Below are 54776 nucleotides of genomic sequence, written 5' to 3' on the forward strand. Positions count from 1 at the left end.
CCCGGGCGGCGCTGGCCTCCGACCTGCCGGTGCTCGTCGACGCCGGCGGCCTCGACCTCGTGACCGGGCCGCGCGCGGCGCCCACCCTCCTCACGCCGCACGCGGGGGAGTGCGCGCGGCTGATCACCCGGCTGCGCGGGCGCTCGACCGAGCTCACCCGCGAGGAGGTCGAGGGCTCGCCGCTCGAGCACGCGCGGATGCTCGCCGGCCTGACCGGCGCGACCGTGCTGCTCAAGGGGGCGACGACGCTCGTCGTCGCCCCGGACGGCCCGGTACACGTGCAGGACGACGCCCCGGCGTGGCTGGCGACGGCCGGGTCGGGCGACGTCCTCGCCGGACTCGCCGGGGTGCTGCTCGCCGGCGGGCTCGACCCCCGCCGAGGCCGCGTCGCTCGCCGCGCTCGTCCACGGTCGGGCGGCGCACGACGCCAACCCCGGGGGCCCCCGTGCGCGCGCTCGACGTCGCGCACGCCCTCGGCGCGACCGTCGCGCGGCTGCTCACGGCCTGAGCCGTCAGCCCTCGGCCGACTCCGCCCACCAGTTGACCCCGCCGTCGACGGCGTGGTCGTCGATGCGGTCGAGCTCGGCGTCGGTGAAGTCGCGCCGCTCCAGCGCGTCCAGGCTGTTGTCGAGCTGCTCCACGGTGCGGGCGCCGACGAGCAGCGAGGTGACCCGCTCGTCGCGCAGCGCCCAGGCCAGCGACATCTGGGCGAGGGTCTGGCCCCGCTCCCGGGCGATGGCGTCGAGCGCGCGGATGCGCGTGAGGTTGTCGTCGGTCAGCTGGTCGGCGATACCGGTGCCCTCGCGCGCGGCGCGCGAGTCCTCGGGGATGCCGCGGAGGTACTTGTCGGTCAGCAGGCCTTGGGCGAGTGGGGTGAAGGCGATGGTCCCGACACCCAGCTCGTCGAGGGTGTCGAGCAGCTCGTCTTCGATCCAGCGGTTGATCATCGAGTACGACGGCTGGTGGATGAGCAGCGGAGTCCCCATCTCGCGCAGGATCGCGTGCGCCTCGCGGGTGCGCTCGGGGCCGTAGGAGGAGATGCCGACGTAGAGCGCCTTGCCGGCGCGGACCGCGGCATCGAGCGCACCCATCGTCTCCTCGAGCGGGGTGTCGGGGTCGAAGCGGTGGCTGTAGAAGATGTCGACGTAGTCGACGCCCATCCGCTCCAGCGACTGGTCGAGCGAGGCGAGGAGGTACTTGCGCGAGCCGCCACCCCGACCGTAGGGGCCGGGCCACATGTCCCACCCCGCCTTGGTCGAGAGGATCAGCTCGTCGCGGTAGGGGCGGAAGTCCTGCGCGAAGATCGTGCCGAAGTTGCGCTCCGCGGCGCCGTAGGGCGGGCCGTAGTTGTTGGCCAGGTCGATGTGGGTGACGCCCCGGTCGAAGGCGCGCCGCAGCACGGCGCGCTGGGTCGCGAGCGGCTCCGCGTCCCCGAAGTTGTGCCACATCCCGAGCGAGATCGGGGGCAGCAGCAGCCCCGAGCGCCCGCACCGGCGGTAGTCCGTGGCGTCGTAGCGGGTGCGGTCGGCCTGGTAGTCGTCGGTGCGGTAGGTCATGCCTGCCAGTCTGCCTCCCTTCGCCGTCCTAGACTCCTTGGGTGCCCATGGACACCTCGACCCCGCACACCGCCCTCCCGTCCGTCGCGACCCCCTCGGTCCTGCCGAGCGATGCGTCCACGGTCGGCCTCTCGGCGTGGGCGGACATCGACCTCGGTGCGATCCGCGACAACGTGGCCCGCCTCGACGAGCTCGCGGGCGATGCCGCCGTCATGGCGGTCGTCAAGGGTGACGCCTACGGCCACGGCCTCGTCCCGGTCGCCGAGGCCGCGCTCGCCGGCGGCGCCACGCACCTTGCGATCGCCCAGCTCGGCGAGGCGCTCGCCGCCCGGGCCGCGGGGGGTCACGGCGCCGATCCTCACCTGGCTCTTCCCGCCCGGCGCCGACCTCGCCGCCGCCGTACGCGCCGACCTCACCCTCTCGGCCGGCGCCCCGTGGGCGCTCGCCGAGATCGCGGCCGCAGCCCGCGCGACGGACCGCACCGCCCGCGTGCACCTCAAGGTCGACACCGGCCTGGGTCGTGGCGGTGCCTGGCGCGACGACCTCGCCGGCATGCTCGTCGAGTCCGCCCGGCTCGAGGCCGAGGGCGTGCTCGACGTCGAGGGCATCTTCAGCCACTTCGCCTACGCCGACGCGCCGGACCACCCGACGGTGCGGGCGCAGCAGGAGACCTTCGTCGCGATCCTCGCCGACGCCGAGCGGGCGGGGCTGCGACCACGCATCCGCCACCTGGCCAACTCCGCGGCGACGCTGACCAACCCGTCGTCGCACTTCGACATGGTGCGCCCGGGCGTCGCGCTCTACGGGCTGAGCCCGGTGCCGCACATCGGCGGCCCGACCCACTTCGGCCTGCGCGAGGCCATGCGCGTCGTGGCCCGGCTCATCAACGTCAAGGACTGCCCCGCCGACCAGGGCGTCTCCTATGCCCACCTCTACACGACGACGGGGGACACCCGCCTCGGCCTCGTCCCCCTGGGGTACGCCGACGGCATACCGCGGCACGCCTCCGGCGTCGGGCCGATGCAGGTCGGTGGGCAGCGGTACACGGTCGCCGGTCGGGTGTGCATGGATCAGGTCGTCCTCGATCTCGGACCCGAGAGCACGGCGCAGGCCGGCGACGAGGTCGTGCTCATCGGCCGCGAGGCCGACGGCGAGCCGACCGCGCAGGACTGGGCGGCGGCCATCGACACCATCAACTACGAGATCGTCACCCGGCTCGGACCCCGTGTCCCGCGCCGCTACCTGGAGGGCGCGTGATGGACCCGCAGCACACTGACGGCGGCACGACCGGCGACAAGGGCCTCGGCGCAGCAGCCGCCACCGGCCTCGGGGCTGGCCGCCGCCGCGGCCGGGGGGCGTCGTCATCGCCGGCGCCGGGTGGGCCGGCCGATCGGCGGTGCGGCGCTCGCGCGCCCACGCCGTGACCGCCCACGACCGGGTGCACGTCTTCCCCTTCGTCGCGGACAAGGTGCTCGCGGTGCCGGCGAGCGACGGACTGGTGCTGCACGTCGAGATCGACGAGCCGGAGGGGTGGACGCCCGCCGCGGGACCCACCGTCGTGCTCATCCACGGGTTCGTGCTCAACCTCAGCTCGTGGGTCCACCAGCGGCGCGCGCTCGTCGCCGAGGGCTATCGCGTCGTCAGCTACGACCAGCGCAACCACGGTGTCTCCGAGGTCGGCGACCTCGAGCACTGCACCATCGACCAGCTCGGCAGGGACCTGCGCGCAGTCATCGACGCGACGACGAACGAGGGCGAGCTCGTCCTCGTCGGGCACTCGATGGGCGGCATGACGATCATGAGCTTCGCCGGTCGTTACCCCGACTTCACCCGAGCCCGGGTGAGCGGAGCGGCGCTCATCGCGACGAGTGCCGGCGGGGGCAGTCTGGTCCAGCTCGGGCTGGGGCGGACCTTCGACCGGATCATCGCCCGCCTCGGGCCCGGCTTCCTCGGCGGGCTCGGTGCGCGCGAGGGCGTCTGGGGGGTCCTGCGGGCCGCCGGCCGCGCGGTCGAGGACCGCACCGTGCAGCGCTATGCCTTCGGCGGGGCGATGCCGCGCGAGATGCTGCGCAATGTCGCCACCATGGTCTTCGGGACGCGCCTGGACACGATCGGGGCCTTCCTGCCGGAGCTCGACGAGCTCGACGTGCGCGAGGCCCTGGCGGGGCTCGTCGAGACCCCCGTGCTCATCGTCGCCGGCTCCAAGGACGTGCTCACCCCGCCCGCGCACAGCGAGCGGCTCGCCGAGGCCCTGCCCGCCGCCGAGCACGTCGTCATCCCCGGTGTCGGTCACCTGCTCCAGCTCGAGCGTCCCGCGGCGGTCACCGACGCGATCCTCGGGCTGCTCGAGCGGCCGCGCGGCATCGACCCCCAGGAGGACGCGGAGCGGGCCGGCGAGGCGGTCACGGGGCAGACCGCATGAGCCTGCTCCTGCCGGACACCGACGCTACGACGGCCCTCGGGCGGCGCCTGGCGACGCTGCTGCGCGCCGGTGACCTCGTCTTGCTCACCGGAGGCCTCGGCGCGGGCAAGACCACGCTCACCCGTGGTCTCGGCGCGGGCCTCGGGGTCCGGGGAGCGGTGACCTCACCGACCTTCGTCATCGCCCGGGTCCACCCCTCGCTCGTCGGGGGGCCCGAGCTCGTGCACGTCGACGCCTACCGGCTCGGCGGGGCCGCCGAGCTCGACGACCTCGACCTCGACTCCGAGCTCGACGAGGCGGTGACCGTCGTCGAGTGGGGGGCAGGGCTCGTCGAGGGCCTGGCCGACGACCGACTCGAGATCACCCTGACCGCCGACCCCGCCACCGAGGCCCGCACCCTCGAGGTCGTCGGCGTCGGGGACCGCTGGGCCGGTGTCGACGTCGAGGCCCACCTGCGTGACGAAGGGAGCGACCGATGAGGCTGCTCGCACTGGACACCGCCACCTCCGCGATCACCGTCGCCGTCCACGACGGCGAGCAGGTGCTCGCCACCCGCACCACCGTCGACGCGCGACGCCACACCGAGCTGTTCGCGCCGATGATCGTCGACGCCCTCGCCGCGGCCGGCACCGACGTCACCGAGGTCACGCACGTCGCCGTCGGCACCGGGCCGGGGCCCTTCACCGGGCTGCGCGTCGGTCTCGTCACCGCGCAGACCTTCGCCCACGCCCGTGGCATCACCGTCCACGGCGTCTGCTCCCTCGACGCGCTCGCGGCAGCCGCCGCCGCCCACGGGCACGAGGGCGAGCTGCTCGTCGCCACCGATGCCCGTCGCAAGGAGGTGTACTGGGCCCGCTACGACTGCACCGCAGGGGAGGTCGTCCTCCAGGAGGGGCCCGCCGTCACCAAGCCGGCCGACCTGCCCGAGCCCGTGCGCGCCCTGCCGACCATCGGCCGTGGGCCCGTGGTCTACCCCGAGCTGCTCCCCGCGGCCCTGACCCTGCCGGGGGTCGACCTGCTCGACGTCGACGCCGGTGCGCTCGCGGCCCTCGCCGCCACTCGCATCGCCGCCGGCGCGGACATGCCCGTCGAGCCGCTCTACCTGCGCCGACCCGATGCCGTGGCGCCCGCTGCTGCCGGCGGAGCCGGCGCGGCCGGGGGGGACCCGGTGACGACGGCGACGGTGACCCCCCTTCGCCTGCGGGAGGCGCGGTGGCAGGACCTCGCGGTGCTCGCCGACCACGAGCGGGAGCTCTTCGGGGCCGAGGCCTGGAGCCTCGCCTCGTGGTGGGGCGAGCTCGCCGGACGGCCGCGGCGCGAGTACGTCGTTGCGGAGGACGCCGACGGCATCGCCGGCTACGGCGGGCTCGACCACGCGGGTGACACCAGCGACGTCATGACCATCGCGACGCTGCCCCGGGCGCGCGGCACCGGCCTGGGCCGCCGGCTGCTCGCCGAGCTCGTCGACCGGGCCCGGGCCGCCGGGGCCGAGCGGCTCGTGCTCGAGGTCCGGGCCGACAACGTCGCGGCGCGCGGGCTCTACGACTCCGCCGGGTTCGGGCTGCTGCAGTCCCGACGCGGCTACTACCCGGGTGGGGTCGACGCGCTCGTCCTCGCCCTCGACCTGACGCAGGAGACGCAGGCATGACGGATGCACCACTCGTCCTCGGCATCGAGACCTCGTGCGACGAGACCGGCGTCGGCATCGTCCACGGCACCGAGCTGCTCGTCGACGCCGTCGCCTCGAGCGTCGAGGAGCATGCCCGCTTCGGAGGCGTCGTGCCCGAGGTCGCCTCCCGGGCGCACCTCGAGGCGATGGTCCCGACCATCGAGCGGGCCTGCCGTGAGGCCGGCGTGGCCCTGACCGACCTCGACGGCATCGCCGTGACCGCTGGCCCGGGGCTCGCCGGTCCGCTCATGGTCGGCGTCGCCTCGGCCAAGGCCTTGGCCGTCGCTCTCGGCCTGCCGATCTACGGGGTCAACCACCTCGCGAGCCACGTCGCCGTCGACATCGTCGAGCACGGCCCGCTGCCCGAGCCGACGATGGCGATGCTCGTCAGCGGTGGGCACTCGTCGCTGCTGCTCGTCCCCGACGTCACGCACGACATCCGCAGCCTCGGGTCGACGATCGACGACGCGGCGGGGGAAGCCTTCGACAAGGTGGCCCGGGTGCTCGGGCTGCCCTTCCCCGGGGGCCCGCACATCGACCGGGCGGCGAGCGACGGGCAGATCGCCATCGACTTCCCCCGGGGGCTGTCCAATCGCAAGGACATGGAGCGCCACCGCTTCGACTTCTCCTTCTCCGGGCTCAAGACCGCCGTCACCCGGTGGATCGAGGCCGAGCGCGCCGCTGGTCGGGAGGTGCCGGTGGCCGACGTCGCCGCGTCCTTCCAGGAGGCGGTCGTCGACGTGCTCACCCGCAAGGCGGTGCTCGCGTGCACCGAGCACGACGTCGCTGCCCTGCAGGTCGGTGGTGGGGTGGCGGCCAACTCGCGGTTGCGGGCCATGGCACAGCAGCGCTGCGACGACGCAGGCATCCAGCTGCGCGTCCCGCGGCCCGGCCTGTGCACCGACAACGGCGCCATGGTGGCGAGCCTCGGCGCGCAGATGATGCTCAAGGGGCGCCCGGCGAGCGATGTCTCGCTGCCGGCCGACAGCTCGCTGCCGGTGACCGACGTGCGCACCGGCCTGCCGGTGCACGTCGACCACGACCACGCCCACTGACCCCCTTCGCCTGTGTATTTCCCTAGGGAGATGCGTAGGTGGGGCCGTATTTCCCTAGGGAAATGCGTAGGTGGGGCCGTATTTCCCTAGGAAAATGCGCAGGTGGGCTCAGCCGCAGCGCAGCAGGCCCATGTCCTCCTTGAGAGTCAGCACCCGGGTCACCGAGGCCGTGACCTGCTTGCCGAAGGCCGTGTCGCCCTTCGCCTTGGTCTCGATCGCGGAGACCATCGTCGGGACCTGGCTCGGGTCGGCGGTCAGCACGATGTCGCCACCGGCAGCGACGAACTTCGTCGCCCGCTCCGGCACCGGGGTCGCGGCGACCGCCTTGGCCGCACCGACGTCGTCGGTGATGACGACGCCGTCGAAGTCCATGTCCTCGCGGAGCATGCCGGTGACGATCTTCTGCGAAAACAGGGCGGGCGTCTCGCCGTCGATCTTCGAGTACCTGGCGGAGCCGACCATGACGATCTTGGTCCCGCCCTCGATGGTTTCGGCGAAGGGGGCGAGGTAGGGGTCCTTCGTCGTCGCCGTGGAGTCGGTGATGCCGGTGGCCTGCAGGTCGGTGTTGCCGGTGATCCGACCGATGCCCGGGAAGTGCTTGACCGTCGGCTCCACGCCGGCGTCCTGCATGCCGCGGGCGAAGGCGAGCGAGCCCTTGCCGGCGGCCACCGGGGTCGAGCCGTACTGCCGGTCCCACTTGCCGATCGGCTCGTTGGCCCGTCCGATGTCCGCCGGGACGGTGTCGGCGACGGGGGCGAGGTTGACGTTGACACCCGCCTGCTTGAGCTCGCTGCCCCACGCCTGGGCCGAGGCCCGCAGGTCGGCGTCCTGGGCCTGCTCGAGGCCGGAGGGCATCGGGGTGAAGCCCGTGCCGGTGAGCTGCTGGACCTCGCCACCCTCTTGGTCGGCCGCGACGAGCATGCCGACCTTGGTGCCGTCGACGGTCGGGGCGACCTCCTGCAGGTGCTGACTGGCGGCAGCCGCGGTGGAGCGGTCCTGCCAGCCGCCGAGGTAGAGCATCGAGCCCAGGCCCTGCGCCCCGATGACCTGGTCGAGGCTGGTCGCCGGGCCCGGCTGCATGGCGGCCATGATCAGCTGGCCGGCCTGCTGGGTGGGCGTCATGGCGTCGCGTACCCGCGAGACGCAGGCGCTGGCCTTCGGGCCGTCCGCGGTCGCGGAGGCCGAGCTCGAGGACCGTGAGGAGGTGCTCGAGGAGGTCGGCGACGACGACGCGGAGGTCGAGGTCGACGTGCTCGACCCGGAGCTCGCCGGAGACGACGTCGAGCCGGTCGGGTCCTCTCCGGTCCCGCCGCCGCACCCGACGAGGGCGAGGACGGCGAGGCCTGCGGCGGCGCGGGTCAGGTGACGGGCTCGGGTCGACATGGCATGCACGCTACCTGCGAGGGCGAAGGGGGGCCCCGGGCTCGGGCGCGCAGACCCCTGTACGCGGCGCGCCGTTGCCGCTACCGTGTCCCACGACACACGTCTGTGGAGGCGCGATGCGTGTACGTACGTCGATGTCCCGGTGGTTCTTTGCCGCCGTCCTGACCATGTTCGGTGCCGTGGCCGGTGCGCCGTCGTCGTCCGCCGCAGAGATCGAGTCGGGGGGACCGCTCACCTCGATCGACATCTCGCCGGTGCTCAACTGCGACGTGCGCTACGAGGGCGACGTGATGGGTGAGTGGTACGACGACATCGCCTGCGGCACCTTCGTCGCCTTCGACGACCGGCTCTTCGGCCCCGAGAGGGTCCCGGCGGGTGGCGATGCCACCCTGGTCGACAACTACGAGCCCTTCACCGCGGTCTCGCAGAGCGGGCCGACCGGGGCCGGAACGAGTGCCAGTCCCTACACCGTCACCACGACGGTCGGTCTGGGTGACACCGGGGCGACGCTAACGCAGGTCGACACCTACGTCGCCGGGGCGACCGCCTACCGGACGGACATCCGCATCACCGGCGGTGCGACCACCGGTGATGCCGTGGTCTTCCGCGGTGGCGACTGCTACCTCCAGGACAGCGACTTCGGGCTCGGGCAGGTCCTCGACGGCAACTCCCCGGTCTGCAAGGCGCAGCCTGACTCCGTCAACCCCGAGCGGGTCGAGGGCATGCGGCCACTGAGCAGCGGTGCCGCCTACATCGAGGCCGGGTACAACCAGGTGTGGGAGGCGATCGGCAGAGGCGAGATGCTGCCCAACACCTGTCGCTGCGACGAGCGGATCGACAACGGCATCGCGATCTCGTGGACTCGGGAGATCAGCCAGGGCGCCACCGTGACGCTGTCGAGCCTGACCTTCTTCTCACCCGTCGGCACGACTCCGCTCACCGTGAGCAAGACGGTTGACCAGTCCGAGGTGTCGGCCGGCTCCGAGGTCACCTACACGATCCGGGTCTCCAATCCCGGGGCGACGAGCCAGGTCGTGAGCTCGGTGACTGACTCGCTGCCCGCCGGGTTCACCTACGTGCCGGGCTCGACGACCGGCGCGACGACGAACGACCCGACGGGCACCACCGACCTGACGTGGACGGATGACATCGAGGTACCTGCGGCGACGGGCGACACCCCGGGCTCGGTGTCGTTGAGCTTCCGGGCCACCGTCTCCGACGTCGCAGGGACGTACACCAACACGGCCAGTGCGACGGGCGAGGGCGTGACCGTCGTCGCCGCCGAGGACACCGCCCCGGTCACCGTCACGGCAGCGAGCCCGACGACCGCCACCTCGACGACCTCGACCTCCACCTCGACGACATCGTCGAGCAGCACGTCGACGAGCACCACCTCCACCTCGACCAGCTCCACCCCGACGTCGACGACGACGAGCGACCCGACGGCGACCACGAGCCAGCCGACCTCGACGACGACCGGGGGGCCGACGGCGACCGTCTCCGGTGGCCCGGAGACACCTGACGTCGTCCAGACCGACGGTGGGCCGATGGACTCCGCGTCAGGCGGCGCACTCGTGGTCCTCGCCGGTGCGGCCGGTCTGGGTCTGCTGCTCGCCCTGCGGTGGAGCGTGATGCGGCCGAGCCGACGCCACTGACGCGGGGCGGCAGACTTAGCCGTCGGCGAGAGCAGCCGGGCGCACGACGAGGACAACTTGGTCGCCGCCGACGCGCGTGAGCACGATGGTCGCGCTCTCGCCGGACCCTGCGCCGCGGCCGATCTTCAGCTGCTTGCGCAGCTGGTCCTCGTCGAGCCGGATCCCGCGCTTCTTGACCGTCAGCCCGGTGATGCCGCGCTCGCGCAGCCAGGCGCGCAGGCCCTTGACGGTGAAGGGCATCGCCTCGAGGACCTCGTAGCGGCGGGCGTGGCCGAGGTCGAGCGCCTGATCGCTCGTGACGTAACCCAGGCCGGTCTCGAGCTCGATGCCCGAGACCGCGCCGGTGACGGTGCCGATGAGCCCGGCCCGCGTGACCGCACGGTCGGCCTCGTAGAGCCAGGTGCCCGTGTCGTCGAGGGAGTGCGCGACGCCGGGGTCCTCCTCGCAGGTGCGCTGGTCGACCTCGACGGGCGGGGCCCCCTTGCGCAGGACGCGGGCGGACCGGCCGGCCTCCTTGACGAGCGGCCCCCACCAGACGGTGCACTCGAGGACGGTGCCCTGCCACGAGGTCCACTGGGCCTCGGTGCCGAGCGGTGGGATGTCGTGGGGGAGCGACGGGGAGAGCTTGGCCCCGGTCGCGGGCACGTCGCGGGCGACGGAGAGCACGAAGTCCCACGACGGTGAGATCTCGTCGAGCCGGAAGACCCGTCGGGTGCGCCCGGAGCGGTCGGCCACGCCCGGGGTGCGGCGGGCGGGGTCGAGCCACACGCCGGCGCGGGAGCGAAGGGGGGTCCAGCGGCGCCTCGAAGTCCTCGGCCACGCCCGTGCGCGCCCGGCTGTCGGGCCACGGCCGCAGGTTGACGTCGGCAATGGCGGCAGTGAGCGGGTCGGCGTCGACGCCGTGGACGGTGACGCCGAGAGCGCTCATCGCCATTGCGTCCGAGCCGATGCCGCAGCCGAGGTCGTGGACCGTCGCGAGGCTCGCCGCGGCGTAGCGGCCGGCGTGGGTGGCGGCGACCTCGAGCCGGCTGGCCTGCTCGAGGCCGTCGGGGGTGAAGAGCATGCCATCGGCGAACTCGCCGAACTTGTCGCGGGCCCGGCCCTGGAGGCGCTTCTGCGTCATCAGGCCGGCGGCCTGCTCGGCGGTGAGTCCATCCCTGCGCAGGCGGTCGGTGACCGTGACGGCCTCCGCCTCCGTGTACTCGGGGAGATCGTGCAGGTGGGCATGCCCCTCGGGGGAGGCGAGCCAACGCACGGTCTGGATGTCCACAGGCGCATTGTCCATGGTGGGTGCCCGATCCGCAGCCGCCACCCTCGCTGGCACTCGGGTTGACCGAGTGCCAAATGGCGTCCTAGATTGATCTTGGCACTCACCACTGGCGAGTGCCAGATGCCACGGTTGGACGACCCCCGCGACGGCGCCCGGCCAGGCTTCGCCCCAGAACTCACATTCGTCCCACAGAAGGAGTCACCGTGTCGGTTTCCATCAAGCCGCTCGAGGACAGGATCGTCGTCAAGGGCATCGAGGCGCAGCAGACCACCGCCTCCGGCCTCGTCATCCCGGACACCGCCAAGGAGAAGCCGCAGGAGGGCGAGGTCGTCGCCGTCGGCCCCGGCCGTTTCAACGACGACGGTGACGAGCGCGTCCCGATGGACATCTCCGTCGGCGACCGCGTCATCTACTCCAAGTACGGCGGCACCGAGATCAAGCACGGTGGCGAGGAGTACCTCATCCTCTCCGCCCGCGACGTGCTCGCGATCCTCGCCTGAGCACTGCGCACGACACACAGCTGACGCCCCGGGTGCGGCCCTCTCCCGGGCCCGCCGGGGCGTCGCGCTTCATCTCCCTTCGTCAAGAACCTAAGGACAGACATGGCCAAGGAACTGGAGTTCAACGACTCCGCCCGTGACGCCCTCCAGCGCGGCGTCGACCAGCTCGCCAATGCCGTCAAGGTGACGCTCGGCCCCAAGGGTCGCAACGTCGTCATCGACAAGCAGTGGGGCGCCCCGACGATCACCAACGACGGCGTGACCATCGCCCGCGAGATCGAGCTCGAGGACCCGTACGAAAACCTCGGCGCGCAGCTCGCCAAGGAGGTCGCGACCAAGACCAACGACGTCGCCGGTGACGGCACGACGACCGCGACCGTCCTCGCCCAGGCCATGGTCAAGGAGGGCCTGCGCAATGTCGCCGCCGGTGCCGCTCCGTCCGGCCTCAAGCGGGGCATCGACAAGGCCGTCGAGGCCGTCTCCGCGCGCCTCCTCGAGATCGCCCGCGAGGTCGAGGGCAAGGAGGAGATCGCCCAGGTCGCCTCCCTCTCCGCCCAGGACCAGGGCATCGGCGGGATCATCGCCGACGCCTTCGACAAGGTCGGCAAGGACGGCGTCATCACCGTCGAGGAGTCCTCGACCGCCGAGACCGCGCTCGACTTCACCGAGGGCATGCAGTTCGACAAGGGCTACATCAGCCCCTACTTCGTCACCGACCCGGAGCGCATGGAGGGTGTCCTCGAGGACGCCTACGTCCTGATCAACCAGGGCAAGATCTCCACGATCCAGGACATCCTCCCGGTGCTGGAGAAGGTCGTCCAGAGCGGCAAGCCGCTGCTCATCATCGCCGAGGACATCGAGGGCGAGGCCCTCTCCACCCTCGTGGTGAACAAGCTCAAGGGCGTCTTCAACGTCGCGGCCGTCAAGGCCCCGGGCTTCGGCGACCGCCGCAAGGCGATGCTCCAGGACATCGCCATCCTCACCGGCGGTCAGGTCATCGCCGAGGAGGTCGGCCTCAAGCTCGACCAGGTCGGTCTCGAGGACCTCGGTCAGGCCCGTCGTGTCGTCGTCACCAAGGACGCGACGACGATCATCGACGGCCAGGGTGCCGCCGACGACGTCACCGGTCGGGTCAACCAGATCAAGTCCGAGATCGAGCGGACCGACTCCGACTGGGACCGCGAGAAGCTCCAGGAGCGCCTCGCGAAGCTCGCCGGTGGCGTCTGCGTCATCCAGGTCGGTGCCCACACCGAGGTCGAGCTCAAGGAGAAGAAGCACCGCATCGAGGACGCGATCTCCGCGACCCGCGCGGCCATCGAGGAGGGCATCGTCGCCGGCGGTGGCTCCTCGCTCGCCCACGCGGTCTCCGTCGTCGAGAGCCTCGGCCTCGAGGGTGACGAGCAGGTCGGCGCCAACATCGTGCGGACCGCCGGCGTCGAGCCGCTGCGCTGGATCGCCGAGAACGCCGGTCTCGAGGGCTACGTCGCCGTCGCCAAGGTGCAGGAGCTGACCCCCGGTCAGGGCCTCAACGCCGCGACCGGCGAGTACGGCGACCTCATCGGCCAGGGCGTCATCGACCCGGTCAAGGTCACCCGCTCCGCGCTCGTCAACGCCGCCTCGATCGCGTCGATGGTCCTGACCACCGACACGCTCGTCGTGGACAAGAAGGAAGACGAGGACGAGGGCCACGGCCACTCGCACTGACGTCCGACCCCACGAAGGGGGGCGGCGCACCGATCCGGTGCGCCGCCCCCTTCGTCGTCCGCCGGTGCTCTGAGAGGTCGCCCGTCTCGGAGGGGGGAGTCCGGTGGGCGTGTCGTGCTCGGTACGCGTCGGTATGCCGCACGACACGCCCACCTGATGTGTCGGACCGGGCGTGGCCTGACTGCTCGAAGGGACCTTGACGCCACTATTCACATAGTGAATAGTGGCCCTCGTGACGACCGGACACGTGCTCATGGGGCTGCTGAGCAGGGGGGCCGCAGCACGGGTACGACCTGAAGCGTCACCACGACGAGCTGCTCCCGGCGGCGCGACCGATGGCCTTCGGGCAGGTGTACGCGGCGCTGGGGCGGCTCGCCGGCAAGGGGCTCGTGGCCGAGGCGACGACGGAGCAGGGGAGCGGCCCGGAGCGGCTCGTCTACGAGCTCACCGACGCCGGCCGCGCGGAGGTGGACGCCTGGGCAGGAGCCCCGGACGGTCCCGGCGAGCACGTCGCCAACCCGCTCGCCACCAAGGTCGCGGTCGCCCTGCTCGTGGGTGGACCCGACGCCGCCGCGACCTACCTGCGCCGCCAGCGCGCGGCCCACCTCGAGCGCATGCGCTCGCTGACCCGCGACAAGCGGGAGGCGAAGGGGGACCTGCACCGGGTCCTCGCCGCCGACTACGCACTGAGCCACCTCGACGCCGACGTCCGGTGGATGGAGGACGCGCTCGAGCGCGTCCACGACCTCGAAGGGGAGCAGGGATGACGACACCGCACGAGGGCCACGCGCTACCCGTCGACGCGACAGGCGTCGTGCACGACTACGGGCGTCGGCCGGCGCTGCGCGGCGTCGACCTGTCGGTCGCGGAGGGAGAGCTCGTCGCGGTCACCGGGCCGAGCGGCTCCGGCAAGTCGACGCTCCTGCACGCCCTCTCCGGGGTCATCCGGCCGGACGAAGGGGAGGTGAGGGTCGGTGACCGTGCGGTCACCTCGATGTCGGAGGACGAGCGCTCGCGACTGCGCCGCACGCAGGTCGGCGTGCTCTTCCAGTTCGGGCAGCTGCTCGACGAGCTGACCCTGGCCGACAACGTCGCCCTGCCGCTGCTGCTGGAGGGGCGCCGGCGGGGCGAGGCGCTCGAGACGGCCGGGGCCTGGCTGGCCCGGGTCGGCATCGGGGACCTGGCCGATGACCTGCCGACGCAGGTGAGTGGCGGGCAGGCCCAGAGGGCCGCCCTCGCGCGAGCGCTCGTGACCAACCCGGGGGTGCTCTTCGCCGACGAGCCCACCGGGGCGCTCGACTCGCGCGCCGGCGAGTCTGTCATGGAGCTCATCACCGACGTCGCCGCCGAGGAGGGGCTGACGGTCGTCCTCGTCACCCACGACGCCCGCATCGCGGCCTACGCCGACCGCGAGGTCATCCTGCGCGACGGCCGGCTCGACGTCGACGACACGGCGCCGGTCCGATGAGCCTCGCGTGGTCGGAGGCGGCCCGGCTCGGGGCGAAGGGAGGCCCCGCAGACCGGTTGCGCCGTGGCCTGATGCTCGTCTGCTCCGCACTGGGGGCGGTGCTCGCGGCCGCGGCCGCCACCGTGCCGTCGCAGTGGGGTGAGGGCGTCGGCAACTCCTCGGTGCTCGGCCTGCTGCTCGTGGACCGCGACGTCTCGGTTGGGGTGCTGGTCGCCCTCCTCGTCATGGCGCTGCCCGTGGCCCACCTGGCGGTCCAGGCCGTGCAGGTCGGGGCGCCCGCGCGCGACCGGCGGCTCATGGCCCTGAGGGCTGCTGGCGCGACCCTCGCCGACGTGCGGCGGGTCGTGCGCACGGAGGCGCTGGTCTGGTGCTCCCTCGGTGCCGCGCCGGGTCTCGTCACCTACGTCGCAGCCCTGCGCGTCGCGCCGCACGTGCTGCAGGTCCAGTACGCAGATCGCGAGGACGAGGTGCGAGGGAGCGGCGAGCTGGCCGGCACCGTGCCCGTGCTCGGGCTCGACGTCTGGCCGCACCCGCTCGTGCTCGTGGCGGCAGCAGCCGCCATCCCGTGCCTCGCCTCGCTGCTCGTGCCGCGTGTGGTCCGACGGGCGCCGGTGCTCGCGTCGGCCCCGCCCCCGGACGGGCGCCCGATGAGTCCGCGGCTCGCCGCGATCTACCTCGGCAGCGCCGTGGTGGCCGGGGCCTGCGTGCTGGCGATGATCTTCGTCCCCGTGGCCGGCGACAGCTGGCAGGGCGAGGTGATGGGGTGGCTCTTCGTCCCCTTCGTGCTCGCGACCTTCGTCCTGGGGCTGTGCACCCTCGTCGTGCTCGCCTCCGGTACGGCGGCCCGGGTGGGCCGGGTCCTGGTCCGTCGGGGTGGGGCCGTGGGTCTCCTCGCGGGGCGCCGGATGCAGGCGCAGCCGGGTCTGGCCTCCCGGTCAGCGGTCTCCCTCGTCCTCGTCGGCTTCGTCGCCGGTCTGGCCGTCCCGCTGCAGGGTGTCATCGAGTCCGAGTACATGGCGCAGCGGACCGATGGCGGGTCCATCGTCTACAGCGTGCCTACGCTCGACCTGCTCTACTACTCGCTGCCGGTCGTCGCCGCGCAGGTGCTGGCCGTGGTGGCCGGCGGGCTCGCCGCGATCGGTCTGCTCGTCGCCGTCGCCGAGCAGGTCTCGCTGCGAGGCGCCGACCTGGCCAGGCAGGTGGCCCTGGGGGTCCCACGTCGCGTCATCCGCACGGCACTGGTCGTCGAGACGGCCACCCCAGCCGCCGTTGTGACGACGGTGGCGCTGCTCCTCGGCGCGGCTGTCCCGGTGCTCTCGGTGACGCTCACCGGCAATGCCTCACTCCTGGGCCGGGTCGAGTGGGCTCGGCTCGCCGGGATCTGGGTGGCTCTGCTGGCCGCGGTCGGCCTCGCGGCGTGGGTCGGGGGCCGTGCGCTGCCGAGCGCCACCGGTGCTCGACGGATCCGCGACCGGGAGTGACCCCGTTCGCGCGAAGGGAGTGTCAGGCCGTGACGATGACGCGGACCTCGACGGTCTCGGGCAGGTCGCGCAGGCGCTGCTCGGTGTCGGCGGGCAGGCCGCTCGCCAGGTCGGTGACGGCGTAGCCGTACTCGCCCTTGGTGCTCAGCTGCTGGCTGTCGATGTTGACGTCGCCCTCGGAGAGGATCGTGTTGACCCGGGCGAGGACACCGGGGACGTTCTTGTGCAGGTGGAGGATGCGGGTGCCGCCGTCGGCGACCGGTGCCGCGACCGCCGGGACGTTGACCGACATGGTTGTCGCACCGGTGCTCGCCCAGTCGCGCAGCTTGCCGGAGACGTAGCGCCCGATGTCGAGCTGGGCCTCCTCGGTGGACCCGCCGACGTGGGGGGTGAGGATGACGTTGGGGATGCCCTGCAGGCAGTTGTGGAAGGGGTCGCCCGCCTTCTTGGGCTCGCTCGGGAAGACGTCGACGGCCGCGCCGGCGATGTGCCCCGACAGGAGGTTGTCGCGCAGCGCCTCGAGGTCGACGACGAAGCCGCGCGAGAGGTTGAGGAAGAGGCTGCGCGGGCGCATCTTGGCAAACTGCTCGGCGCCGAAGTTGCCCGCATTGCCCGCGCGGCCGTCGACGTGGAGGGTGATCGTCTCGCAGGTCTCGAGCAACTCGTCGAGGGTCTCGCACTTCTTGGCATTGCCGAGCGGGAGCTTGTCCTCGAGGTCGTAGAAGGACACGTGCATGCCGAAGGCCTCGGCGACGACCGACAGCTGGGCGCCGATGTTGCCGTAGCCGATGATGCCGAGGGTGCGTCCGCGGACCTCGTGCGCGCCCTTCGCCGACTTGTCCCAGACGCCTGCGTGGAGCGCGGCGTTCTTGTCCGTCAGGCGGCGGGCCAGCGAGATGATCTCGCCGAGCGCGAGCTCCACGACGCTGCGGGTGTTGGAAAAGGGGGCGTTGAAGACGACCGTGCCGGCCTGGGCGGCGGCGTCGAGGTCGATCTGGTTGGTGCCGATGCAGAAGGCGCCGATGGCCTTGAGCTCGGGCCGGGCCTCGATGACCGCCCGGGTGACCTTGGTCTTGGAGCGGATACCGACCATGTCGACACCCTCGAGCGCGGCGATCAGCTCGGTCTCGTCGAGCGCACCGGAGCGGGTCTCGACCTCGAAGCCGGCGTCGGTGAGCGCCTCACGGGCGGCCTCGTGGATGTTTTCCAGCAGCAGAACCTTCACGTCGGCAGGGTATGCCCGCCCCCGATGCGACCTCGCACGCGCCCGCCATGCGGAACCAAGGCCCCACGGGCGCAGGGCCGCTGGCTAGGGTGTGGGCATGCGTCTCCTGGGTGTCCTCGGTGGAATGGGCTGGTCGGCGACGGCGGAGTACTACCGCCGTCTCAACGAAGGGGTCGAGGCCCGGCTCGGGGGCCTGCACAGCGCCCGGGTGCTCATCCACAGCGTCGACTTCCAGGCCGTCGACGACGCAGACGAGTCCGGCGACTGGGACGCGATGGCCGACATCCTCGTCGAGGCCGCCCGGAGCCTGCGCGCCGGTGGCGCCGAGGGCATCCTCCTGGCCGCCAACACGATGCACGCGGTCGCCGACCGCATCTCGGCGGACCTGGACATCCCCTTCTTCCACATCGCCGAGGCCACGGCCGAGCGGGTGGCCGGCGCCCACCAGCGCCGGGTCGGTCTGCTCGCGACGGCGACGACGATGGGGGGCGACTTCTACACGACCCCCTTCGAGCGGCGCGGGATCGACGTCGTCCTGCCGGACCCGGCCGACCGGCCGGAGGTCGACCGGATGATCTACGAGGAGCTCGTCCCCGGGATCATCAAGGACAGCTCGCGCAAGGAACTGCGGCGGATCATGCAGGGCATGGCCGATCGGGGCGCCGAGGGCGTCGTGCTCGCGGGCACCGAGCTCGGGCTGCTGCTCGAGGAGGACGACTGCCCGGTGCCGCTGCACGACACCACGGCCGTGCACGTCGACGAGGCGCTCACCTGGATGCTCGCGGAGGGCTGACCCTTCGAGACGGTCGCTGCGCGACCTCCGGGTCCTGAGGAGCGAGTCCGCGCAGCGGGCGAGTGTCTCGAAGGGCAGGGGCCGTGGGTGGTGGAGACGGTCGCTGCGCGACCTCCTCAGGGGCCGTGGGTGGTGGAGACGGTCGCTGCGCGACCTCCGCGCCCTCAGGAGCGAGTCCGCGCAGCGGGCGAGCTTCTCGAAGGGCAGGGACCGTGGTCACCAGGGGACGTCGATCTCCGCCTCGCCGGTGACGACCTCGATCTGCTGACCGCCCATCTCGACGACGCTGCCGGCGCGGATCTGGGCGCCGCGGCGGGTCTCGGGGGCGCCGTCGACGCTCACCTGACCGGCGGCGATGACCTCACGGGCCATGACGCCGTCCTCCACCAGGCCGGCCAGCTTGAGCAGCTGGCCGAGGCGGATCGACTCGTCGCGGATGTGGACCGGTGCGGGAGAGCTCACGCCACCAGACTAGGTGGCGAAGGGGGAGCGCTCAGCCCGCGAGGCCGGCCCGGGAGATGTCCCGCCCGGCGAGGACGACCTGACGCTCGTCCTCGGTCATGCCGCCCCAGACCCCGAAGGGCTCGCGGATGGCCAGCGCGTGCGCGCGGCAGGCGGCGATGACGGGGCAGGAGGAGCAGATCTCCTTGGCGGCGGCGTCACGCAGACGGCGGGCGGCGCCACGCTCGCCGTCGGGGTGGTAGAAGGACTCGCTGCCGGTCTCGCGGCAGGCTCCCTCGAACTGCCACTCCCACAGGTCTGCCACCGGTCCGGGTGCGGTGCCGTCGTGTCCCATGTCTGTCCCTCCAGAGAAGCCGTGTGGAGGGACCCCGTCGCCTCCGCGTTCCTGAGGGACAACCTAAGGAGATCGAGGCCAACGCAGGTCGTCTGCAGGGTATGGATTCCCCCCGGAAATGCGGCCTTTGGTCAGGAAATGGTCAGGTCAGCGACGCCCTCGAGGTGGCTTAGGATATGGAGATGGATTTCGGTGACCCGACCACCCGTGACGACTCCGGGGCCGGTGTCCCGGACCCCTTCGCCAAGCTGGGGCTGACCTACGACGACGTCCTCCTGCTGCCCGGCTACAGCGAGTTGGCGCCCGGGGACCTGGACACGACGACGCGCCTGACGCGCGAGATCTCCATCCGCACGCCCCTCATCTCGGCGGCCATGGACACCGTGACCGAGTCGCGGATGGCCATCGCCATGGCGCGCCAGGGTGGCATCGGGGTGCTCCACCGCAACCTCTCCATCGAGGACCAGGCCTACCAGGTCGACCTCGTCAAGCGGACCCAGACCGGCATGATCACCAACCCCGTCGTCATTGGCCCCGAGGCCACCCTCGACGACCTCGACCAGCGGTGCGGCGAGTACCGCGTCTCGGGTCTGCCCGTCGTCGACGGTGACAACGTGCTCATCGGCATCATCACCAACCGCGACCTGCGCTTCACGCCCGTGGCCGAGTGGTCCACGACACTCGTGCGCGACGTCATGACCCCGATGCCCCTCATCACCGCCCCGGTCGGCATCTCCCACGAGGACGCGACCCTGCTGCTGCGCCAGCACAAGCGCGAGCGGCTGCCGATCGTCGACGACGCGGGCAAGCTGGCCGGGCTCATCACGGTCAAGGACTTCGTCAAGAGCGAGCAGTTCCCCAATGCGAGCAAGGACGCGCAGGGCCGCCTGCTCGTCGGCGCGGCCATCGGCTACTTCGGCGACGCCTGGGAGCGGGCGACGACCCTCATCGACGCCGGCGTCGACGTCCTCGTCGCCGACACGGCGCACGGGCACGTCCGCCTGCTGCTCGAGATGTGTGAGCGGCTCAAGAAGGACCCGGCGACCCGCCACGTCCAGATCATCGGCGGCAACGTCGCCACCCGCGAGGGGGCGCAGGCCTTCATCGACACCGGCGTCGACGCGATCAAGGTGGGCGTCGGGCCGGGCTCGATCTGCACGACCCGCATCGTCACCGGTGTCGGTGCCCCGCAGATCACCGCGGTCCACGACGCCTCCCTCGCCGCGCGCCCGGCCGGCGTCCCGGTCATCGCCGACGGCGGCCTGCAGCACTCGGGTGACATCGCCAAGGCGCTCGTCGCCGGTGCCGACAGCGTCATGGTCGGCTCGCTCCTCGCCGGCTGCGAGGAGAGCCCGGGCGAGCTGATCTTCGTCGGCGGCAAGCAGTTCAAGGCCTACCGCGGCATGGGCAGCCTCGGCGCCATGAGCAGCCGCGGCAAGAAGTCCTTCAGCAAGGACCGCTACTTCCAGGCCGAGGTGACGAGCGACGACCAGCTCGTCCCCGAGGGCATCGAGGGGCGCGTCGCCTACCGCGGCACCCTCGCCCAGGTCGCCCACCAGATGGTCGGCGGGCTGCGGCAGTCGATGTTCTACGTCGGCGCGGGCACGATCCCCGAGCTGCAGGCGAAGGGGAAGTTCGTCCGGATCACCTCCGCCTCCCTCAAGGAGAGCCACCCGCACGACATCGAGGCGATCGTCGAGGCACCCAACTACAGCGTCCGCTGACCGTGGCCGGGCCGGAGTCGAAGCGCGCGAAGGGCATCGGTGGGCCGCCGGGCAGTCTCCTGTGGTGGATCTCCCAGGTGGCCGGTCTCGTCGTGAGCCTCGTGCTCATGCTCGTGCTGGCCGCCGCGCTGTCGATGCTCACCCGGATGGTCGTCGAGGGCCGCACCGACCCGCCGCTCCACCCGCCGACGGTCGGCGTCTGGTGGCTCCTGTGCACCGGAGCGCTCCTCGTGCCGATGCTGCGTCAGACCTGGCAGGAGCTGGCCTCCGAGCAGGTCCACGTCGACGCGGCCGGCAACGAGCTGCGCATCGACCGGTGGTCGCCGGCCGAGGAGCGCGAGCGCTTCGCGGCGCTGGTCGGTGCCGTCGACCGGGGAGTCGCCGCCCCGCAGACAGATGCCGACGACCGCGATGCCGACGACCGGGCCGCGGCCGACGAGCCGGTCGTCGCGCAAGAGCGGGCACGTGAGCGACCGCAGCGGCAGGCCGCGCGGGAGACCGCAGCCGCGGTCGAGCCGGCGGGGCCGTCGGTGGGACCCGACGGCCGGTGGTCGGCCCCCCCTTCGCTGGCTCGAGCTGGCCGGCATGGTCTGCCTCGTCGGCTGGCTGCCGCTGCTGCTCGTCGCGGTGATCGTCTTCGCCGAGCTGCAGGACTCCGTCGCCTCGGAGTGGGGGCTGCTGCCGATGGCGCTGCTGCCGATCGGCTGGGTGCTGCTGTGGGTGCACCACCTGCTGCGGCACCGGTGGCTGCGCACCCGCGAGACCCGCAGCGACCTGGCCGGCCTGCACGGGATGACGGCCTTCGTCCTCGCCGTCGTGCTCGTGCTCGTCGCCCTGACCGGCCTGATCATGCGTGACGAGTTCCTCGGTGTCGCGCTCATCAGCTTCCCGCTCGCCGTCCTGTGCGGCTGGGTGGCCAAGCGCGAGATGCGGCACCACGTCCCCGAGCGCACGAGCAGCAGCGACGGCTCCGACACCCCCGTCGACATCACTCCCTTCGACTGACCGCCGCACGGTACGAGCGCATCTCGGCCCCACCGGTGGCCCTACGGTCGACCGACTCGGCCGCGAGGACCGCCCGGACGATGGCGCGGCTGACGCAGTCGGCGGCAGCGGTCTGCAGCTCCACGAAGGCGAAGGGGTCCACGGCCGGCCCGCCGGGTGTCGACAGGGCGAAGACCGTGTCGCCGTCGAACCCGGTGTGCACCGGCGAGAGCGCCCGGGCGAAGCCGTCGTGCGCGACACCCGCGAGCTTCGCGCAGCCCGCCTTGTCGAGCGCGGCATCCGTGGCCACCACGGCCAGGGTCGTCGCCGTCCCGGCCCGCAGCGCCTGCGCCTCGGCGGCCTGACGCTCCCAGTGGGCCTGCACCGCAACGGGATCGGGCTCGGGCACGTCGACCTCACCCGGTACCAGCAGGCGCTCGGCGAGCAGCCGACCGTCGGGGGAGAGCGGCGAGCCGACCGCGTTGACCGCGACGAGGGCGCCCACCGTCACCCCCGAAGGGAGCACGGCGCTCGCCGACCCGATGCCGCCGCGCAGCCCGCCGGCGCGGGCTCCGGTCCCGGCGCCGACACCCCCTTCGTCCACCGGGCCGTCGCTCGCCGCGAGGTAGGCGGCCCGGCCCTCGTCCGGGCCGGGGTGGTGACGCCACGACCCGGCCCGCCCGAGGTCGAAGAGGATCGCGGCCGGGACGATCGGCACGACCTCACCGGCTCCTGGGCCGGCCGGCCAGCCACGCCCCTCGTCGGCGAGCGCCGCGACGACGCCGTCCGCGGCGGACAGGCCGTAGGCGCTGCCGCCCGACAGGACGACGGCGTCGACGGCGTCGACGAGGTTGAGGGGGTCGAGCAGGTCGGTCTCGCGGGTGCCGGGGCCGCCGCCGCGCACGTCCACCCCACCGGTCGTGCCGACGGGCGGCACGACGACGCTCGTCCCGGTGAGCCAGCCGGGCTCGTCACGGGTGGCATGGCCGACCCGGATGCCCGGGACGTCGGTGATGGCGTTGTGCGCTCCGGGGTGCATGGCACCAGCATGCCCGCGGAGCCGGCCGCCCGGGAGGGGTGGGGATAGCCCTCTGCGTCGGTGGTTGACTGGAGCGATGACGACGAGCAGCGACCCGATCCGCGTCCTCGACGGCCACAACGACCTGCCGTGGCACCACCGCGAGGTGGCCGGCTACGACCTCGACGCCTGCGACATCGCCCAGCCGCAGCCGCACCTGCACACGGACCTGCCGCGGATGCGCGCAGGGGGCCTGGCCGCCCAGCTGTGGTCGGTGTGGGTGCCCTGCGAGCTCCAGGGCGAGGCGGCCGTCGCCGCGACGCACGAGCAGATCGACTTCGTCGCGGCCATGTGCGCCCGCTACGAGGAGATGGTCTCGGCGCGGACCGCGGCCGACGTGCACGCGGCGTGGGCGCAGGGCCGGCACGCCGCGCTCGTCGGGATGGAGGGCGGCCACAGCATCAACGAGTCGCTCGAGACCCTCGAGGGCTTCGCCGACCGGGGTGCCCGCTACATGACGCTCACGCACAACGACAACACGCCCTGGGCCGACTCGGCGACCGACGAGCGCGTGCACGGCGGACTGACCGACTTCGGTCGTGAGGTCGTCGCCCGGATGAACGACCTCGGGGTCGTCGTCGACCTGTCGCACGTGAGCGCGGAGACGATGCACGACGCCCTCGACGCGACGCGTCTACCCGTGATGTTCAGCCACTCCGGCGCGCGAGCGGTGTGCGACCACCCGCGCAATGTCCCGGATGACGTCCTCGAGCGCATCCCGGGCAACGGCGGGATCGTCATGGCCAACGTCGTGCCGAAGTTCGTCAACCCGGCCCGGGCCGACGAGGTCCTCGGACGCACCTGCGTCGTGCCCGACCCGGTGGCGACGCTCGACCACGTCGTCGCGCACTTCGAGCACCTGCGTGAGGTCGTCGGCATCGAGCACGTCGGCATCGGCGCGGACTACGACGGCGTCGACGAGACGCCGGTCGGGCTCGAGGACGTCGCGAGCTACCCGCGGCTGCTTGGCGCGCTGGGGGAGCGGGGCTGGAGCCGCAGCGACCTCGAGGCCCTCGCGCACGGCAACGTGCTGCGGGTCCTCGAGGCCACGGAGGTCTAGCGGGGCGGGCGCCGGCTCACATCCGCAGGTCGGGGAAGGGCGTGTCACCCTTCGGCGCCGGCGGGGCGTCGTGCACCGCCGACCCGCGCACGGTGTCCACGCCGGTGACGTTCTTCTTCACCGTCCGGGAGAGCCCGCTCAGCTGCTTGTGGTACTTGCCCTTGGTGCGCCGGTCGACGAAGCCGGTCGCCTTGTCGATGTAGTCGCCCGCCTTGTCGGGGTTGTTGCGCGCCCACTGGCGCGCGGTCTCGGTGGCGGTCAGGACGACAGCGGCGTTCTTGAACTTGGCCATGGGGCGGTCCTTCGGTCGGGGATGTACTCGCCACGGACAACGAAGGGGGACCACGCAGGATTCCGCGCGTGGCCCCCCTCCTTGGTCGGGTGGAGTCAGTGCATGAGCACCGGAGCGGCCTCGCCGGGCTCCTCGTCGAGCATGTGGCTCTCCTCGTGCTTGCGCGGGAGGAAGGCCGCGACGACGAGGGTCGCGAGGCACATGAAGGCCGAGACCCAGTAGGTCGCGGCGAAGGCCTCGGCCATGTCGACGCGCACTGCGTGCACGAGCGCGGCGGCACCGGCCTGCGGGTCGCTCGCGTACTGCGCCATGACCTGGGCGACCTCGGGGAACTTCGCGAGGAGCTGCTGCATCGCGCCCGGGTCGGTGACCTCGGCGCTCTCCTCGCCGAAGGCCTGCGCCTGACCGATGAGGGGACGGTCCTCGAAGCCACGGGTCAGGACGACCGATGCGATGGCCACGCCGAAGGAGCTCGCGACCTGCTGGGTGATGTTGAGCAGCGTCGAGCCGCGGGCCACCTGGTGGGCGGTGAGCGCCTTGAGCGAGCTCGTCATGAGCGGCATCATCGTTGCGCCCATGCCCAGACCCATGACGAAGAGCGCCGGGATGACGAAGCCCCAGTAGCTCGAGTCCGCGGAGAGCTGGGTGAAGGCGAACATGCCGCCGGTGATCAGGGCGATGCCGACGGGCACGATCCGGCCGACGGGGTACTTGTCGACCAGCATGCCGGCGATCGGCATGGTGACCAGGGCGCCGAGGCCCTGCGGGATCATCAGGACGCCCGCCATGGTCGTCGTCTCGCCCCGCACCTGCTGGAAGTAGGTCGGCATGAGGAGCAGGCCGCCGAAGAAGGCCGCGGCGAAGAGGAACATCGTCAGCGCGGCGATCGAGAACTGCCGGTTGCCGAGCAGACGCAGGTCGAGCAGCGGGTGCTTCGGGCGCATCGACCACCAGCCGAAGGCGAGGATGAGGACGAGCCCGGCCAGGGCGGTGCCGTAGACCTTGGGCGAGTTGACCGTGCCCTCCTCGGGGATCGACGAGACGCCGTAGAGGAAGAGCGCCAGGCCGGGCGACATGAGGAGCAGGCCGATGATGTCGAGCGACTCGGTGGGCTCGGTGTGGTCCTTGGGCAGGACGAGCGCGGCGTAGACGAGGGCGACGATGCCGAGGGGCAGGTTGATGAGGAAGATCCAGGTCCAGCTCGGGCGGCCCAGCCAGTGGGCGTTGTCGATGAGCCAGCCACCGAGGATCGGGCCACCGATCGGGCCGAGGAGCATCGGGATGCCGAGGATCGCCATGAGGCGACCGATGCGGTCCGGGCCGGCCGCGCGCGTCATGATCGTCATGCCGAGCGGCATGAGCATGCCGCCGCCGAGGCCCTGGACGACGCGGGCGCCGATGAGCATCTCGATGGAGGGCGCGAAGGCGCACAGGACGGAGCCGGCGACGAAGAAGGCGATCGCGGCGAGGTAGAGCCGCTTGGTGCCGAAGCGGTCAGCGGCCCAGCCGGTCAGCGGGATGACGGTGGCCAAGGCCAGCGTGTAGGCGGTGACGGTCCAGGCGACGGTCGAGTAGTGCAGCGGCTCGGGGCCCGTGGCCAGGTCGGTCTGGAAGTGCGGGAGCGCGACGTTGACGACCGTGATGTCGAGGATCGACATGATCGAGCCGAGGACGACGACGCCGGCGATCTTGAGGACGGCCGCGTCGATCTTGTCCGGATACTCCGTGGGCAGCGTGGGATCGTGCGCAGGTGCAGACACAGGGGTCTCCTGTCAGGGGTGCGAAGGGGGGAGGCGGCGGCCTCGTCGCCACCCTGGCCGGCGGGAGAGATACATGCGTCGGCCATGCAAGTATGCGCCGTCACCCACGAGGGGCCAAGCCCTTTAGGCTGGGCGGGTGAACGAGATCGAGATCGGCCGGGGCAAGCGTGGCCGCAGGGCCTACTCCTTCGACGACATCGCGGTGCTGCCGAGTCGACGCACGCGCGACCCCGAGGAGGTGTCGCTCGACTGGCAGATCGACGCCTACCACTTCGAGATGCCGGTCATCGCGGCCCCGATGGACTCGGTGATGTCGCCGGCGACGGCCGTCGCCTTCGGCGAGGCCGGCGGTCTGCCGGTCCTCGACCTCGAGGGCCTGTGGACGCGCTACTCCGACCCCGAGCCGCTGCTCGCGGAGATCGCCTCGCTCGACCCGGCCCTCGCGACGGCGCGGATGCAGGAGATCTACGCGGCCCCGATCCAGCCCGACCTGATCAGCGAGCGGCTGCGCGAGCTGCGGTCGGCCGGCGTCACGGTCGCCGGTGCGCTCAGCCCGCAAAACACGCAGCAGCACTGGAAGACCGTCGTCGACGCGGGGGTGGACCTCTTCGTCATCCGCGGCACGACGGTCTCCGCCGAGCACGTGAGCAGCCGGTCCGAGCCGCTCAACCTCAAGCGATTCATCTACGAGCTCGACGTGCCGGTCATCGTCGGTGGCGCGGCGAGCTACACCGCCGCCCTGCACCTCATGCGGACCGGTGCGGCGGGTGTCCTCGTCGGTTTCGGCGGGGGAGCGGCCCACACGACCCGCCAAGCGCTGGGGATCCACGCGCCGATGGCCAGCGCCGTGGCCGACGTCGCTGCCGCCCGCCGCGACTACCTCGACGAGTCCGGTGGCCGCTACGTCCACGTCATCGCCGACGGTGGCCTCGGGACGAGTGGCGACATCGTCAAGGCGGTCGCCTGCGGCGCCGACGCCGTGATGCTGGGTGCGGCGCTGGCCCGCGCGGCCGATGCCCCCGGTCGCGGCTTCCACTGGGGCGCCGAGGCGCACCACCCCGAGCTGCCTCGTGGGGCGCGCGTCGAAGTCGGCTCTGTCGCGCCGCTGCAGGAGGTGCTCTTCGGCCCGAGCAAGGTGGCCGACGGCACGACCAACCTCATCGGTGCGCTGCGCCGGGCCATGGCCACGACCGGCTACACCGAGGTCAAGGAGCTGCAGCGCATCGAGGTCGTCGTCGCGCCACACCAGCCGAGCTGACCCACCCCCACCTCGCCACCCCCCTTCCGCATCTGCCTCGGCACGTGCGGGAGGGGGTGCGCATTTCCCTAGGCAGATGCGGAAGGGGTGGCGCATTTCCCTAGGCAGATGCGCACTGGGGGTGGTATTTCCCTAGGGAAATGCGGGTGGAGGGCCCGGGGCGAAGGGGGAGGGGCCGCCTTCATGGGCCGATTCACGGACGTCCTCTGGCGCGTCCGGGGACCCCCGGTTACCGTGAGGTAATGACCTCGGAGATCATCGCTGACCCAGAGCTGGACCCCACGGCGACCTACGCGGTCGACCCCGCTCGTGCCCGGCGCTACGCCGGCCGCGTCGTCGCCTCGCCGACGGCGCAGACCTTCACGCGCACCTCGCCGCTCACGGGCGGCCCGATCGCCGCCCTGCCGCTCTCCGGGGAGGGCGACGTGCGTCGTGCCGTGGCCGGAGCCCGCGCCGCCCAGGCGCGCTGGGCCGCGACCTCCTTCGACGAGCGCCGTCGGGTGCTCCTGCGCTTCCACGACCTCGTCCTCTCCCACCAGGTCGAGCTGCTCGACCTGGTCCAGATCGAGTCGGGCAAGGTGCGCAAGCAGGCCTTCGAGGAGGTGCTCGACACCGCCCTCGCGGCGCGCTACTACGGCCGCACGGCCGAGTCGCACCTGCGGCCGCGCAAGGTGGCCGGCGCCTACCCGCTCCTCACCCAGACCCGCGTCCACCACCGGCCCAAGGGCGTCGTCGGCATCGTCTCGCCGTGGAACTACCCGCTGAGCCTGGCCATCACCGACGCGCTGCCCGCGCTCATGGCCGGCAACGCCGTCGTCCTGCGCCCCGACCAGCAGGGCTCGGTCACGGCCCTCGCGGGCGTCGAGCTGCTCCACGAGGCCGGTCTGCCCGAGGGCGTCCTCCAGGTGGTGCTGGGCCCCGGCTCCGAGACGGGGCAGGCGGTCGTCGACTCGACGGACTACGTCTGCTACACCGGCTCGACCGCGACCGGCCGTCGCGTCGCCCAGTCCGCGGCATCGCGACTGGTCTCCTTCAGCATGGAGCTCGGTGGCAAGAACTCGGTGTACATCGCCGACGACGCCGACCTCGACCGCGCCGTCGAGGGTGCGGTCCGTGCGTGCTTCTCCAGCGCCGGCCAGCTGTGCATCTCGACCGAGCGGGTCGTCGTGCACGAGGCGATCGCCGATGACTTCATCGCCCGCTTCGTCGCCGCCGTCGACGCCATGACGATCGGCACCGCCCTCGAGTACGGCTACGACATGGGCTCGCTGGTCAGCCAAGCGCAGCTCGACACGGTCACCGCCCACATCGAGGACGCCACGGCGAAGGGGGCGAAGGTCCTCACCGGTGGCAGGCACCGCCCCGACCTCGGGCCCTACGTCTTCGAGCCGACGGTGCTCGAGGGCGTCACCTCGGCGATGACCTGTCGCGACGAGGAGACATTCGGTCCGCTCGTGTCGATCTACCGGGTCGCCGACGACGCTGCCGCGATCGCGCTCGTCAACGACACCGAGTACGGGCTCAACTCCTCGGTGTGGACCCGCGACATCGCTCGCGGCCGGCGTCTGGCCGCCCGGTTCGAGACGGGGACGGTCAACATCAACGAGGCCTACGCCGCGGCGTGGGCCTCGATGGGTGCCCCGATGGGTGGGATGAAGGACTCCGGCATGGGTCGCCGCCACGGCGCGGAGGGCATCCTCAAGTACACGGAGGCCCAGACGGTCGCCGTGCAGCACCTGGTCCCGATCGCCCCCGCCTTCGGCATGAGCGACGCGCTCCACGCCAAGGTGCTCACCCTCGGGCTGCGCGCGATGAAGACGGCGGGCATGCGGTGACCCCGGCTGACGTCGACACCGCGGTCGACACCGACGTCCTCGTCATCGGCTCCGGCTTCGGGGGCTCGGTCGCCGCCCTTCGCCTGGCGGAGAAGGGCTATCGCGTGACGGTCCTCGAGGCCGGTCGGCGCTTCGCCGACGAGGACTTCGCCGAGACCAGCTGGGACCTGAAGAACTTCCTGTGGGCGCCCAAGGTGGGGATGTACGGCATCCAGCGCATCCACATGCTCAAGGACGTGATGATCCTCGCCGGCGCAGGTGTCGGCGGTGGCTCGCTCAACTACGCCAACACGCTCTACGTGCCGCCGGAGGTCTTCTTCCGGGACCGCCAGTGGGGCCACATCACCGACTGGCAGGCCGAGCTGCTGCCGCACTACGACATGGCGAGCACGATGCTCGGTGTCGTCACCAACCGGTGCGAGTCCGTCGTCGAGCAGGCCATGCGCGAGGCCGCCGACGAGATGGGTGTGGCCGACACCTTCCGCAAGACCCCCGTCGGCGTGCTCTTCGGCGACGACGACTCCCCGGAGCAGCAGGGCCGCACGGTCGCCGACCCCTACTTCGGTGGGGCGGGTCCCACGCGCACGACGTGCACCGAGTGCGGCAACTGCATGGTCGGCTGCCGGGTGGGCGCCAAGAACACGCTCGTGAAGAACTACCTCGCGCTTGCCGAGGGCCTGGGCGTGCAGATCGTGCCGATGCGCACGGTCACCCGGGTCGGGGTCGTCCCCGGCACCGACGGCCCCGACGAGGTCTACCGGGTGCGTCACGAGGCGACGGATGCCTTGGGGGACAAGACCGCTCGTGTCACGACGGCGCGCAAGGTCGTCGTCGCCGCGGGCACGTGGGGGAGCCAGCACCTGCTCCACGAGATGAAGGCGGACGGGGAGCTGCCGGCGATCAGCGACCGCCTCGGCGAGCTGACGCGGACCAACTCGGAGGCCCTCGTCGGTGCCCTCGCATCGTCGCCGCCGGAGGGCGAGCACGACCTGACGAAGGGGGTGGCCATCACCTCCTCCTTCCACCCGGACGAGTCGACCCACATCGAAAACGTCCGGTACGGGCGCGGGTCGGACGCGATGGGCATGCTCACCACGCTGCTCGCGCCGCCGCGGACAGGGCGCACCCCGCGCTTCCTCAAGCTCATCGCGGACCTGCCGAAGAACATCCCGGCGCTCATCGCGTGGTTCCCCCCGGGCACGCACTTCGCCGACAGCACGGTCATCGGCCTGGTCATGCAGTCGCTCGACAACTCGCTGACGACCTACCTGACGACCGGGCCGGGTGGGCGCCGGCGGCTGACCTCGAAGCAGGGCCACGGCGAGGAGAACCCGACCTACATCGAGGCCGGGCACGAGGGCATCCGGGTCCTCGCGGACAAGCTCTCGGCACGGCTCGGTCAACCCGTCTACCCCGGCGGCACGTGGAGCGAGGCCTTCGACATCCCGCTCACCGCGCACTTCCTCGGTGGGGCCCCCATCAGCGACTCGCCGGCCACCGGCGTCATCGACCCGTACCACCGCCTGTGGGGCCACCCGGGTATCAGCGTCGTCGACGGCTCGGCCGTCTCGGCCAACCTCGGCGTCAATCCTTCGCTGACGATCACCGCGCAGGCCGAGCGGGCCTTCTCGCTGTGGCCCAACGTCGGTGACGCCGACGTGCGGCCCGCCCAGGGTGATGCCTACCGCCGGCTCGACCCGATCGCGCCGAGGACGCCGGCGGTCCGCGAGTTCACCCACACCAGCTCGAAGGTGTCGCTGCCGATGCCGGCCGTGCGGGGTGCGTGAGCGGAGCACCCAGAGCGCTCACGTAGCCTGAGGCGGTGCTGCGGACCGCCTGTCGACCCCGATACCTCGGGTTGCTCGTCGTGGCGCTCGCGCTCGTCGCGCTCGGCATCATCGCCGGTCGCTGGCAGTGGTCAGTCGCCCACGACGTCGCCCGTGCCGAGGCCGTCCGCGAGGTCCAGGAGCGCCCGGTGCGGCCCGTCGCCGACGTCATCGCCCCGCACGAGGGCTTCCCCGACGACGGGTCGGGGCAGCGGATCAGCATGCGCGGCAGGTACGCGGGTGAGCCGCTCCTCGTCGTCGACCGGCGCTTCGAGGGGCAGCCCGTCAGCTGGGTCCTCGACCGCTTCGTCGTCGAGGAGACGGGCGCCAACCTGGCCGTCGTCCGCGGCTACGTGCCCGCGGGGGAGGACCCCCCTTCGCCGCCTGGGGGAACCCTCGAGATCGTCGGCTCGTTGGCCCCTCCGGAGGCCCCCGACGAGACCGGGGGCATCGACGACGGCGAGCTGACGTCGGTGGACATCGCCCAGCTGGTCAACCTCTGGGAGGGTGACATCTACAACGGCTTCGTCTTCGCCGTCAGCGAGGACGGTGTGACGGCGGCGCCGCAGCGGGTCCCGCCGCCGCTGCCGGACACCTCGCTGCAGTTTCGCAACGTCATGTACGCCGTCCAGTGGTGGATGTTCGCCGCCTTTGCGGTGTGGATGTGGTTGAAGGTCGTGCGCCAGGCGGCGCGCCAGGACGAGGCGGGGGAGCCCGCTCGAGAGGTGGAGGAGTCGACGTGAGCAACGAGACGCAGGGCGGCCAGGCCGCCGACCCGAGGGCCATCGCCAGTGCGCTGACCTTCTTCCGCATCACCGCGGTCATCGCCGGTCTGGCCATGTTTGTCCTCATCGTCGAGATGGTCCTCAAGTACGGGATGGACAATGACGTGCTCGCCTGGTGGTCGCCCGTGCACGGCCTGATCTTCATGGTCTTCGCCGTCGCGACCGCCAACCTGGGCTTCAAGGTCGGCTGGTCCGTGGGCCGCATGCTCCTCACGCTGCTGCTCGCCTGCATCCCCTTCGTCGCCTTCGTCGAGGAGCGTCGGGTCGTCCGCGAGGTCAGTCCGCTCATCTCCTGACGTGGCGAAGGGGGAGCCCCCGCCGCCCGGTAGCCTGTGCAAGTGACGGAATCGCTCAAGACCCGCCCGGTCCTCGTCGTCGACTACGGCGCCCAGTACGCCCAGCTCATCGCGCGTCGCGTGCGTGAGGCGAAGATCTACAGCGAGGTCGTGCCGCACACGATGCCGGTCGCCGAGATCCTCGCGAAGGAGCCGGCCGCGGTGATCCTCTCCGGAGGACCCTCGTCGGTCTACGCCGAGGACGCCCCCTCGCTCGACGTGACGCTGCTCGAGGCCGGGGTCCCCGTCTTCGGTATGTGCTACGGCTTCCAGGCGATGGTCCAGGCGCTCGGCGGCACCGTCGAGCGCACCGGCCTGCGGGAGTACGGATCGACCCGCGCGCAGGTGAGCGACCGCGAGTCCACCCTCTTCAACGGCCAGCCCGCGGAGCAGTCGGTGTGGATGAGCCACGGCGACTCGGTGACCGAGGCCCCCGAGGGCATGCGGGTCACCGCGAGCACCTCCGGCGCACCCGTCGCGGCCTTCGAGGACGACGAGCGTCGCCTGTACGGCGTCCAGTGGCACCCCGAGGTGCTGCACTCGACCTTCGGCCAGCCAGTGCTGGAAAACTTCCTGCTGCGCGGCGCCGGGCTCAGCCCCGACTGGACCGCGGACAACGTCATCGACGAGCAGGTCGACCTCATCCGCGAGACCGTCGGCGAGGACCGGGTCCTGTGCGCCCTCTCCGGGGGGCGTCGACTCCTCCGTCGCGGCGGCGCTCGTGCAGCGCGCCGTCGGCGAGCAGCTGACCTGCGTCTTCGTCGACCACGGCCTGCTGCGGCAGGGCGAGGCCGAGCAGGTCGAGCAGGAGTTCGTCGCGGCCACGGGCGTCAAGCTCGTCGTCGTCGACGCCAAGGAGCGCTTCCTCGGCGCGCTGGCCGGGGTCACCGACCCCGAGGAGAAGCGCAAGATCATCGGCCGCGAGTTCATCCGCGTCTTCGAGCAGGCGGCGCGCGACGTCGTCGGCGAGGGCGACGAGTCCGGTCACCCCGTCAAGTGGCTCGTCCAGGGCACGCTCTACCCGGACGTCGTCGAGTCCGGCGGCGGCACCGGCGCGGCCAACATCAAGAGCCACCACAACGTCGGCGGCCTGCCCGACGACCTGCAGTTCAAGCTCATCGAGCCGCTGCGCGCCCTCTTCAAGGACGAGGTGCGTCAGGTCGGCCGTGAGCTCGGCGTCCCCGACCCGATCGTCGACCGCCAGCCCTTCCCCGGCCCGGGCCTGGGCATCCGGATCATCGGCGAGGTCACCGAGACCAACCTCGACATCCTCCGCCGGGCCGACGCCATCGCCCGCGAGGAGCTGACCGCCGCCGGCCTCGACAAGGAGATCTGGCAGTGCCCGGTCGTCCTGCTCGCCGACGTGCGCTCCGTCGGGGTCCAGGGCGACGGCCGCACCTACGGCCACCCGATCGTCCTGCGCCCCGTCTCCTCCGAGGACGCGATGACCGCCGACTGGACGCGCGTGCCCGGCGACGTCCTCGCGCAGATCTCCACCCGCATCACCAACGAGGTCGAAGAGGTCAACCGGGTCGTGCTCGACGTGACGAGCAAGCCGCCGGGCACCATCGAGTGGGAGTGAGCTGAGCCGCATCAGCCGGCGAGCCGCTCCCAGAGCACCCCGGCGGAGCCGCAGCAGCAGATGAGGGCGACCGCGCCACCGCAGCCGATGGCGATGTGCCGCCAGTCGGGTGCCCAGCTGCGTGTCGTCGGGGCCGGGCCGAGGTGCCCACGGCCCCACAGCCACCGCGGCTGCGCGTAGTGCAGGTCGACCTGCTGCCCGGGGTGGACGTCGACCTCGCTCGTGGCCTCCCCGTAGGTGGTCGTCCCGTCGCTCGACTCGACGTCCACGCGGTGGCGACCCGGCGACAGGTCGACGAGCGTGGTCTCGCCGGCCACCGGGTACGGCTGACCGTCGACGCGGAGGCGGACCATCGACGCCCTCCCGGCGACGACGACCCGGACCCGACCCGTGCTGATCATGGCCCCGACGCTACTGACTACTCTGGCCGCGTGAGCACCCACCCGACGATGCGCGTCATGGAGTGGCTCCTGCGGCGAGTGCTCGTGGGGCCTCCCCTTCGCGCCTACCTCCGGCTCGAGGTGGAAGGGGCCGAGCACGTGCCCGCCACCGGCCCGGTGATCATCGCGAGCAACCACCTGAGCTTCCTCGACTCGATGGTCATCCCGCTCGCCGCAGGGCGCAAGGTGGGCTTCCTCGGCAAGGCCGAGTACGTCACCGGCACCGGCGTCTCCGGGTGGCTCGGGCGACTGTGGTTCGGCGAGTTCGGCGGGATGATCCCCGTCGACCGGTCCGATGCCCGCGCTGCTGCCCGCTCCCTCGAGCTCGCGCAGGAGCACCTGGCCGGTGGAGGAGCCTTCGGCATCTACCCCGAGGGCACCCGCAGCCGGGACGGCCGCCTGCACAAGGGGCGCACCGGCGTCGGCCGGCTCGCCATCGCCTCCGGCGCACCCGTGGTGCCCTGCGCCCTCATCGGCACCGACAAGGCGCAGCCCGTCGATGCCCGCGGCATCCGGCCGCACAGGGTCACCGTGCGCTTCGCCCCGCCCGTCGACGTCGCCGCCCTCGAGCAGCGGCACGTCAAGGGCGCGCTCCTGCGCGCCGTCACCGACGAGGTCATGGACGCCATCGCGCAGCGGTCGCCGCAGCAGCGCTCCGACGGCTACGCCGACCGACCCGACGTCGCCTGACCGCGCGCGCCCCCGCCGACCGGCGCGGCCGGCTCAGTACGATGGCGCGGTGCTGAAGACGACGATCGCCGCCCTCGCCGGCAAGGCCGCCCGCCGCGCCGCCCGTCTCCGGGGCGGTGGCACCGGAGGCTCTGCACTCCCCGGCCTCGTCGCGGAGAAGATCGACCCGGGCTTCCTCGCCCACGCGCTCGCCGACGTCCCCGGAGGGATCGTCGTCGTCTCCGGCACCAACGGCAAGACGACGACGACCAAGATGCTCGTCGCGCTCCTGCGGGCCCACGGCCGGACGGTCTTCACCAACCCCACGGGCAGCAACTTCACCCGCGGCGTCATCTCCGCCATGCTCAGCGAGCGACTCCACCGGGGGCGGCTGCAGGCCGACATCGCCGTCCTCGAGCTCGACGAGGCGCACGCCCTGCACTTCGCCCGCGCCGTCGCCCCGACGTACGCGCTGCTGCTCAACGTCGCCCGCGACCAGCTCGACCGCTTCGCCGAGATCGACCACACCGCGGGCCTGCTGACCCAGCTCGCCGGCATGACGACGACCGGGGTCGTGCTCAACCGCGACGACCCCTTCGTCAACCGCATCGCGACGACGGTCGGCGCCGACGTCGACGTCACGTGGTTCGGCCTCGACGCCTCGATCGCCGACCGTCTCGGCGAGCTGCAGGAGCACGACGCCCGCGGCCACGACGCCTGGTCGCCGCCCGCCGCCCGCGCCCGCGACTGCCTGCTCCAGCCCCAGGACGAGCAGCGGCTCAGCGTGCTCTTCGGCGAGGCCGGCGAAGGGGGGGCGGCTCGGCCCCGTCGAGCTGCGTCAGCGCGGGCTCGCCGCGATGATCAACGCGACCGCAGCCACGGCCACGGCGCGGACCCTGCTCGGCGAGGCCTTCGACCCCGCGGCCGCGGAGCAGGCGCTGCGGACGGTGGCCCCTCCCTTCGGCCGTGGCGAGGTCGTCGACGTCGACGGGACCCCGCTCGAGCTCGTCCTCGTCAAGAACCCGGCTGGCTTCACCGTCGCCCTCGGCACCTACGGCTCGACCCCCGTCGCCACGATGGTCGCGATCAACGACGACTACGCCGACGGCCGCGACGTCTCCTGGCTCTACGACGTGAGCTTCGAGTCGCTGCGGGACAAGGGGGTCGCGATCACCAGCGGTGTGCGGGGCTGGGACATGGCGCTGCGCCTCCAGTACGACGACGTGCCGGTGGCCTCGACGGAGGTCGACCTCGGCCGGGCCCTCGACGCCTTCCTCGCCGACCACGCCGGGGAGCCCAAGCGGATCTTCTGCACCTACACCGCGATGCTCGCGCTGCGCCGCATGCTCGGCGAGCGGTACGACCTGCCCGAGATGGGCGTGGACGCCCCCGAGACCCAGGGAGCCTGACATGACCCGCGACATCCCCATCCTCGGTGAGCCCACCGGCTCGGCACTGCCCGCGGACCCCGGCCACGAGGGCAAGGGCGAGATCCACCTCGTCCACCTCTACCCCCGCGAGATGAGCATCTACGGCGACCTCGGCAACACCCGCTGCCTCGCCGCGCGCATCCGCCGTCACGGCTACGTGCCGGTCGTCCACCAGCACCACCCCGGACAGGAGCTGCCCGAGCAGGTCCACCTCGTCGTCGGCGGCGGGGGGCAGGGACTCGGGGCAGTCCAAGGTCGAGGACGACCTCGAGCGCCAGGCGGACCGGCTGCGCGACCTCGCGGCCGACGGCACCCCGATGCTCATGATCTGCGGCATGTACCAGCTCTTCGGCAAGGCCTTCGTCACCGTGCAGGGGGAGCGGCTGCCGGGCCTGGGCATCCTCGACGTGACCACCCAGGGCAACGAAAAGCGGATGATCGGCCCGATCGTGCTGAGCACCGACCACGGCGACGTCGTCGGCTACGAAAACCACTCGGGCTCCACCACGCTCGGGGCGGGGCAGGCCCCCTTCGGCCGGGTGCGGCACGGCATGGGCAACAACGGCACCGACGGCACCGAGGGCGCGGTCACCGGGCACGTCATCGGCTCCTACCTGCACGGCCCGATCCTGCCGGCCAACCCGCGGCTCGCCGACACCCTCATCGGGTGGGCGGCGGAGCGGGCGACCGGGCGGGCCTTCGAGCCGGAGCAGCTCGACGACGAGGTCGCGCGCCAGGCGCACACCCGTCAGGTGCGTCGCCTCGTCGGCTGACGGACCGGGCGGCGCCTCTCAGCTGTCCGCTTCGGCCAGCTCGTCGTTGGTGGCGCGCGGCATGAGGCTCCACGCGACCCACCCGAGCGCCCCCAGGGGGATCTCGAGGAAGTGCGTGAAGATCGAGAAGAGCACGACCCCGGCCATCGCCGACGCAGGGTCGGCGCCCCAGGCGACGAGCGCGGCTGCCGTGCCGGTCTCGGTGACGCCGAGGCCGCCCGGCGTCACGCCGACCGCCGTGAGCAGCCGCCCGATCGCATAGGCCGCGAAGAGCTGGCCGAAGGGCAGCTCGATGCCCGTCGTCTGCGTGCACAGCAGGAAGAGGACGTAGTAGAGGCCGAAGAAGCCGAGCATGCCGAGCGACATCTGCAGCCACCCGGTGCGGACGGTCTCGGCGATCCGCCCCCGCAGGTCCGTCAGGCCGCGCTCGATGGTGCCGCCGTGCCCGCGGCGCACGAGCCGCACGAGCCGGTCGAGGCCGCGCCCCAGCTGCCGGGCACCACGGTCGGTACCTATGGCCAGCGCGAAGAGGACGACGATCGCCGCGCCCGACAGGACCGCCGCCCAGGCGGCCTCGCGCATGGCGGGGGGCAGGTCGGTGGCACCCCAGGCCAGGCCGACCACGGCGATGATCGGGAGGGCGGCGCGGGCCAGGACATTCCACACCCCGGTGACGACCGCCATCGTCGTCACGCTCGCTGCCGAAAATCCCCAGGACTTTGCGATCGAGTACGTCGCTGCCAAGCCGATGGCGCCACCGCCCGGCAGCAGGTTGGAGACGGAGGACCCGCAGACGTTGAGGATCAGCGCCCGCACGTGCCCGAGCCCCTGCATGGCGCCCGTCATGACGAAGGTGTAGCAGTACAGCCCCCCGACGACGAGGCCCGCGAAGAGCGCGGCCTTCCAGAGCGGCACGGTGCCGAGCACGTGCCAGACCTCGCTCCACGACGTCTTGGCGAAGTGCGGCAGGCCCCACCACAGCATCCCGACGGCCAGCCCGAGACCGACCGTCACCTGCAGCACCCGGACGAAGGGGGGCGCCCCGCCTCTGCTGCGGGTCCGCGTCGCCGACCGGCGAGCTCGCGCCCGTCATGCCCGCCCCTCGAAGACGTCGGTGGCCGCCGTGCCCGGGGCCTCCGGGTCGACGAACCACTCGCGCCCGAAGACGAGGTCGTAGAGCGGCCGGGGGATGCGCACGAGCATCCCGAGCGTGCGGTCGCCCCCGCCGTCGGCGGCGGCCTGGCTCGCGTGGGCGCGCATCGAGGCGCGCTTGGCGGCCGCGAAGCGCCGCACCGGGATGCGGTGGGTGATCTCGGCCTTCGCGGCGAAGGCCCGGTCGAAGCTGGCCCGGTCGAACTCGGGCGGGAAGCGGTAGACCTTGGCCACCAGGTCGATCGCCCGGCAGATGAGGTCGCGGGGGACGGTCGCCCACAGGACCCGCACGTCGAGCCCGCGCTCGCGCGCCAGCTCGGCGGCGCGCGCCCCGACCTCGTGCACGCGCACGTGGTCGCGGTGGCCGTAGCCGCCGTGGGGGTCGTAGGTCGTCAGGACGTCGGCCCGCTCCTCGACGAGCACGTCGGCCAGCGCGCTGGCCGCGTCGTCGATCGGCACCCGGACGAAGCGGCGTCCTCCGGGCGGGTCCGGCCACACCTCGGGTCCGCTGCCGCTGTCGGCGTGCCCGAGCTCCACGGTGCGGGCGACACCGAGCGCTCGCGCACTCGCGGCGAGCTCGCGGCTGCGGGTGGAGGCGAGGGCATCTCCCTTCGCGCCGTAGGCGGTCTCGTCGGTCTCGCCGAGCGCCCCGTCGGTCGCGACGACGAGGACCACGCGGTGCCCCTCGGCCGCGGCGCGGGCCATCGTCCCCGCCGTGAGCAGAGCCTCGTCGTCAGGGTGCGCGTGGAAGACGACGAGAGTGCGGGCTGCGGAGTCCATCGGTGAAACCCTCCCACACTCCGCCGTGGCACCCTTGGACGCGTGAAGGTGGCCCTGCTCTCCGACTGCTACCCGCCGCGCACCGGCGGCATCGAGTCCCAGGTCGGGGACCTCGCGACGCAGCTGGTGGCGGCCGGGCACGAGGTCGAGGTCTTCACCGCGACGGCGGGTGGGCCGGGCGCTGGTGGGGCGCGGGTGCACCGGCTGGACACCCCGCTCGCGCTGGGCCTGCCGGTCAACCCGCTCGCGCCACCGGAGGCTCGCCGGGTGCTCGCCGCAGGGGGCTTCGACGTGGCGCACGTGCACATGGGGGTGGTCTCTCCCTTCGCCTGGGACATGGCCGACCTGACCACCGACCTCGGGCTGCCGACGGCCCTGACCTGGCACTGCGTCCTCGACCGGGCCGCGCGGCCGCTCGGCCCGATGATCCGGCGCTGGGTAGACCGCGGAGCGGTGCTCTCGGCGGTGTCCGGCTTCGCTGCGGAGGGTGTGCGACGGGCGGCGAAGGGGGGAACCCGTCGCCGTGCTCCCCAACGGCATCGACCCGAGCCTGTGGCGCGCTTCCACACCACCGATGGCTGAGGAGGCGCGCCAGCGCCGTCTCGAAGCCACCACCCCCACCCGCCCCGTCCGCCTCGTCACCGCCACCCGCCTCGCCCCCCGCAAGCGGGTCGGCGCACTCCTCGTCGTCGTCGCCGCCGCCCGTGGTCGACTCGGTCCGGGAGCCATGACCCTCGACGTCTACGGCGAAGGACCGCTGCGGCCGTGGCTGGAGGCTCGGGTGAGCGCGCTCGGGCTCGACGACGTCGTGCGCCTGCGTGGCCGCGTCACCCGCACGGAGCTCGCGGCCGCCTGGGCTCGCGCCGACGGCTACCTGTCCCCGACCCGCCTCGAGGCCTTCGGGATCGCCGCGCTCGAAGCCCGCACGGCGGGACTGCCGGTCATCGCGCGCGCCGACTCCGGGGTCCGTGAGGTCGTCACCGACGGGGTCTCGGGGCTGCTCGCCCCCGACGACGCCGGGCTCGCCGACGCGCTCGTGCGGATCGTCGCCGACGACACCCTGCGCACCCGGATCGCCGCGCACAACCGGCGCGTGCCGCCAGCCCAGACCTGGGACCGCGTCGTCGCGCTCGCGGTCGACGAGTACCGACGGGCCGGCGCATGAGCGTCGTGGTCGTGGCAGACGGCCCGCACGGCGAGGTCGGGCGCTGGCCGCTCGGGCACGGGCAGGACCCCGCCGACCTGCTCGCCGCGCACGGCTGGGCGGGGGAGCCGACGGGCAGCGGGCTCGTGGGTGACGACGTCGAGGTGCACTGGAGGGTGGCCGCGCTGGACAGGCGCGTACCGTCACCAGCCGTCGTGACGGGCCGCCCCGGCGCCACAGTCCTGCAGCGGCTCGCCGCTTATGCCCTTGTCGTCGACGGGGGGCGGCTGCTCATGTCGCAGCTCGCCGACTGGGTGGGCGGCGCCGGCGGGCTGTGGACGCTGCCAGGCGGTGGCGTCGACCCGGGTGAGTCCCCGGTCGACGGCGTCGTGCGCGAGGTGCACGAGGAGGCCGGGCAGCACGTCGTCGTCGACGAGCTCGTGCAGGTGCAGTCGCGTCACTGGGTGGGCGACGTGACGGCGGGGGAGCGGCACGAGGACTTCCACGCCGTGCGACTGATCCACCGGGCGACGTGTCCGCGACCGACGCCCGCGCACGTCGTCGAGGTCGACGGCTCGACGGGTGCTGCGGCATGGGTCCCGCTGGGCGAGGTGGGGCGACTGCCGCTGGCCGAGATGGTCCGGTTGGCCTGGCCACACGTGCCGGGTGGCGACTCCTACCCGCTGTAGGAGATGGCCGGTCGGTCGCCTACGCTGTCGGCCATGGACGCCCTGCACCTCATCCTCTACATCCTCCACATGCTCGCGATGCTGGCGATCGTCGTCGGCCCTGCCGTCCCCGGGCGCGGTCACCTCGTCCAGGTGTGGGGTGCGCGCCTCCAGCTGCTCATCGGGCTGGGCCTCACCGGCCTCGCCGAGGCGGGCGACGACCCGGTCAACCACGCGAAGATCGGCACCAAGCTCGTCATCATGATCGCCGTCCTCGCCTGCGCCGAGATCGGCAATGCCAAGGCCAAGCGTGGCGAGGCTGCAGCGAGCAAGCTCGCCTGGGCCGCCGCCGGTCTTGCGGTCGTCAACGCCGCCATCGCCTTCCTCTGGTAGTCCAGGTCGCACGTCGCCACAGCGCGACGGGGTCCGCCCGAGACTCGGACGGACCCCGTCGACGCGATCTCGACTATGACCAGTGTTGGTAGGCGTTGCTCGAACTACACGGATTGGTGTAGACGCTGCCACCCGCTGACGAGTCCAAGCACAGGCCGGTCGCACGGTTCTTGAGCCGGTAGTACCCGCCTCCTTCGTTCACGAGGAGCCAGTTCTGGAAGTTGTTGCCCGTCGAGCAGGCGTTCATGTAGACGTTCCCGTTCGAATTGGAGTCCAGACACCGGTTTGTCGCCTTGTTCCTATAGAGCCTGTAGCTGCCGTTGTAGGTGGCGAACCAACGTCCGTAGGACGTCACCTGAGACTCTGACGATTTGCCTGATGGCGACAACGTCCCCATCAGTTTGGCCGTACAGGTACTTGAGGGTGTTTCGATTCTTCCAGATGTACTCGGTGGCGGATGCTGTTGCGTCCTTGGTGGCGGCATCCGGAGCGGATGCGCTGGTCTTGGTTTGTCCAACGGCGGACGCTGCGGGCGTCGCGACGATGCACAAGCCAAGCAGGGATGCACAGGCGATTGACTTGACGGTATTCACAGATTCCTCCCCAGAATGTGACGTGGTCCACAGAGCATGTCGCAGCTCGTGCCCCCTGTCCATGCTCGTCATGATGCTGTCATGACGACCACGAGGCAGAGGCTCTGGAGCGCCGGCGGCGCGGGTGCCGTGGCATGGGCCTTCTACACGTGGATCGGCGTCGCCCGGTACTCGCGGGGCGAGTACGGCAACTACGACCTCGGCATCTTCGTGCAGGCGGCGCACTCGTGGCTGACGTTGGGCCGGCCCTACTCGGACATCAAGGGCATCAATCTCCTGGGTGACCACTTCAGCCCCATCACGGTGCTCTTCGCGCTCGCATACCAGATGTGGGCCGATCCTCGTGCCCTGATCGTCGCCCAGTCGTTGGCACTGGCCCTGGTGGTGGCGATCAGCACGTGGAGCGTCGCGAGGGCGGGTGCCCGGTCCGTGAAGGTCGGTGGCGTGGCCCTGGTGGCTCTGCTCGCGCTCCCGCAGGTGAGTGCGGCCGGGTTCCAGGTCCACGAGACGGCGCTGGGGGCTCCCTTCGTCCTGCTCCTTGCCATGTCGGTGGTCACCGGTGCACGCCGGCCAGCACTCGTCCTGACCCTGGCCGTCCTGACCATCAAGGAGGACGCCGGCCTCATGGTCGCCGGTGCCGGCGCGGCGTGGTTCCTCATCCATCGCGAGCGCAGGATGGCAGCAGGACTCGCAGGTCTGGGTGCGGTGGGGTTCATCGTGAGCAACGCCGTGATCCTGTGGGTCAACCCGGGTCATCAGAACCCCTATCTCCGCTACTTCACCAGCGGGGACACGAGCGGGGGGGGTCTGGACTCTGGAGGAGATCGGACCACGCCTCGTCCCCTTCGTGCTCTACGCGCTGCTGGCGGGGTTGCGCTGGTCTCCGCTGCACCTGATGGCCCTGCCCGGCCTCGCGTGGCGTGCCGTCTCGTCCAACGAGCTCTACTGGTCCGTGCACCTGCACTACGACGTCATCACCGCTCCGGTGGCTCTGACCGTGCTCATCTGCGCGATCGGGCCGTCCAGGAGTCAGCGGGTTGGACGACGGATCCTCATCGCCGCCATGGCCCTGTCCGTCCTGTGGGGTGCCTCCCGCGTGGTGTCGTCACAGACGCCGTGGACATGGCGAGGGGGGATGAGTCCCCACCAGGTCGCCGCTGAGCAGCTGGCCCGCGAGGTGCCCTCCGGCACAGTGATCGTCGCTGATCAGTACCTCGGGCCGACTCTCGTCGACAGCCATTCCGTGCGGATGCTCAGCCAGACGCACGACGCCACAGGGCGATTCGTCCTGCTCCAGCCAGAGCGCGACACGTTGGCGGCGCCCTCGTGTGCCAAGCGACTCTTCATCGCGGACCACGACGTGGTGGGGCGTCGCGCAGACGTCGTGCTGGTCGATCTCGGGGAGCCGCGGCGCTTCCGGCTCCCGGCCTGCCACGAGGAGGCGGAGCGCCGCGCGGCCGAGCCGCGTCAGGGGACGAGGATGACCTTGCCCGTCGTCTGTCGTCCCTCGAGCGCGCGGTAGGCCTCGGCGGCCTCGGCGAAGGGGTAGGCGTGGTGGATCGCGATGTCGAGTCGCCCGGCGGCGATGTCGGCGAAGACCTCACGCCCGCGCATCATCAGCTCGTCGCGCTCGACGATGTAGTGGGCCAGCGTCGGTCGGGTGACGAAGAGCGAGCCGCCCGAGTTGAGCCGCTGCAGGTCGACAGGGGGTACCTGCCCCGACGCCGCGCCGAAGAGCACGAGCGTGCCCCGGAGGCGCAAGGAGGCCAGCGACGCGTCGAAGGTCGCCTGGCCCACCCCGTCGTAGACGACGTCGACACCGGCGTCGGCCCCGAGCCGGCGTGCGGCGGCGGCGATGTCGGCGGAGAGGTCCTCGCTCCGGGCGTAGTTGATGACCTCGGAGGCGCCCCGGGAGCGAGCGATCTCGAGCTTGGCGTCCGACCCTGCGGTCGCGATGACGGTGCCGCCGCGGTTGGTGATCATCTGCGTCAGCAGCTGGCCGACGCCACCGGCGGCAGCGTGCACGACGGCGACGGCGCCCTCCACGACGCGCACGCAGTCGGTGACGAGCGCGTGCGCGGTCATGCCCTGCAGCGTTGCGGCACAAGCGGTCTCGAGGTCGACGTCGTCGGGCACGGGGAGCAGTCGTGTGGAGTCGGCGAGGACGAGCTCGGCGTGCAGGCCCGAGGTCATCGACCAGGCGACCCGGTCGCCGACGGCCACCGATGCGCCCTCGCCGATCGCCCGCACCGTGCCCGCAGCCTCGAAGCCCGCGACGTACGGCGGCTCGGTCGGGTAGATCCCCTCGCGCTGGTAGACGTCGATGAAGTTGACGCCGCCGGCGGCCACCTCGACGAGCGCTTCACCCGGCCCCGGCTCGGGCACCTCCCGCTCCTCGAGGGCGAGGACCTCGGGTCCTCCGTGGCGGGTGACGACGAGTGCGCGCATGGTGGCCATGACCCCAGCGTAGGACCGCCCCGGTCCCTGCCCTTCGAGACGCTCGCCCGCTGCGCGGACTCGCTCCTCAGGACCCGGGTCGCTCTGTGACCGTCTCGACGGGTCACAGCGACCCGATGACCTCGTCGAGCATCGCCTCGGTGAGCCGGCCGGTCTGGGTGTTGTGCTGGCTCACGTGGTAGCAGCCGACGAGCTCCACCTCGCGTCCCTCGGGCGTGCGCAGCACCGCGCGGGAGCCGTGGCCGAACTGCGGCTTCGGCCGCGGCACCTCCCACCCGGCATGCCGCACCCCGGCGATGGTCGCGTCCCACCCGATCGCACCCAGGCACATGATCGAGCGGACGAAGGGAGCGCTCCTCGCCAGATCGGCGTCGAGCCACGGTGCGCACGTCTGCTTCTCAGCGGTCGTTGGCTTGTTCTGCGGGGGAGCGCACCGGACCGGCGCGATGATCCGCACGCCGTCGAGGGTCAGGCCGTCCCCGGCCGCCCACGACTCGGGCTGGCTGGCGTAGCCGGCCCGGTGCAGCGCGGCGAAGAGCCAGTCGCCCGACCGGTCACCGGTGAAGTTGCGGCCCGTCCGGTTGGCTCCGTGCGCCGCAGGCGCGAGTCCCACGATCACGACCGGGGCATCAGGCGGGCCGAGCGCCGGCACCGGTCGCCCCCAGTAGGGCTGGTCGGCGAAGGCCGCGCGCTTGCTCGTCGCCACCTCCTCGCGCCACGCGACGAGACGGGGGCAGGCGCGGCAGACCGAGATCCGCGCGTCGAGCTCCTGGTCGGCCGCTCCCTTCGCCAGTCGTCGCACCTGAGCAGCCGTGCGGGCCACGGGCGTCTCCGCGCTCGCGAGGTCATCCGGCCAGCCGGTCCCGGGCTCCACCGGCGAGGCGAAGGGAGCCCCTGTCACCGGGTGCGGCAGCAGCTCGCTCATGCACCCAACATAGGGCCACCGTGTGGGGCAGACTCGAGCCGTGGCCATCGACGAGACTCTCGCCGCCCGCGTCCGCGCCGACCTTGCCGAGCGCGGCATCGAGTGGGAGGAGAGGAGGATGTTCGGCTCCCTGATCTTCATGGTCGGCGGGTCGATCCTCGTCGGGGTGCGCGGCGGGGGAGGGCTGCTCGCGCGGGTCGACCCGGCCGAGAGCACGGACCTGCTCGCCGATGCCGGCCCGCTCTACGCGCAGGTCGCCGACATGGGTGGCAAGGACATGGGTCCGAGCTGGCTCGACGTCCACCCGGACGCGGTCGCCGACGAGGCGGGACTGACCCATTGGGTCGACGCAGCCCTACGCCGTTGAGCCGGGCGCGGGCTTGCGTGATCGTCAGGTCGTCGGCCGCCAAGCGGTGAGACCGACGGTCACGTGCGCGAGCGGAGTTGCTGGCGCACGTCGCCCCAGTCGAGCGTGGAGTCGGGGTCGGTGGCATCGAGCCCCTCGACCAGCTGCCGGCGTTCCAGCTCGGTGGGGTGGTAGACGGGTTCGCCGAAGTGGGGGCGCAGTTCCTCCATGTGCACCATGCTCAACCTCCTGGAAATCTGCGTCGTCAGCGTGAGCGATCAGTCGCCGGGGTCCGCCGGGCCCTCGTGCCCGGCAGCCTCGTCACGCTCGGCCCACTCGAGCAGCGGCGTCAGGTCGTGCGCGACGTCGTCGATGCTCGCGTGCAGGTCGCCGACCCGCGCGAAGCGCGCTGGCACCGTCGCGATCGTGCAGTCCTGCGGCTCGACGTCGGCGATCTCGTCCCAGGTGATCGGCGTCGACACCGTCCCGCGTGCATTGCCCCGCACGGAGTAGGCGGCCGCGATCGTGTGGTCGCGGGCATTTTGGTTGTAGTCGACGAAGACCGTCGCCGGGTCGCGGTCCTTGCGCCACCACGTCGTCGTCACGTCCTGCGGCGCACGCCGCTCGACCTCACGGGCGAAGGCGAGCGCCGCCCTTCGCACGTCGGCGAACTCCCACCGCGGCTCGACCCGTACGTAGACGTGCAGCCCGGACCCACCGCTCGTCTTGGGGTAGCCGACGACCCCGAGCTCGTCGAGGACCTCGTGGACGACGCCGGCCACCCGCCGCACCCGGTCGAAGGGAGCATCCGGCATGGGGTCGAGGTCGATCCGCCACTCGTCGGGCCGGTTGACGTCGGCGCGGCGGACATTCCACGGGTGCAGCTCGACGGTGCTCATCTGCACGGCCCAGATGATGGCGCCGAGCTCCGTCGGGCACAGCTCGTCGGCGTGCAGGTCGTACCGCGGGAAGTGCAGCCGCACCGTCTCGACCCAGTCGGGTGCGCCCTTCGGCAGCCGCTTCTGGTGGACCTTGGCGCCGCTCACGCCCTTGGGGAACCGGTGCAGCATCGTCGGCCGCTCGCGCAGCGCCCGCAGGATCCCGTCGCCGACGGCGAGGTAGTAGTGCGCGAGGTCGAGCTTGGTCTCACCGCGCTCGGGGAAGTAGACCCGGTCGGGGGAGGAGATGCGCACGTCGCGCCCCCCGACGTCGAGGTGGACGTCGTCGCCGTGCTCGCCGCGGGCCATGCCCCGACAGTACTCACGACGGTCCCTGAGGAGGTCGCGCAGCGACCGTCTCGAAGGGACCCGCCTACCCGATGAGCGCGCCCGCCGGCCGATCCGTGGTGACCGTCGGCACCCAGTAGCGCCGCTTGCCGACCCGCGAGTCCTCGTAGACCCCGCCGGCGCCCTCGATCGTGGCCCGCGAGGCGGCGTTGTCCTCGTCGCAGGTGATGAGCACCCGCTCGTGGCCCATCTCGGCGGCGAGCTCCAGGACCTGACGAAGGGCGGTGCTCGCGTGCCCCTGCCGCCGCGCCGAGGGGCGGACCGAGTAGCCGATGTGCCCGCCCTGCTCGAGGAGGAAGTCGGTCAGCTCGTGGCGGAAGGAGATCGACCCGAGATAGGTGTCGCCCTCGGCGATCCACAGATAGGTGCACGGAACGAAGTGCGCCGGCCGCGGCGTCTCGGGCAGCTCGTCGGCGCGGCGAGCCTGCACCAGGCGCCGGAAGGTGTCGGGGTCCTCGAGCCCCTCGCGGGTGAAGTCCAGCCCGGCGAAGCCCGTCGTCGGGTCGGTCGCCAGCTGCAGGTCGCCGTCCCCGTCACGGTGCGCCCCGTCGAACTCGTCGAGAGCCTCGAGGTAGGAGCGCTGGTAGCGGGCGTCGGGTCGCACGATCTGGGCCATGCCGGCACCCTATGTCGCTCATATCCCACCATGTGAATAGGAATTTGCTCGGGTGGTGTCACCTGTGGTGGGCTGCTCGCATGGACCACACGACGCGCGCCGGGACCCCCTTCGCCGGGGTGCGTCGTCTGCACCTGGACCTCGCGCTCCACCTCGGTGCCCTCTGTCGTCGCTGCGCCTGACCGCAGCCCGCAGACCCCACCGCACAGGAGCCCACCCATGTACACGACTTCGTCCACACCTGCCCTCGCCCGACCGACACCCGGCGTCGAGGCCTTCACCCCCGTCCAGCTGCTGCGCCTGACGCAGCTCTTCGCGAGCGACCCGGCACTGGCCGACACCCTCGGACCCGACCCCGACCGACCGGGGGAGCGCAGCTGGCGGCTGCTCGCCGACAGCCCCCGGCTGCAGGTCTGGCTCATCCGCTGGCCCGTCGGCACGAGCACCGGCTGGCACGACCACGGCGGTGCGCGCGGCGGCTTCACCGTCGTGCGCGGCACCCTGACCGAGCGCACCCGCGAGCGGTCCGTCGTCGCGACCGAGCTCGACGAAGGGGAGGGCCGTGCCTTCGGGGGCAGCCACCTCCACGACGTCGTCAACCTCGGTCGCGAGGCCGCCGTGTCGGTCCACGCCTACAGCCCGACGCTCGCGCAGATGACGCACTACGACCTCGCCGACGGCGTGCTGCGCCCCTCGGGCGTCGAGCAGCGGCAGGCGTGGTGAGCCGCGTGACCGGCCACCACGACGGCGTCGACGCACTCCTCGCCGACGCCCGCTCCCGGCTGAGCCGCGTCACGCCGGTGCAGGCCTGGCGGGAGGTGCGCGACGGCACGGCCCGCCTCGTCGACATCCGCCCGGCAGCGCAGCGGGCCGCCGAAGGGGAGGTCGCCGGTGTCCTCGACCCCTGGGTCATCGAGCGCAATGTCCTCGAGTGGCGGCTCGACCCGCGGCAGGGAGCCGCACTGCCCGGCGTCGCACTCGGCGACCGCGTCATCGTCCTCTGCCAGGAGGGCTACACCTCGTCGCTCGCGGCGGACTCCCTGCGCTCCATCGGCATCGAGCGGGCGACCGACGTCGTCGGCGGCTTCGCCGCGTGGCGTGAGCTCGGCCTGCCGGTCGCCCGCCTCCGCGCGGCCTGACGACGGTCAGGGCGCCGCCGGGTCGACCGGCGTCGGGTACGAGCCCTCGGGCACCGGGGCGGCCACCTCCGGTGCCCGCAGGGTGCGCACCTCCGGGGAGAGCAGGGCGAGCACGGCGGAGCTGACGATGATGGCGGCGCAGACGAGCAGCGCGGTGTGCGCGCCGAGGTGGACCGCTGCCGGACCGGCGAGCAGCACCCCGACGGGGCCGAAGAGCATCGACCCGAAGGCGTCGTACGACGCGACCCGCGACAGGGCGTGCGGCGGCACCTCGCGCTGCATCGTCGTCTGCCACAGGACGGTGAAGGTGTCCATGCCCAGACCCATGACGAAACCCCCGAGGACGATGAGCGCCAGCGGCGCCCCGAGCCCGAGCAGCAGGTACGGCAGGGCGGTGAGCGGGGTGAGCAGCACGCCGAGGAGGATCGGGCGCCGGGGGCGGATGCGCAGCGCGATCACGACACCCACGAGCATCCCGACCGCCTCGCCCGTGAGGATCGCCGACCACGCTCCCGCCCCGCCGAGCTCGGCCTCGGCGACCACCGGGCCCAGCACCGTGTGCGCGCCCTGCCAGGCGAGGATCAGCAGGGCGAACTGCGCGACGACGACCCAGAGCCACTGCCGTGAGGCGAACTCGACCCAGCCCTCCCGCAGCTCGGCGAGGACGGAGGTCCCCCCTTCGCCGCCGGGGCGTGGGGTCGAGCCGATGCGCCAGGCGAAGGTGGCGGCAGCGGCGTACACGCCCGCGGCGGTGACGAGGGCCCACCCCGGCCCGATGAGGACGACGACCGCACCGGCGGCGACGAGCCCGCCGATGCGGGCGACGTTGGCCCCCACCGCGAGCAGCGCATTGGCCGGCTGCAGCCGGTCCGGGGGCGCGACCTCGGGGATGATCCCCGACAGGACCGGCCAGACGACGGCGCCCGCGATACCGGTGAGGACGGCGAAGGCGCACACGAGCGGGATCGGTGCCCACCCGAGCAGCAGCATCGTCCCGATGCCGAGCCAGGCCACGAGCGAGAGGCACTCGCCGGTGAACATCACGAACCGGCGCGGGTAGCGGTCGGCGACGACACCGCCGAGCAGCAGACCCAGGACGTGGGGGATCGCCTCGGCCGCGACGACGAGCGAGAGGGTCCCGGCGTCCGCGCCCGGCAGCCGCAGCACCCCAGGTCCTCGCGCATCCCGCTCACCGGCGCAAGATACTCCGCGTCACCCGACCTGCCCGTCCGCGGGGCCTGTCACCTCGGCGACGTAGGCTGGAGAGCGAGATGAGCAGCCTCTTCGACGACCTCCCTGATGCCCTGCCCGGTGACTGGACCGCGGACGTGACCGATGCCGGGGTACCGGCGTGGGCGATGTCCGAGGAGGGGCCCACCCGGGCCGCCCACAGCGCGCACCCGGCCCGGCAGCAGCAGGACCCCGAGGAGCTCGTCGCCGGCCTCAACCCCGCCCAGCGCGAGGCCGTACTGCACCACGGTGGCCCCCTGCTCATCATCGCCGGCGCCGGGTCGGGCAAGACGAGGGTGCTCACCCACCGCATCGCGCACCTGCTCGCCGCCCGGGGGGCCCAGCCGGGGCAGATCCTGGCCATCACCTTCACCAACAAGGCCGCCGCCGAGATGCGCGAGCGGGTCGAGGAGCTCGTCGGGCCGCGGGCCCGGGCGATGTGGGTCATGACCTTCCACTCCGCGTGCGTGCGCATGCTGCGCCGCGAGGCGACCAAGGTCGGGATGAAGAGCAGCTTCTCGATCTACGACGCGGCCGACAGCCAGCGGCTCATCGCGCTCGTCATGCGCGACCTCGACCTCGACCCCAAGCGATTCCCCCCGCGCGGCATGGGGCACCGGATCAGCAACCTCAAGAACGAGCTCGTCGACGAGGAGGAGTTCGCCCGGCGGGTCTCGGCTGACGAGGACGCCGAGCGGCCGGGGGGCACGCACCAGGAGCAGACGCTGGCGCAGGTCTACACCGAGTACCAGCGGCGGCTGCGCCAGGCCAATGCGCTCGACTTCGACGACATCATCATGACGACGGTGCACATCCTCCAGGCCTTCCCCGACGTGGCCGAGCACTACCGTCGCCGCTTCCGTCACGTGCTCGTCGACGAGTACCAGGACACCAACCACGCGCAGTACATGCTCGTCAAGGAGCTCGTGGGTGGTGACAAGGACGCGACGCAGGGCGAGCACGCCGTCGAGCCGAGCGAGCTGGTCGTCGTCGGTGACGCCGACCAGTCGATCTACGCCTTCCGCGGCGCCTCGATCCGCAACATCGTCGAGTTCGAGGAGGACTACCCGGACGCGCGCTCCATCCTCCTCGAGCAGAACTACCGCTCCACGCAGACGATCCTCACCGCGGCCAACGCGGTCATCGAGCGCAACGAGTCCCGGCGCAAGAAGAACCTGTGGACGCAGGCCGGTGCCGGCGAGCAGATCGTCGGCTACGTCGGCGACAACGAGCACGACGAGGCCTCCTTCATCGCCAAGACCATCGACGAGCTGCACGACGAGCACGGGGTCCGGCCCGGCGACGTGGCCGTCTTCTACCGGACCAATGCCCAGTCCCGCGCGATCGAAGAGGTCTTCGTCCGCGTCGGCCTGCCCTACAAGGTCGTCGGTGGTACCCGCTTCTACGAGCGGCGCGAGGTCAAGGACGCCCTGGCCTACCTGCGGGTCGTCGCCAACCCCGCCGACACGGTCAACCTGCGGCGGATCATCAACGTGCCCAAGCGGGGCATCGGCGACCGGGCCCAGCTGGCCGTGGCGCAGCTCGCGGAGCGGGAGCGGATCCCCTTCGTCGCGGCACTGGGCCGGGCCGAGGACGCGCCGGGCATCGCCACCCGCTCGCTCATGGCGGTGCAGGGCTTCACCGCGCTGCTGGAGTCGTTGCGCGAGCAGCGCGACAGCGGTGCCGGGGTCGGCGAGCTGCTCGAGGCGGTCCTCGAGCGCACCGGGTACACCGCCGAGCTCCAGGCCAGCCGTGACCCGCAGGACGAGACCCGGCTCGAAAACCTCGCCGAGCTCGTCGGCGTCGCGCGCGAGTTCGACGCCACCCGTGAGGCGACGGGCGAGGTCATCAGCCTCGACGACTTCCTCGAGCAGGTGAGTCTCGTCGCCGACGCCGACGAGATCCCCGACGACCCGGGCGAGGGCGGTGAGGCAGCCGACCAGGGGGTCGTCACCCTCATGACGCTGCACACGGCCAAGGGCCTGGAGTTCCCGGTCGTCTTCCTCACGGGCATGGAGGACGGGACCTTCCCCCACCAGCGCAGCCTGGGCAATGCCACCGAGCTCGAGGAGGAGCGGCGGCTGGCCTATGTCGGCATCACGCGGGCCCGTGAGCGGCTGCACCTCTCGCGCGCGGCGGTGCGCAGTGCCTTCGGGGCGCCGCAGTACAACCCCGCCTCCCGGTTCCTCGACGAGATCCCCGAGCACCTCGTGCGCTGGGAGCGGACCGGCCCGCCCGTCGGGCTGGGCCGCGGCTCCGGGCGGGAGCCCGCGGTCGCCCGGCTCGCCGCCCGACCGGGCGTGCGCTCACCGGGCAACCGGCCGGTCATCTTGCTCTCCGATGGTGACAAGGTCACGCACGACAGCTTCGGTCTCGGCACGGTGATCCGGGTCGAGGGCGAGGGGGACAAGGCGATGGCGCACGTCGACTTCGGGGGAGAGGACGGCGTCAAGCGGCTCCTGCTGCGCTACGCCCCGCTCGAAAAGCTCTGAGGACGACCGAAGGGGGCCGACGACCACTGGTCGTCGGCCCCCTTCGGGCTGGCTGGGCGGCGTCAGTTGATGCCGCGCTCCGCGAGCCATCCGGCCGGGTCGATCGGCGATCCGCCACCGGGGTGGATCTCCATGTGCAGGTGCGGGCCGGTCGAGCGGCCCGTGTTGCCGGAGAGGGCGACGACGTCACCGGGGGGCGACCTGCTGGCCGACGGTGGCGCTGATCGAGCTCAGGTGGCCGTAACGGGAGACGGTGCCGTCCCAGTACTTGATGTCGATGTAGTTGCCGTAGCCGCTCATCGGGCCGGCTCCGACGACGGTGCCGCTGCTCATCGCCTTGAGCGGGGTGCCGACCGCGGCGGCGTAGTCCTGGCCCGCGTGGAGGCGACCCCAGCGGTGGCCGAAGGGGGAGGTGAAGACGGCGTTGTCGAGCGGCTTGACCCAGCTCTGCGCACCGGCGGGCGCCGTCGCGCCGGACGTGCTGTCGCTGGTCTCGCTCGTCCCCGCAGCGTCGGTGCCGGTGGTGCCGGCGCTGCTGCGGGCGGCACGGGCCTGCTCGCGCTTCTTGGCGGCGAGGTCCTTGCGGGCCTCGGCGCGGGCGGCGCGCTTGCGCTCCTGGGTGCGGCCCTGGTCCTCGGCGACGGAGGTCGACGCGGCCTGGCGGCGGGTGGCGAGCCCGCTCGTCTCCTGGGCGGAGGCGGCGACCTCGGTGCGGGCGCTCTCGCCGAGCTGCGGGTCGGCGAGCAGGTCGCCGGCCTCGCGGTCCGCCGCGGGGGGTGATGAAGGCGGCGTTGGCCTGGGAGACGGCCTCTTCGGTGAAGGGGGACGACTGCGCAGCCGTCGCCCCGGCAGCCGTCAGCACCAGCGTCGCCGCGGCTGCGGTGGGCAGCGCGTAGGCCGGGCTGAAGCTCTTGGGGAGGCGGGAACGGCGCTCGAGAGCGCGTCGCTCGGCGCGCGTGGGCGGCCGGTGCCGCCCGGTGTAGTCACTCATGAAGGGGACGTCCTCGCAGGGGATCGCGGACAAATCCCCGAAACCCTAGCGTGACCGTTTCGTTATGCAAAACCGAGGTGGCGTCCGGCGGCCGCACGACCGCCGGGCCGTGGGGAGGTCAGGCCTGACGCGAGGTGATGTCGGTCACCGAGGCGGTCGGTGCGCCCTCGCTGTCGATCTGCGTCAGGCGGGTCGCGATCTCGTGCACGACGCTCGGCAGGATCGGCAGGGACAGGTGGCCCACGCCGTGCATGCGGATGTTGGTCGTCGTCACCCCGTCCTGGTGGAGCGAGGCGTTGACCGCGGGCACGACCGCCTCGTCGGTGTCCGACCAGATGGCGATGACCCGGGTGCGGCAGCCGGGCGCGGGTTGGTTGAGCTCCTGCATGAGCCCGCTGCCGGGCCGCAGCTGTCGGGTGAGCGACGTCGGCAGCAGGTAGGCGGCGAGGGTGCCGGTGTGCGGCGAGCCGAGCGTCGCGAGCGTGTGGACCCGCTCGTCACCACCGAGGCGGGTGACGTAGTAGCGGGCGACGACGCCACCGAGGCTGTGGGCGACGATGTGGATCCGCTCGTAGCCCGTCTCCTCGACGATCGCCTCGACCTCCTCGGCGAGCTGCGCCGCGGCGGTCCGCACGTCGCGGGTGCGCACCGAGTAGTTCATGGCGAAGACGCGGCTGAAGCCGCGCCGCAGCAGTCCGCGTCGCATGAGCGTGAAGATCGAGTGGTTGTCGGCCAGGCCGTGCAGCAGCAGGATCGGCGTCCCGACCTCCGTGACGGCGTTGACGAGCATGCCCCGCTGCACGGGGTTGAGGTGCTCGACGCGATAGCCGTGCCGGGGGCTGCCACGCCGCGGGGCCCGGGCACCGAAGGGGTAGAGCGAGATGTGTGTCGTCGCCCAGACGACCTCGACCGCGGCGAAGACCGCCGCCTGGACGGAGGCCATGCTGCGCACGTGGTCGCAGACTCCGGCACGCAGGCTCGGCGCCACCGTGGCCGGAGCCTCGGCCGGGGCGCTCGTCGCCGCGGAGCTGGTCTGAGGAGACATGGTGACCCGAGAGTAACTCCGAAGGGGGAGCGTGGGGGAAGGGCCGTGACGACACTGTGATGACGCCGGCCGGCGAGCCCCCCCGGTGGACCGGACGTGCTCGGTGCCGGCGCGGGGGATAGTCTCGACCCGCACCCCGTTACCACAGCAGAGGACGGAATCAACCTCGTGGATCTCTTCGAGTACCAAGCACGCGACGTGTTCGAGAAGCACGGTGTCCCGGTTCTTGCCGGCGCCGTCGCCACCACCCCGCAGGAGGCTCGAGCAGCCGCCGAGACCATCGGCCAGAAGAGCGGCGGTGTCACCGTCGTCAAGGCCCAGGTCAAGACGGGTGGCCGCGGCAAGGCCGGCGGCGTCAAGGTCGCCAAGGCCCCGGAGGAGGCCGAGGCGCACGCCGAGGCCATCTTGGGCATGGACATCAAGGGCCACACGGTCCACCAGGTCATGATCGCCCAGGGCGCCCAGATCGCCGAGGAGTACTACTTCTCCATCCTGCTCGACCGGGCCAACCGGACCTACCTCGCCATGTGCTCCAAGGAGGGCGGCATGGACATCGAGCAGCTCGCCGTCGAGCGCCCCGAGGCCCTCGCCCGCATCGCGGTCGACCCCAACGTCGGCATCGACGACGCCAAGGCCACCGAGATCGTCCAGGCTGCTGGCTTCGACGAGGCCGACCAGGCCAAGATCGCCGACGTCCTCAAGACCCTCTGG

Annotated in this window: 56 protein-coding genes and 7 pseudogenes (1 of these 63 running past the window's edge); 40 read left to right on the top strand and 23 right to left on the bottom strand. The window is 72.2% G+C overall.

Annotated elements, in window-relative coordinates; translation table 11 throughout:
- Positions 1-59 precede the first annotated feature (59 nt).
- Positions 60-314 (top strand): annotated as a pseudogene (locus tag B277_RS20115) (NAD(P)H-hydrate dehydratase); the annotation flags it as partial.
- Positions 315-512: 198 nt separating this feature from the next.
- Here the strand turns inward: B277_RS20115 and mgrA are convergent.
- A complete protein-coding gene (gene mgrA, locus B277_RS01390; RefSeq protein ID WP_007924312.1) occupies positions 513-1556 on the bottom strand; it encodes an L-glyceraldehyde 3-phosphate reductase in 1044 nt (347 codons plus the stop codon).
- 47 nt (positions 1557-1603) lie between these two features.
- On the opposite strand from mgrA, the pseudogene alr reads away from it, so the two are divergent.
- From alr to tsaD, 5 genes and pseudogenes are all read left to right on the top strand, one after another.
- Positions 1604-2813 (top strand): annotated as a pseudogene (alr, locus tag B277_RS01395) (alanine racemase).
- Between the two features lie 163 nt (positions 2814-2976).
- Positions 2977-3978, top strand: a complete 1002-nt coding sequence (locus tag B277_RS01400) for an alpha/beta fold hydrolase (protein WP_156811706.1) — start codon at positions 2977-2979, stop codon at positions 3976-3978.
- On the top strand, positions 3975-4457 hold the full coding sequence (gene tsaE / locus B277_RS01405) for a tRNA (adenosine(37)-N6)-threonylcarbamoyltransferase complex ATPase subunit type 1 TsaE (RefSeq protein WP_007924332.1): 483 nt from the start codon (positions 3975-3977) through the stop codon (positions 4455-4457). The genes B277_RS01400 and tsaE overlap by 4 nt, the downstream gene beginning before the upstream one ends.
- Complete coding sequence (gene tsaB / locus B277_RS19665; RefSeq protein WP_007924333.1) at positions 4454-5626, top strand: tRNA (adenosine(37)-N6)-threonylcarbamoyltransferase complex dimerization subunit type 1 TsaB; 1173 nt, start codon at positions 4454-4456, stop codon at positions 5624-5626. Before tsaE ends, tsaB begins: the two co-directional genes overlap by 4 nt.
- On the top strand, positions 5623-6702 hold the full coding sequence (tsaD, locus tag B277_RS01415) for a tRNA (adenosine(37)-N6)-threonylcarbamoyltransferase complex transferase subunit TsaD (RefSeq protein ID WP_007924334.1): 1080 nt from the start codon (positions 5623-5625) through the stop codon (positions 6700-6702). Before tsaB ends, tsaD begins: the two co-directional genes overlap by 4 nt.
- Positions 6703-6810: 108 nt before the next feature.
- Here tsaD and B277_RS01420 read toward each other — a convergent pair whose 3' ends face one another.
- On the bottom strand, positions 6811-7824 hold the full coding sequence (locus B277_RS01420) for a glycoside hydrolase family 3 N-terminal domain-containing protein (protein ID WP_007924335.1): 1014 nt from the start codon (positions 7822-7824) through the stop codon (positions 6811-6813).
- Here B277_RS01420 and B277_RS18580 point away from each other — a divergent pair.
- Together B277_RS18580 and B277_RS01430 are read left to right on the top strand one after the other, a co-directional pair.
- A complete protein-coding gene (locus B277_RS18580) occupies positions 7823-8068 on the top strand; it encodes a hypothetical protein (RefSeq protein WP_007924336.1) in 246 nt (81 codons plus the stop codon). The genes B277_RS01420 and B277_RS18580 overlap by 2 nt on opposite strands.
- 133 nt (positions 8069-8201) lie before the next feature.
- On the top strand, positions 8202-9740 hold the full coding sequence (locus tag B277_RS01430; RefSeq protein ID WP_083853583.1) for a DUF11 domain-containing protein: 1539 nt from the start codon (positions 8202-8204) through the stop codon (positions 9738-9740).
- A gap of 15 nt (positions 9741-9755) precedes the next feature.
- Here B277_RS01430 and B277_RS18585 read toward each other — a convergent pair whose 3' ends face one another.
- On the bottom strand, positions 9756-10508 hold the full coding sequence (locus tag B277_RS18585; RefSeq protein WP_238539343.1) for a THUMP-like domain-containing protein: 753 nt from the start codon (positions 10506-10508) through the stop codon (positions 9756-9758).
- Positions 10509-10641: 133 nt separating this feature from the next.
- On the opposite strand from B277_RS18585, the gene B277_RS18590 reads away from it, so the two are divergent.
- The 7 genes and pseudogenes from B277_RS18590 to B277_RS01460 all read left to right on the top strand — a co-directional run bounded on the left by B277_RS18590 (position 10642) and on the right by B277_RS01460 (position 16163).
- A complete protein-coding gene (locus B277_RS18590) occupies positions 10642-11073 on the top strand; it encodes a hypothetical protein (protein WP_238539344.1) in 432 nt (143 codons plus the stop codon).
- 140 nt (positions 11074-11213) lie between these two features.
- Entirely contained in the window at positions 11214-11510 is a 297-nt protein-coding gene (groES, locus tag B277_RS01440) for a co-chaperone GroES (protein WP_007924339.1), read from the top strand.
- 102 nt (positions 11511-11612) lie between these two features.
- The gene (groL, locus tag B277_RS01445) at positions 11613-13214 is read left to right on the top strand and encodes a chaperonin GroEL (protein ID WP_007924340.1); all 1602 of its coding nucleotides are present in this window, start codon (positions 11613-11615) and stop codon (positions 13212-13214) included.
- A 284-nt stretch (positions 13215-13498) separates the two neighbouring features.
- A pseudogene (locus tag B277_RS20120) lies at positions 13499-13672 on the top strand (PadR family transcriptional regulator); the annotation flags it as partial.
- 93 nt (positions 13673-13765) lie between these two features.
- On the top strand, positions 13766-13981 hold the full coding sequence (locus B277_RS20125; RefSeq protein ID WP_420795259.1) for a hypothetical protein: 216 nt from the start codon (positions 13766-13768) through the stop codon (positions 13979-13981).
- On the top strand, positions 13978-14682 hold the full coding sequence (locus B277_RS01455) for an ABC transporter ATP-binding protein (protein WP_007924343.1): 705 nt from the start codon (positions 13978-13980) through the stop codon (positions 14680-14682). The genes B277_RS20125 and B277_RS01455 overlap by 4 nt, the downstream gene beginning before the upstream one ends.
- Positions 14679-16163: a hypothetical protein gene (locus B277_RS01460; RefSeq protein WP_007924344.1), complete on the top strand. Its 1485-nt coding sequence runs from the start codon at positions 14679-14681 to the stop codon at positions 16161-16163. The genes B277_RS01455 and B277_RS01460 overlap by 4 nt, the downstream gene beginning before the upstream one ends.
- 22 nt (positions 16164-16185) lie before the next feature.
- Here B277_RS01460 and serA read toward each other — a convergent pair whose 3' ends face one another.
- A complete protein-coding gene (gene serA / locus B277_RS01465; RefSeq protein ID WP_007924345.1) occupies positions 16186-17388 on the bottom strand; it encodes a phosphoglycerate dehydrogenase in 1203 nt (400 codons plus the stop codon).
- A gap of 97 nt (positions 17389-17485) precedes the next feature.
- Here serA and B277_RS01470 point away from each other — a divergent pair, with 97 nt between their 5' ends.
- Positions 17486-18181: an aspartate/glutamate racemase family protein gene (locus B277_RS01470; protein ID WP_040880531.1), complete on the top strand. Its 696-nt coding sequence runs from the start codon at positions 17486-17488 to the stop codon at positions 18179-18181.
- A 216-nt stretch (positions 18182-18397) separates the two neighbouring features.
- On the opposite strand, the gene B277_RS01475 is transcribed toward B277_RS01470, so the two are convergent.
- Both B277_RS01475 and B277_RS01480 read right to left on the bottom strand, forming a co-directional pair.
- Positions 18398-18643 carry an RNA-binding S4 domain-containing protein gene (locus B277_RS01475; protein WP_007924347.1) on the bottom strand — a complete coding sequence of 82 codons (246 nt, stop codon included), beginning with the start codon at positions 18641-18643 and terminating at the stop codon, positions 18398-18400.
- 31 nt (positions 18644-18674) lie between these two features.
- Positions 18675-18977: a WhiB family transcriptional regulator gene (locus B277_RS01480; protein WP_007924349.1), complete on the bottom strand. Its 303-nt coding sequence runs from the start codon at positions 18975-18977 to the stop codon at positions 18675-18677.
- A 176-nt stretch (positions 18978-19153) separates the two neighbouring features.
- Here B277_RS01480 and guaB point away from each other — a divergent pair, with 176 nt between their 5' ends.
- On the top strand, positions 19154-20701 hold the full coding sequence (guaB, locus tag B277_RS01485; protein ID WP_007924350.1) for an IMP dehydrogenase: 1548 nt from the start codon (positions 19154-19156) through the stop codon (positions 20699-20701).
- Here guaB and B277_RS01490 read toward each other — a convergent pair.
- Positions 20686-21156 carry a hypothetical protein gene (locus tag B277_RS01490; protein WP_040880515.1) on the bottom strand — a complete coding sequence of 157 codons (471 nt, stop codon included), beginning with the start codon at positions 21154-21156 and terminating at the stop codon, positions 20686-20688. The two genes, guaB and B277_RS01490, sit on opposite strands and share 16 nt — an antisense overlap.
- 10 nt (positions 21157-21166) lie before the next feature.
- Between B277_RS01490 and B277_RS01495 the strand changes: the two genes are divergently transcribed.
- Entirely contained in the window at positions 21167-21706 is a 540-nt protein-coding gene (locus tag B277_RS01495; RefSeq protein ID WP_156811707.1) for a hypothetical protein, read from the top strand.
- Here the strand turns inward: B277_RS01495 and B277_RS01500 are convergent.
- Complete coding sequence (locus B277_RS01500) at positions 21690-22724, bottom strand: P1 family peptidase (RefSeq protein WP_007924354.1); 1035 nt, start codon at positions 22722-22724, stop codon at positions 21690-21692. The genes B277_RS01495 and B277_RS01500 overlap by 17 nt on opposite strands.
- 76 nt (positions 22725-22800) lie before the next feature.
- Here B277_RS01500 and B277_RS01505 point away from each other — a divergent pair, with 76 nt between their 5' ends.
- A complete protein-coding gene (locus B277_RS01505; protein ID WP_007924355.1) occupies positions 22801-23823 on the top strand; it encodes a dipeptidase in 1023 nt (340 codons plus the stop codon).
- Between the two features lie 16 nt (positions 23824-23839).
- Here B277_RS01505 and B277_RS01510 read toward each other — a convergent pair whose 3' ends face one another.
- The gene (locus tag B277_RS01510) at positions 23840-24115 is read right to left on the bottom strand and encodes an antitoxin (protein WP_007924356.1); all 276 of its coding nucleotides are present in this window, start codon (positions 24113-24115) and stop codon (positions 23840-23842) included.
- Between the two features lie 95 nt (positions 24116-24210).
- Complete coding sequence (locus B277_RS01515) at positions 24211-25875, bottom strand: DHA2 family efflux MFS transporter permease subunit (protein ID WP_007924358.1); 1665 nt, start codon at positions 25873-25875, stop codon at positions 24211-24213.
- 136 nt (positions 25876-26011) lie between these two features.
- Between B277_RS01515 and B277_RS01520 the strand changes: the two genes are divergently transcribed.
- From B277_RS01520 to guaA, 6 genes and pseudogenes are all read left to right on the top strand, one after another.
- Positions 26012-27133, top strand: coding sequence for a GuaB3 family IMP dehydrogenase-related protein (locus B277_RS01520; protein ID WP_007924359.1), 1122 nt, complete (start codon positions 26012-26014; stop codon positions 27131-27133).
- Positions 27134-27375: 242 nt separating this feature from the next.
- Positions 27376-28968: a succinic semialdehyde dehydrogenase gene (locus B277_RS01525; RefSeq protein ID WP_007924362.1), complete on the top strand. Its 1593-nt coding sequence runs from the start codon at positions 27376-27378 to the stop codon at positions 28966-28968.
- Positions 28965-30755, top strand: a complete 1791-nt coding sequence (locus B277_RS01530; RefSeq protein WP_007924363.1) for an FAD-dependent oxidoreductase — start codon at positions 28965-28967, stop codon at positions 30753-30755. Before B277_RS01525 ends, B277_RS01530 begins: the two co-directional genes overlap by 4 nt.
- A 35-nt stretch (positions 30756-30790) precedes the next feature.
- Positions 30791-31537, top strand: coding sequence for an SURF1 family protein (locus B277_RS01535; RefSeq protein WP_040880516.1), 747 nt, complete (start codon positions 30791-30793; stop codon positions 31535-31537).
- Positions 31534-31875: a DUF3817 domain-containing protein gene (locus B277_RS01540; protein WP_007924367.1), complete on the top strand. Its 342-nt coding sequence runs from the start codon at positions 31534-31536 to the stop codon at positions 31873-31875. Before B277_RS01535 ends, B277_RS01540 begins: the two co-directional genes overlap by 4 nt.
- 42 nt (positions 31876-31917) lie before the next feature.
- Positions 31918-33496, top strand: a pseudogene (gene guaA / locus B277_RS01545) (glutamine-hydrolyzing GMP synthase).
- Positions 33497-33507: 11 nt separating this feature from the next.
- Here the strand turns inward: guaA and B277_RS01550 are convergent.
- A complete protein-coding gene (locus B277_RS01550) occupies positions 33508-33897 on the bottom strand; it encodes a cadherin-like beta sandwich domain-containing protein (protein WP_007924386.1) in 390 nt (129 codons plus the stop codon).
- A gap of 30 nt (positions 33898-33927) precedes the next feature.
- Between B277_RS01550 and B277_RS01555 the strand changes: the two genes are divergently transcribed.
- From B277_RS01555 to B277_RS18595, 4 genes and pseudogenes are all read left to right on the top strand, one after another.
- On the top strand, positions 33928-34626 hold the full coding sequence (locus tag B277_RS01555; protein WP_007924388.1) for a lysophospholipid acyltransferase family protein: 699 nt from the start codon (positions 33928-33930) through the stop codon (positions 34624-34626).
- A 253-nt stretch (positions 34627-34879) separates the two neighbouring features.
- Positions 34880-35245 (top strand): annotated as a pseudogene (locus tag B277_RS20130) (Mur ligase family protein); the annotation flags it as partial.
- Positions 35246-35462: 217 nt separating this feature from the next.
- Complete coding sequence (locus B277_RS20135) at positions 35463-36014, top strand: DUF1727 domain-containing protein (RefSeq protein ID WP_420795258.1); 552 nt, start codon at positions 35463-35465, stop codon at positions 36012-36014.
- A gap of 299 nt (positions 36015-36313) precedes the next feature.
- Positions 36314-36808 (top strand): annotated as a pseudogene (locus B277_RS18595) (type 1 glutamine amidotransferase); the annotation flags it as partial.
- Positions 36809-36826: 18 nt separating this feature from the next.
- Here B277_RS18595 and B277_RS01570 read toward each other — a convergent pair.
- The gene (locus B277_RS01570; protein ID WP_007924395.1) at positions 36827-37831 is read right to left on the bottom strand and encodes a lysylphosphatidylglycerol synthase transmembrane domain-containing protein; all 1005 of its coding nucleotides are present in this window, start codon (positions 37829-37831) and stop codon (positions 36827-36829) included.
- A 66-nt stretch (positions 37832-37897) separates the two neighbouring features.
- The gene (locus B277_RS01575; protein WP_007924409.1) at positions 37898-38740 is read right to left on the bottom strand and encodes a PIG-L deacetylase family protein; all 843 of its coding nucleotides are present in this window, start codon (positions 38738-38740) and stop codon (positions 37898-37900) included.
- 42 nt (positions 38741-38782) lie between these two features.
- On the opposite strand from B277_RS01575, the gene B277_RS18600 reads away from it, so the two are divergent.
- From B277_RS18600 to B277_RS01590, 4 genes are read left to right on the top strand one after another with little or no spacing between them, the layout of a single operon-like run.
- Positions 38783-39322 (top strand): glycosyltransferase, encoded by a 540-nt coding sequence (locus B277_RS18600; RefSeq protein WP_238539345.1) that lies wholly within the window; start codon positions 38783-38785, stop codon positions 39320-39322.
- Positions 39315-39905, top strand: coding sequence for a glycosyltransferase family 4 protein (locus B277_RS18605; RefSeq protein WP_238539346.1), 591 nt, complete (start codon positions 39315-39317; stop codon positions 39903-39905). The genes B277_RS18600 and B277_RS18605 overlap by 8 nt, the downstream gene beginning before the upstream one ends.
- Complete coding sequence (locus tag B277_RS01585) at positions 39902-40573, top strand: NUDIX hydrolase (RefSeq protein ID WP_007924411.1); 672 nt, start codon at positions 39902-39904, stop codon at positions 40571-40573. The genes B277_RS18605 and B277_RS01585 overlap by 4 nt, the downstream gene beginning before the upstream one ends.
- A gap of 33 nt (positions 40574-40606) precedes the next feature.
- A complete protein-coding gene (locus tag B277_RS01590) occupies positions 40607-40945 on the top strand; it encodes a hypothetical protein (RefSeq protein WP_007924413.1) in 339 nt (112 codons plus the stop codon).
- 73 nt (positions 40946-41018) lie between these two features.
- On the opposite strand, the gene B277_RS20140 is transcribed toward B277_RS01590, so the two are convergent.
- Positions 41019-41429 (bottom strand): RICIN domain-containing protein, encoded by a 411-nt coding sequence (locus tag B277_RS20140; protein WP_083853584.1) that lies wholly within the window; start codon positions 41427-41429, stop codon positions 41019-41021.
- 190 nt (positions 41430-41619) lie between these two features.
- Here B277_RS20140 and B277_RS16375 point away from each other — a divergent pair, with 190 nt between their 5' ends.
- Entirely contained in the window at positions 41620-42699 is a 1080-nt protein-coding gene (locus B277_RS16375; protein ID WP_007924415.1) for a DUF2079 domain-containing protein, read from the top strand.
- A gap of 306 nt (positions 42700-43005) precedes the next feature.
- On the opposite strand, the gene B277_RS01605 is transcribed toward B277_RS16375, so the two are convergent.
- Together B277_RS01605 and B277_RS01610 are read right to left on the bottom strand one after the other, a co-directional pair.
- Positions 43006-43995, bottom strand: coding sequence for a quinone oxidoreductase family protein (locus tag B277_RS01605; RefSeq protein ID WP_007924418.1), 990 nt, complete (start codon positions 43993-43995; stop codon positions 43006-43008).
- Positions 43996-44098: 103 nt separating this feature from the next.
- Positions 44099-44920, bottom strand: coding sequence for a uracil-DNA glycosylase (locus B277_RS01610; RefSeq protein ID WP_007924420.1), 822 nt, complete (start codon positions 44918-44920; stop codon positions 44099-44101).
- Between the two features lie 40 nt (positions 44921-44960).
- Between B277_RS01610 and B277_RS01615 the strand changes: the two genes are divergently transcribed.
- Positions 44961-45287 carry a TfoX/Sxy family protein gene (locus tag B277_RS01615; RefSeq protein ID WP_007924422.1) on the top strand — a complete coding sequence of 109 codons (327 nt, stop codon included), beginning with the start codon at positions 44961-44963 and terminating at the stop codon, positions 45285-45287.
- A 59-nt stretch (positions 45288-45346) separates the two neighbouring features.
- Here B277_RS01615 and B277_RS17240 read toward each other — a convergent pair whose 3' ends face one another.
- From B277_RS17240 to B277_RS01625, 3 genes are all read right to left on the bottom strand, one after another.
- Entirely contained in the window at positions 45347-45496 is a 150-nt protein-coding gene (locus B277_RS17240; RefSeq protein WP_156811708.1) for a hypothetical protein, read from the bottom strand.
- A gap of 48 nt (positions 45497-45544) precedes the next feature.
- Complete coding sequence (gene ligD / locus B277_RS01620; protein ID WP_007924425.1) at positions 45545-46513, bottom strand: non-homologous end-joining DNA ligase; 969 nt, start codon at positions 46511-46513, stop codon at positions 45545-45547.
- Positions 46514-46577: 64 nt separating this feature from the next.
- Positions 46578-47168 (bottom strand): GNAT family N-acetyltransferase, encoded by a 591-nt coding sequence (locus tag B277_RS01625; protein WP_007924431.1) that lies wholly within the window; start codon positions 47166-47168, stop codon positions 46578-46580.
- 219 nt (positions 47169-47387) lie between these two features.
- Between B277_RS01625 and B277_RS01630 the strand changes: the two genes are divergently transcribed.
- Together B277_RS01630 and B277_RS01635 are read left to right on the top strand one after the other, a co-directional pair.
- Positions 47388-47891 (top strand): cysteine dioxygenase, encoded by a 504-nt coding sequence (locus B277_RS01630; RefSeq protein WP_007924434.1) that lies wholly within the window; start codon positions 47388-47390, stop codon positions 47889-47891.
- Positions 47888-48307, top strand: coding sequence for a rhodanese-like domain-containing protein (locus tag B277_RS01635; protein ID WP_371417944.1), 420 nt, complete (start codon positions 47888-47890; stop codon positions 48305-48307). Before B277_RS01630 ends, B277_RS01635 begins: the two co-directional genes overlap by 4 nt.
- 6 nt (positions 48308-48313) lie before the next feature.
- On the opposite strand, the gene B277_RS01640 is transcribed toward B277_RS01635, so the two are convergent.
- Positions 48314-49474, bottom strand: a complete 1161-nt coding sequence (locus B277_RS01640; RefSeq protein WP_007924441.1) for an MFS transporter — start codon at positions 49472-49474, stop codon at positions 48314-48316.
- A gap of 104 nt (positions 49475-49578) precedes the next feature.
- Here B277_RS01640 and pcrA point away from each other — a divergent pair, with 104 nt between their 5' ends.
- Complete coding sequence (gene pcrA / locus B277_RS01645; protein ID WP_007924443.1) at positions 49579-52029, top strand: DNA helicase PcrA; 2451 nt, start codon at positions 49579-49581, stop codon at positions 52027-52029.
- A 62-nt stretch (positions 52030-52091) separates the two neighbouring features.
- Here the strand turns inward: pcrA and B277_RS20145 are convergent.
- Positions 52092-52178, bottom strand: a pseudogene (locus B277_RS20145) (M23 family metallopeptidase); the annotation flags it as partial.
- Positions 52179-52215: 37 nt separating this feature from the next.
- On the bottom strand, positions 52216-52362 hold the full coding sequence (locus tag B277_RS16390; protein WP_007924444.1) for a peptidoglycan DD-metalloendopeptidase family protein: 147 nt from the start codon (positions 52360-52362) through the stop codon (positions 52216-52218).
- A gap of 45 nt (positions 52363-52407) precedes the next feature.
- Here B277_RS16390 and B277_RS15620 point away from each other — a divergent pair, with 45 nt between their 5' ends.
- On the top strand, positions 52408-52809 hold the full coding sequence (locus tag B277_RS15620) for a hypothetical protein (RefSeq protein WP_156811709.1): 402 nt from the start codon (positions 52408-52410) through the stop codon (positions 52807-52809).
- A gap of 329 nt (positions 52810-53138) precedes the next feature.
- Here the strand turns inward: B277_RS15620 and B277_RS01655 are convergent, their stop codons facing one another.
- Positions 53139-54065, bottom strand: a complete 927-nt coding sequence (locus B277_RS01655) for an esterase/lipase family protein (protein WP_128276908.1) — start codon at positions 54063-54065, stop codon at positions 53139-53141.
- Positions 54066-54233: 168 nt separating this feature from the next.
- Here B277_RS01655 and sucC point away from each other — a divergent pair, with 168 nt between their 5' ends.
- Positions 54234-54776 carry the start of an ADP-forming succinate--CoA ligase subunit beta gene (gene sucC, locus B277_RS01660; RefSeq protein ID WP_007924447.1) on the top strand. The gene runs 639 nt beyond the window's last position, so the window shows 543 of its 1182 coding nt (coding positions 1-543); the start codon lies at positions 54234-54236; its stop codon lies off the right edge, out of view.

Source organism: Janibacter hoylei PVAS-1 (genome assembly GCF_000297495.1).
In the GTDB taxonomy this organism is placed as follows: domain Bacteria; phylum Actinomycetota; class Actinomycetes; order Actinomycetales; family Dermatophilaceae; genus Janibacter; species Janibacter hoylei.

What these genes read in the sequence shown, in the direction of transcription:
- B277_RS01480 (WP_007924349.1), bottom strand. Translation starts at nt 18,977, where the DNA reads ATGGGACACGACGGCACCGCACCCGGACCGGTGGCAGACCTGTGGGAG.
- mgrA (WP_007924312.1), bottom strand. Translation starts at nt 1,556, where the DNA reads ATGACCTACCGCACCGACGACTACCAGGCCGACCGCACCCGCTACGAC.
- B277_RS01430 (WP_083853583.1), top strand. Translation starts at nt 8,202, where the DNA reads ATGCGTGTACGTACGTCGATGTCCCGGTGGTTCTTTGCCGCCGTCCTG.
- B277_RS01655 (WP_128276908.1), bottom strand. Translation starts at nt 54,065, where the DNA reads ATGTCTCCTCAGACCAGCTCCGCGGCGACGAGCGCCCCGGCCGAGGCT.
- B277_RS16375 (WP_007924415.1), top strand. Translation starts at nt 41,620, where the DNA reads ATGACGACCACGAGGCAGAGGCTCTGGAGCGCCGGCGGCGCGGGTGCC.
- B277_RS01610 (WP_007924420.1), bottom strand. Translation starts at nt 44,920, where the DNA reads ATGAGCGAGCTGCTGCCGCACCCGGTGACAGGGGCTCCCTTCGCCTCG.
- B277_RS01500 (WP_007924354.1), bottom strand. Translation starts at nt 22,724, where the DNA reads ATGCACCCCGGAGCGCACAACGCCATCACCGACGTCCCGGGCATCCGG.
- B277_RS18580 (WP_007924336.1), top strand. Translation starts at nt 7,823, where the DNA reads ATGGCGTCGCGTACCCGCGAGACGCAGGCGCTGGCCTTCGGGCCGTCC.
- ligD (WP_007924425.1), bottom strand. Translation starts at nt 46,513, where the DNA reads ATGGCCCGCGGCGAGCACGGCGACGACGTCCACCTCGACGTCGGGGGG.
- B277_RS20140 (WP_083853584.1), bottom strand. Translation starts at nt 41,429, where the DNA reads ATGCCGCCACCAAGGACGCAACAGCATCCGCCACCGAGTACATCTGGA.
- B277_RS01625 (WP_007924431.1), bottom strand. Translation starts at nt 47,168, where the DNA reads ATGGCCCAGATCGTGCGACCCGACGCCCGCTACCAGCGCTCCTACCTC.
- groL (WP_007924340.1), top strand. Translation starts at nt 11,613, where the DNA reads ATGGCCAAGGAACTGGAGTTCAACGACTCCGCCCGTGACGCCCTCCAG.
- B277_RS18605 (WP_238539346.1), top strand. Translation starts at nt 39,315, where the DNA reads ATGGCTGAGGAGGCGCGCCAGCGCCGTCTCGAAGCCACCACCCCCACC.
- B277_RS01505 (WP_007924355.1), top strand. Translation starts at nt 22,801, where the DNA reads ATGACGACGAGCAGCGACCCGATCCGCGTCCTCGACGGCCACAACGAC.
- B277_RS01630 (WP_007924434.1), top strand. Translation starts at nt 47,388, where the DNA reads ATGTACACGACTTCGTCCACACCTGCCCTCGCCCGACCGACACCCGGC.
- B277_RS01605 (WP_007924418.1), bottom strand. Translation starts at nt 43,995, where the DNA reads ATGGCCACCATGCGCGCACTCGTCGTCACCCGCCACGGAGGACCCGAG.
- B277_RS01510 (WP_007924356.1), bottom strand. Translation starts at nt 24,115, where the DNA reads ATGGCCAAGTTCAAGAACGCCGCTGTCGTCCTGACCGCCACCGAGACC.
- B277_RS17240 (WP_156811708.1), bottom strand. Translation starts at nt 45,496, where the DNA reads ATGGAGGAACTGCGCCCCCACTTCGGCGAACCCGTCTACCACCCCACC.
- B277_RS01455 (WP_007924343.1), top strand. Translation starts at nt 13,978, where the DNA reads ATGACGACACCGCACGAGGGCCACGCGCTACCCGTCGACGCGACAGGC.
- guaB (WP_007924350.1), top strand. Translation starts at nt 19,154, where the DNA reads ATGGAGATGGATTTCGGTGACCCGACCACCCGTGACGACTCCGGGGCC.
- tsaB (WP_007924333.1), top strand. Translation starts at nt 4,454, where the DNA reads ATGAGGCTGCTCGCACTGGACACCGCCACCTCCGCGATCACCGTCGCC.
- pcrA (WP_007924443.1), top strand. Translation starts at nt 49,579, where the DNA reads ATGAGCAGCCTCTTCGACGACCTCCCTGATGCCCTGCCCGGTGACTGG.
- B277_RS16390 (WP_007924444.1), bottom strand. Translation starts at nt 52,362, where the DNA reads ATGAGCAGCGGCACCGTCGTCGGAGCCGGCCCGATGAGCGGCTACGGC.
- B277_RS01585 (WP_007924411.1), top strand. Translation starts at nt 39,902, where the DNA reads ATGAGCGTCGTGGTCGTGGCAGACGGCCCGCACGGCGAGGTCGGGCGC.
- B277_RS01420 (WP_007924335.1), bottom strand. Translation starts at nt 7,824, where the DNA reads ATGACGCCCACCCAGCAGGCCGGCCAGCTGATCATGGCCGCCATGCAG.
- B277_RS01590 (WP_007924413.1), top strand. Translation starts at nt 40,607, where the DNA reads ATGGACGCCCTGCACCTCATCCTCTACATCCTCCACATGCTCGCGATG.
- tsaD (WP_007924334.1), top strand. Translation starts at nt 5,623, where the DNA reads ATGACGGATGCACCACTCGTCCTCGGCATCGAGACCTCGTGCGACGAG.
- B277_RS01460 (WP_007924344.1), top strand. Translation starts at nt 14,679, where the DNA reads ATGAGCCTCGCGTGGTCGGAGGCGGCCCGGCTCGGGGCGAAGGGAGGC.
- B277_RS01575 (WP_007924409.1), bottom strand. Translation starts at nt 38,740, where the DNA reads ATGGACTCCGCAGCCCGCACTCTCGTCGTCTTCCACGCGCACCCTGAC.
- tsaE (WP_007924332.1), top strand. Translation starts at nt 3,975, where the DNA reads ATGAGCCTGCTCCTGCCGGACACCGACGCTACGACGGCCCTCGGGCGG.
- B277_RS01550 (WP_007924386.1), bottom strand. Translation starts at nt 33,897, where the DNA reads ATGATCAGCACGGGTCGGGTCCGGGTCGTCGTCGCCGGGAGGGCGTCG.
- B277_RS20135 (WP_420795258.1), top strand. Translation starts at nt 35,463, where the DNA reads ATGATCAACGCGACCGCAGCCACGGCCACGGCGCGGACCCTGCTCGGC.
- B277_RS01525 (WP_007924362.1), top strand. Translation starts at nt 27,376, where the DNA reads ATGACCTCGGAGATCATCGCTGACCCAGAGCTGGACCCCACGGCGACC.
- B277_RS01470 (WP_040880531.1), top strand. Translation starts at nt 17,486, where the DNA reads ATGCGTCTCCTGGGTGTCCTCGGTGGAATGGGCTGGTCGGCGACGGCG.